The 57,671-nt window shown below is 66.1% G+C and carries 47 protein-coding genes (2 of these 47 cut by a window edge); 9 read left to right on the top strand and 38 right to left on the bottom strand.

The window, feature by feature from the left end:
• The 21 genes from ASD86_RS19650 to ASD86_RS19550 all read right to left on the bottom strand — a co-directional run.
• On the bottom strand, window positions 1–990 hold the start of the coding sequence (locus tag ASD86_RS19650) for a phage tail protein (protein WP_056114563.1). 2,028 nt of this gene lie to the left of the window's left edge; only the first 990 of its 3,018 coding nucleotides appear in the window; the start codon lies at window positions 988–990; its stop codon lies off the left edge, out of view.
• A complete protein-coding gene (locus tag ASD86_RS19645; protein WP_056114560.1) occupies window positions 990–3,314 on the bottom strand; it encodes a baseplate J/gp47 family protein in 2,325 nt (774 codons plus the stop codon). Before ASD86_RS19645 ends, ASD86_RS19650 begins: the two co-directional genes overlap by 1 nt.
• A 10-nt stretch (window positions 3,315–3,324) precedes the next feature.
• Entirely contained in the window at window positions 3,325–3,717 is a 393-nt protein-coding gene (locus tag ASD86_RS19640; RefSeq protein WP_056114557.1) for a GPW/gp25 family protein, read from the bottom strand.
• A complete protein-coding gene (locus tag ASD86_RS19635; RefSeq protein ID WP_056114554.1) occupies window positions 3,714–5,795 on the bottom strand; it encodes a hypothetical protein in 2,082 nt (693 codons plus the stop codon). The genes ASD86_RS19640 and ASD86_RS19635 overlap by 4 nt, the downstream gene beginning before the upstream one ends.
• Before the next feature lie 61 nt (window positions 5,796–5,856).
• The gene (locus ASD86_RS19630; protein ID WP_056114551.1) at window positions 5,857–6,579 is read right to left on the bottom strand and encodes a phage baseplate assembly protein V; all 723 of its coding nucleotides are present in this window, start codon (window positions 6,577–6,579) and stop codon (window positions 5,857–5,859) included.
• Between the two features lie 3 nt (window positions 6,580–6,582).
• Complete coding sequence (locus tag ASD86_RS19625) at window positions 6,583–7,653, bottom strand: contractile injection system protein, VgrG/Pvc8 family (protein WP_056114547.1); 1,071 nt, start codon at window positions 7,651–7,653, stop codon at window positions 6,583–6,585.
• A 21-nt stretch (window positions 7,654–7,674) separates the two neighbouring features.
• On the bottom strand, window positions 7,675–7,851 hold the full coding sequence (locus tag ASD86_RS26970; RefSeq protein ID WP_157476881.1) for a hypothetical protein: 177 nt from the start codon (window positions 7,849–7,851) through the stop codon (window positions 7,675–7,677).
• 40 nt (window positions 7,852–7,891) lie between these two features.
• Entirely contained in the window at window positions 7,892–8,746 is an 855-nt protein-coding gene (locus tag ASD86_RS19620; protein WP_200957272.1) for a LysM peptidoglycan-binding domain-containing protein, read from the bottom strand.
• A gap of 16 nt (window positions 8,747–8,762) precedes the next feature.
• Entirely contained in the window at window positions 8,763–9,227 is a 465-nt protein-coding gene (locus ASD86_RS19615) for a phage tail protein (protein WP_056114544.1), read from the bottom strand.
• A gap of 1 nt (window position 9,228) precedes the next feature.
• Entirely contained in the window at window positions 9,229–12,177 is a 2,949-nt protein-coding gene (locus ASD86_RS19610; protein ID WP_056114541.1) for a hypothetical protein, read from the bottom strand.
• Window positions 12,178–12,181: 4 nt separating this feature from the next.
• A complete protein-coding gene (locus ASD86_RS19605; protein WP_036107371.1) occupies window positions 12,182–12,634 on the bottom strand; it encodes a phage tail protein in 453 nt (150 codons plus the stop codon).
• Between the two features lie 15 nt (window positions 12,635–12,649).
• Complete coding sequence (locus ASD86_RS19600) at window positions 12,650–14,560, bottom strand: phage tail sheath subtilisin-like domain-containing protein (RefSeq protein ID WP_056114537.1); 1,911 nt, start codon at window positions 14,558–14,560, stop codon at window positions 12,650–12,652.
• 69 nt (window positions 14,561–14,629) lie between these two features.
• A complete protein-coding gene (locus ASD86_RS19595) occupies window positions 14,630–15,553 on the bottom strand; it encodes a hypothetical protein (protein WP_056114535.1) in 924 nt (307 codons plus the stop codon).
• The gene (locus tag ASD86_RS19590; protein WP_036107360.1) at window positions 15,550–16,134 is read right to left on the bottom strand and encodes a DUF4255 domain-containing protein; all 585 of its coding nucleotides are present in this window, start codon (window positions 16,132–16,134) and stop codon (window positions 15,550–15,552) included. Before ASD86_RS19590 ends, ASD86_RS19595 begins: the two co-directional genes overlap by 4 nt.
• Window positions 16,135–16,425: a hypothetical protein gene (locus ASD86_RS19585; RefSeq protein WP_056114532.1), complete on the bottom strand. Its 291-nt coding sequence runs from the start codon at window positions 16,423–16,425 to the stop codon at window positions 16,135–16,137.
• A gap of 714 nt (window positions 16,426–17,139) precedes the next feature.
• Window positions 17,140–18,600: a sigma-54 dependent transcriptional regulator gene (locus ASD86_RS19580; RefSeq protein ID WP_056114529.1), complete on the bottom strand. Its 1,461-nt coding sequence runs from the start codon at window positions 18,598–18,600 to the stop codon at window positions 17,140–17,142.
• 251 nt (window positions 18,601–18,851) lie between these two features.
• A complete protein-coding gene (locus ASD86_RS19575) occupies window positions 18,852–19,595 on the bottom strand; it encodes a hypothetical protein (protein ID WP_056114526.1) in 744 nt (247 codons plus the stop codon).
• Window positions 19,596–19,973: 378 nt separating this feature from the next.
• The gene (locus ASD86_RS26130) at window positions 19,974–21,374 is read right to left on the bottom strand and encodes a peptidoglycan-binding protein (RefSeq protein ID WP_082578522.1); all 1,401 of its coding nucleotides are present in this window, start codon (window positions 21,372–21,374) and stop codon (window positions 19,974–19,976) included.
• A 22-nt stretch (window positions 21,375–21,396) separates the two neighbouring features.
• Window positions 21,397–21,960, bottom strand: coding sequence for a hypothetical protein (locus ASD86_RS26125; protein ID WP_157476880.1), 564 nt, complete (start codon window positions 21,958–21,960; stop codon window positions 21,397–21,399).
• Window positions 21,961–22,533: 573 nt separating this feature from the next.
• On the bottom strand, window positions 22,534–23,637 hold the full coding sequence (locus ASD86_RS19555; RefSeq protein WP_056114514.1) for a type IV secretion system protein: 1,104 nt from the start codon (window positions 23,635–23,637) through the stop codon (window positions 22,534–22,536).
• Window positions 23,638–23,677: 40 nt separating this feature from the next.
• Window positions 23,678–24,475: a hypothetical protein gene (locus ASD86_RS19550; protein ID WP_235567824.1), complete on the bottom strand. Its 798-nt coding sequence runs from the start codon at window positions 24,473–24,475 to the stop codon at window positions 23,678–23,680.
• A gap of 453 nt (window positions 24,476–24,928) precedes the next feature.
• Between ASD86_RS19550 and ASD86_RS19545 the strand changes: the two genes are divergently transcribed.
• Window positions 24,929–25,543, top strand: coding sequence for a response regulator transcription factor (locus ASD86_RS19545; RefSeq protein WP_056114511.1), 615 nt, complete (start codon window positions 24,929–24,931; stop codon window positions 25,541–25,543).
• A gap of 96 nt (window positions 25,544–25,639) precedes the next feature.
• On the opposite strand, the gene ASD86_RS19540 is transcribed toward ASD86_RS19545, so the two are convergent.
• The 7 genes from ASD86_RS19540 to cyoA all read right to left on the bottom strand — a co-directional run bounded on the left by ASD86_RS19540 (window position 25,640) and on the right by cyoA (window position 33,134).
• Entirely contained in the window at window positions 25,640–26,227 is a 588-nt protein-coding gene (locus ASD86_RS19540; RefSeq protein WP_082578519.1) for a response regulator transcription factor, read from the bottom strand.
• Complete coding sequence (locus ASD86_RS19535) at window positions 26,220–27,512, bottom strand: ATP-binding protein (RefSeq protein ID WP_235567823.1); 1,293 nt, start codon at window positions 27,510–27,512, stop codon at window positions 26,220–26,222. Before ASD86_RS19535 ends, ASD86_RS19540 begins: the two co-directional genes overlap by 8 nt.
• A gap of 181 nt (window positions 27,513–27,693) precedes the next feature.
• Complete coding sequence (locus tag ASD86_RS19530; RefSeq protein WP_056114504.1) at window positions 27,694–28,476, bottom strand: SURF1 family protein; 783 nt, start codon at window positions 28,474–28,476, stop codon at window positions 27,694–27,696.
• Window positions 28,477–28,954: 478 nt separating this feature from the next.
• Window positions 28,955–29,374 carry a cytochrome o ubiquinol oxidase subunit IV gene (gene cyoD / locus ASD86_RS19525; protein ID WP_056114501.1) on the bottom strand — a complete coding sequence of 140 codons (420 nt, stop codon included), beginning with the start codon at window positions 29,372–29,374 and terminating at the stop codon, window positions 28,955–28,957.
• Window positions 29,371–30,006: a cytochrome o ubiquinol oxidase subunit III gene (gene cyoC / locus ASD86_RS19520; RefSeq protein ID WP_056114498.1), complete on the bottom strand. Its 636-nt coding sequence runs from the start codon at window positions 30,004–30,006 to the stop codon at window positions 29,371–29,373. Before cyoC ends, cyoD begins: the two co-directional genes overlap by 4 nt.
• Entirely contained in the window at window positions 29,999–32,005 is a 2,007-nt protein-coding gene (cyoB, locus tag ASD86_RS19515) for a cytochrome o ubiquinol oxidase subunit I (RefSeq protein ID WP_157476878.1), read from the bottom strand. Before cyoB ends, cyoC begins: the two co-directional genes overlap by 8 nt.
• A gap of 100 nt (window positions 32,006–32,105) precedes the next feature.
• Window positions 32,106–33,134 (bottom strand): ubiquinol oxidase subunit II, encoded by a 1,029-nt coding sequence (gene cyoA / locus ASD86_RS19510; protein WP_235567821.1) that lies wholly within the window; start codon window positions 33,132–33,134, stop codon window positions 32,106–32,108.
• Between the two features lie 659 nt (window positions 33,135–33,793).
• On the opposite strand from cyoA, the gene ASD86_RS19505 reads away from it, so the two are divergent.
• Window positions 33,794–35,119: an MFS transporter gene (locus ASD86_RS19505; protein ID WP_082578518.1), complete on the top strand. Its 1,326-nt coding sequence runs from the start codon at window positions 33,794–33,796 to the stop codon at window positions 35,117–35,119.
• Window positions 35,120–35,581: 462 nt separating this feature from the next.
• On the opposite strand, the gene ASD86_RS19500 is transcribed toward ASD86_RS19505, so the two are convergent.
• Together ASD86_RS19500 and ASD86_RS19495 are read right to left on the bottom strand one after the other, a co-directional pair.
• Complete coding sequence (locus tag ASD86_RS19500; RefSeq protein ID WP_056114490.1) at window positions 35,582–35,800, bottom strand: MbtH family protein; 219 nt, start codon at window positions 35,798–35,800, stop codon at window positions 35,582–35,584.
• An 88-nt stretch (window positions 35,801–35,888) separates the two neighbouring features.
• The gene (locus ASD86_RS19495) at window positions 35,889–37,151 is read right to left on the bottom strand and encodes an aminotransferase class V-fold PLP-dependent enzyme (RefSeq protein WP_056114488.1); all 1,263 of its coding nucleotides are present in this window, start codon (window positions 37,149–37,151) and stop codon (window positions 35,889–35,891) included.
• A 466-nt stretch (window positions 37,152–37,617) separates the two neighbouring features.
• Here ASD86_RS19495 and ASD86_RS26965 point away from each other — a divergent pair, with 466 nt between their 5' ends.
• Window positions 37,618–37,935 carry a hypothetical protein gene (locus ASD86_RS26965; RefSeq protein ID WP_157476876.1) on the top strand — a complete coding sequence of 106 codons (318 nt, stop codon included), beginning with the start codon at window positions 37,618–37,620 and terminating at the stop codon, window positions 37,933–37,935.
• Window positions 37,936–38,341: 406 nt separating this feature from the next.
• On the top strand, window positions 38,342–38,734 hold the full coding sequence (locus tag ASD86_RS26960) for a hypothetical protein (RefSeq protein ID WP_157476874.1): 393 nt from the start codon (window positions 38,342–38,344) through the stop codon (window positions 38,732–38,734).
• Between the two features lie 36 nt (window positions 38,735–38,770).
• Here ASD86_RS26960 and ASD86_RS19485 read toward each other — a convergent pair whose 3' ends face one another.
• Window positions 38,771–39,208, bottom strand: coding sequence for a hypothetical protein (locus ASD86_RS19485; protein ID WP_157476872.1), 438 nt, complete (start codon window positions 39,206–39,208; stop codon window positions 38,771–38,773).
• A gap of 390 nt (window positions 39,209–39,598) precedes the next feature.
• On the opposite strand from ASD86_RS19485, the gene ASD86_RS19480 reads away from it, so the two are divergent.
• Genes ASD86_RS19480 through ASD86_RS19465 form a run of 4 tightly spaced genes read left to right on the top strand, consistent with a single transcriptional unit; the run spans window position 39,599 to window position 48,547 of the window.
• Entirely contained in the window at window positions 39,599–40,786 is a 1,188-nt protein-coding gene (locus tag ASD86_RS19480; RefSeq protein ID WP_200957271.1) for an efflux RND transporter periplasmic adaptor subunit, read from the top strand.
• Window positions 40,783–43,911, top strand: coding sequence for an efflux RND transporter permease subunit (locus ASD86_RS19475; protein WP_056114478.1), 3,129 nt, complete (start codon window positions 40,783–40,785; stop codon window positions 43,909–43,911). The genes ASD86_RS19480 and ASD86_RS19475 overlap by 4 nt, the downstream gene beginning before the upstream one ends.
• On the top strand, window positions 43,908–47,114 hold the full coding sequence (locus tag ASD86_RS19470; RefSeq protein WP_056114475.1) for an efflux RND transporter permease subunit: 3,207 nt from the start codon (window positions 43,908–43,910) through the stop codon (window positions 47,112–47,114). Before ASD86_RS19475 ends, ASD86_RS19470 begins: the two co-directional genes overlap by 4 nt.
• Window positions 47,115–47,122: 8 nt before the next feature.
• Entirely contained in the window at window positions 47,123–48,547 is a 1,425-nt protein-coding gene (locus ASD86_RS19465) for an efflux transporter outer membrane subunit (protein ID WP_056114472.1), read from the top strand.
• 63 nt (window positions 48,548–48,610) lie between these two features.
• Here the strand turns inward: ASD86_RS19465 and ASD86_RS19460 are convergent, their stop codons facing one another.
• Window positions 48,611–48,916, bottom strand: a complete 306-nt coding sequence (locus ASD86_RS19460) for a hypothetical protein (protein ID WP_056114469.1) — start codon at window positions 48,914–48,916, stop codon at window positions 48,611–48,613.
• 217 nt (window positions 48,917–49,133) lie between these two features.
• Between ASD86_RS19460 and ASD86_RS19455 the strand changes: the two genes are divergently transcribed.
• On the top strand, window positions 49,134–50,294 hold the full coding sequence (locus ASD86_RS19455) for a M23 family metallopeptidase (protein ID WP_056114465.1): 1,161 nt from the start codon (window positions 49,134–49,136) through the stop codon (window positions 50,292–50,294).
• A 169-nt stretch (window positions 50,295–50,463) separates the two neighbouring features.
• On the opposite strand, the gene ASD86_RS19450 is transcribed toward ASD86_RS19455, so the two are convergent.
• From ASD86_RS19450 to ASD86_RS19425, 6 genes are all read right to left on the bottom strand, one after another.
• Window positions 50,464–51,492, bottom strand: a complete 1,029-nt coding sequence (locus ASD86_RS19450) for a transporter (protein WP_056114461.1) — start codon at window positions 51,490–51,492, stop codon at window positions 50,464–50,466.
• Window positions 51,493–51,601: 109 nt separating this feature from the next.
• Window positions 51,602–52,804: a benzoate/H(+) symporter BenE family transporter gene (locus ASD86_RS19445; protein ID WP_200957279.1), complete on the bottom strand. Its 1,203-nt coding sequence runs from the start codon at window positions 52,802–52,804 to the stop codon at window positions 51,602–51,604.
• 152 nt (window positions 52,805–52,956) lie between these two features.
• Complete coding sequence (locus tag ASD86_RS19440) at window positions 52,957–53,700, bottom strand: YdcF family protein (RefSeq protein WP_056114455.1); 744 nt, start codon at window positions 53,698–53,700, stop codon at window positions 52,957–52,959.
• A 24-nt stretch (window positions 53,701–53,724) separates the two neighbouring features.
• Window positions 53,725–54,978 carry a glycosyltransferase family 4 protein gene (locus tag ASD86_RS19435; protein WP_056114452.1) on the bottom strand — a complete coding sequence of 418 codons (1,254 nt, stop codon included), beginning with the start codon at window positions 54,976–54,978 and terminating at the stop codon, window positions 53,725–53,727.
• 6 nt (window positions 54,979–54,984) lie between these two features.
• The gene (locus ASD86_RS19430; protein WP_056114450.1) at window positions 54,985–56,634 is read right to left on the bottom strand and encodes a heparinase II/III family protein; all 1,650 of its coding nucleotides are present in this window, start codon (window positions 56,632–56,634) and stop codon (window positions 54,985–54,987) included.
• 7 nt (window positions 56,635–56,641) lie between these two features.
• A protein-coding gene (locus ASD86_RS19425; protein WP_056114447.1) for a bi-domain-containing oxidoreductase crosses the window boundary here: on the bottom strand, window positions 56,642–57,671 show its 3' portion. Its footprint extends 1,124 nt past the window's final position; 1,030 of the gene's 2,154 nt are visible here — the last part of the coding sequence; its start codon lies beyond the right edge, outside the window; its stop codon occupies window positions 56,642–56,644.

Raw genomic sequence — 57,671 nt, 5'->3', positions numbered from 1 at the left:
GCCCGCGGCGTAGACCATGTCGTGGGCGAGCGCGGGCAGGGCGTCGAGCCATTGCGAGGCATCCACGCCCCAACCGTCGCCGTCGCGCTGCAGGCGCACGACCTGCGAGCGCTGCTGAGCGAGATCGCGATTGAGCACCATCACCCGGCCTTCGCCGTGCGACTGGATCGCGATCGGGTCAAGCAGCGCAACCGCGGTCTTGGCCAGATCGAGGCCGCCGGGGAAACCTTGCGCCGCTTGCTCGCGCGGCGGCCCGGACAGCGGCTGGAAATCGTCGACCTGCGCCGGCGCGACTTCGATCATGCCGTGGCCGGCGTTGATCACGGCCAGGGTGCAGTCGAGTTCCCACAGCTGCCGGTGCGCGCGGTCGAGCACCCAGGCGCCGCCGCCATGACGCATGCACATCGCGAACGGTTCGAACGGCACCGCGTCGGGCCATTGGGTCTGCAGCGGCGGGCCGCCGGAGATCAGGTCGAAACTCATCAAGCCGCGCAGCGTGCCGCGGGCGAAGGCGATCACCAGGTAGTCGTCCTGGGTCGTGGTCAAGGCGAGATAACGTTCGGCGAGCGGCTCGCGCGGCGCCTGCGCGATTTCGAACGCCAAGCGCAGTTCGCCGCGCTGAGTGCCGCAGTCGGCCGGTTGCGCCGGCCAGAACGCGCTTTCGTTGCCGCTGCCCGAGGAGGTCACGAGCAGCGAGCGCGCATCGTCGGCGATGCGATAGACATTGCCGTTGCGATCGGCGCTGGCGCCACGGCGCGCGTCCAGGGTCAGGCGCAGTTCGCCCGAGGTGGCGGGAAGTTCGATCAATTGCGGCTGCAGGGAAATTTCCGAGCGGGTTTCGTCCCAACCCGGCAGATCCGCCGGTGGCAGCGGCATGGGGCTGACCAGCGCATCCCACCACAGCGCCAACGGCTGCGCGTCGCTGCCGCGGCAACGCGACCAGTCGTCGCGGCCGAACAGCATCTGGAAGCGCGCGCCGTTGACGTTCATCAGCAGGTCTCCGGCACGATCGGCACCGGCAGCACCGGCCTGGTGCTGCCGCTGGATCCACCGCCGCCGCTGCCGCTGTTGCCGCCGCCGCGCAGCGCGTCGATCGGCAAGGGATCGCCGACCACCACCGAGATGCCGAGAATGCGCGGCAGCTGCAGGCCGCTCATTTCGATCACATCGCTGGCGCTGCGTTCGCCTTCGGCCAACAGCACATCGGCGACCGAGGTCACCCCGGACACGCGCGCAACTTCGGCCAGCAGCACCCGGCTCGCGACCGCGGTGCGCAGCGGCCAGCCGCGCGCGGGGTCGGCGGTGCGCGGGGCGAACAATGCGGCCTCGCGCGGCATCGCCCCGGCCGGGCCGATCGGCGCGAGCGCGTCGCGCAGTCGGCGTTTCACATCGTCGACCACTTGCGCGATCGCGTAACCGGCGGCGGCTTCGATGCCAACCGAAATCCACACGCCCTTGTAATCGGCGCCGCGCACGACCAGTTCGGTGGTGACCAGACGGCGCGGGTCCAGATGCCGGCACAACGCGTTGAGGAACGGACGATCCGCGCGCGGCGCATCGGGCTGGCCGGGGTCGTGGCGCGGAATCGCCAGCACGGTGACCACGCCCGGCGCCGAACCCGGCTCGTTCGGGGCCAGATCGGGATGGAACGCCGGCAGCACTTCGATCCGGCCGATCTGCACGCCGGGCGCGCGGCACGCGATCGATTCGAAATCGTCGACGCTGACCATGCGGTCGCGATGCTGCAGATAACGGCGCACTTGTTTCTCGCCGCTGTCGGTGCTTTCGGCATCCGCGCCGCCCCAGGTCCGCACCGGGTTGGCGACGGCGAAGCCCGATGGCAGTTGCGGCGCGTTGTCGATCGCCGCTTCGGCGACGTTGCCTTGCGCGCCCAGGCAGAATTCGTACGAGGCGAACACCCGCGCGCCCAGCGGCAGACGGCGTCCGCGCAGGCCGTCGCCGAAGCGCAGTTCGCCGGCTTCCGGATCGAGTTCGAACACCTCGGTCGGGCCGGGCGTAGCGCAGGCGGAATCGCGCGCACTGCTGCGCGGATCGGCGATCGGCACTTCCGGCGCGGCCGCGGCGAGATCGTCGATCTCGTTCCAGCGTTGCGCGCTGCCGTCGCCCAGCCGGGTCAGCACGTTGACCGAGCCGCGCAATACCGGACGACGCGACAACCGCCGCAGTTGATCGGGGCGGCCGTCGCCGTCGGCCAGCGGCTCGGCGGCGATGCGCTGGATCTGCCGGATCGGGGTGGCGTTGATGCCGGCCCAGCGCAAGCGCGCCTGCGCCGCGCCGTCGGCGGAGATGCGCAGCCAGGTGATCGCGCGCGCGGCGAGCGCCGGATCGTCCAGGCTCGGCGGCATCGCGCCGACGCCGCCTTCGAGCGGATCGATGTCGCGCCACACCCGCAACTGATCGGCCGCGGGCAGACTCAACTGGACCACGCCGGGCACCGACAGCAGATCTACATCGGTGCGCGGTTCGAGTTGCCGATACGCCGGCGCGGGCCGGTCGTCGCCATCGCGCGGCACCCGGCCATCGGCGGGCACGTTCGGCAATTCGAAGCGCAGCAGGTTTCGGCTTTGCGCGTTGCCGGCCGGCAACAGCTGCGCGCTGGTCGCGTCCAGCGCCGGCACCAGGCCGAGGGTCAAGGTGCGGCCGCCGAGCTGATCGCGCAGGTGCTTCCACGGATCGTCGGGATCGCCGGGCGTGTCGTTGGCGCGCGCGAGCAGCGCGATCCACAGCGAACGGTCGACGGTGTCGGCATTGAGATCGACGCTGTCGACGACCTTGCGATCCAGCGCCAGGGTCTTGTACAGCTGCACGTTGCCTTCGCCCGGGAACGGCAGTTGATACGACGCGTACAGCAATCGGTAGTAATCGAGCAGTTCCTGCGAGGGATCTTCGATCCGCCGCTTGAAGTACACCCGCGCCTCGACCGGCAGCACGTCCAGGCCGAGCTGGGTGCGGAACGGTACCGCGCCGGCGCGCACTTCCAGATCCGCCGGCAGGGTTTCCACCCGCGCTTCGCCGCGCGCGTTGTCGATCGCGATCAGGCCCTGCGCGGCCGAGGCGCTGGCCAGCGGAATGCGCAGCATCTGCAGGAACTTGAGCCGATTGCGCTCGGGGGTGAGGTTGGCGCGGTACAGCAGGTTCTCGGTCAGGAACGAGAACAACTGCACCAGGGTGACGCCGGGGTCGCTCTGGTTGAAGTTGGTCCACTCCGGCGTATGCACGCTCGCGCGCGCCAGCGTGTCCTCGACCAGTTGGGCGTAGCGGCGATCGTCGATGGGCGGGGGTGCGAGCGGCATCGGGGCGGCCTCAGTTCACGGCCAGCGGAATGGCGAGGCTGATGCGCTCGCGCGACGCGGTGGCGACCAGCCGGTAGGTGATCGTCGCCAACGCGGTCTCGGCTTCGCTCGGATGCGCGATCACCTCGACGTCTTCGACTTGAATGCGTCGTTCCCAGCGCGCCAGCGCGCGCTGCATGGCCTCGCGCATGCGCGCATGGGTGCCGGCGTTGTTGGGTTCGAACAGGAACCGCGCGAGTCCGGCGCCGTAGTCGGGCTGGCCGACCCGTTCGCCCGGTTCGGTCTTGAGGATGATCGCGATCGATTCGCGGATATTGGTTTCGCCCGACGACCACACGAAGCCGCCGTCCGCGCCGACCCGCGGCGGAAACGAGAACCCGCGTCCGAATACGCTGTCGTTCATGACGCCTCCTTCTTGCCTTTCAGGCCCGGCACCGGGAAGCAGATGACGAAGTACGGCAGCCAGCGGAAGATCAGATCGAACAGGGTGACGATGATGATCAGCAGGATCAGCGCGCAGATGGTGATGATCGGAATCGATATCGAGCAGATCATGCCGATGTTGATGCCGCCGCTCTGACACGGCCCGCCGTCGCCGGCCGGCAGATCCTTGTGGAACGGCCACGGCAGCACCGACAGCACCAGATCGACCAGACCCATGCCCTTGGCGCGCTGCACCTGACCGCACAGCATGTCCGACAGCACGAACGCGGTATTGCGTTGATGCTTGCGCAAACCGGCCGGGCTGGTGTCGGTCGGCAGCGAAATGCGGATCGGCCGCGCGGGTGCGTCGGAATCGAAGAAGCCGGCGAGGCGGAAGCGCTGGGTCGGTGCCGACAACAGCGGCGGATGCAACGGCCCGCAGTCGCGGCGCGCATGCACGAAGCGCAGCACGAACCAGCCGCCGTCGCCGAGATTGGCGCCGAGGTTATTGCCGAGCGCGTTCTTGACCTGCAACGCGAACGGCACCGGCGGCGCGTCGGTTTCCGTGGTGGCTTCGAGTGCGCGCGCGAACAGCGCGGTGAAGCGATCGACCTTGCGCGCGACATCCTGGCCCGGCACGGTGCCGGCGAGCGGATCGGCGTCGACCTCGGGCGTCGAGCCGTTGAGTTCGTCGAGCGCGAGAAACGGCCCGGTCGCGGCGAGCGCGGTGTCGACGCCGGCCAGGCAGAAGTGGAAACGCGGCCAGTCGGGCAGGCCGCGGGTGTCCTGGCCGGGCTTGGAACCGGTGGCGTAGGTCGCGGTGCTCGCTTCCAGGCGGGCACCCACTCCGTCGACGCTGATCGCCTTGAGCGCGGCGCGCATCGAGGCCATCGCCGGATACTCGCCGCCGCTGCCGAGCGCGGTGATCAGCGCCGGGCTCATCACCGGCTTGCCGAGCCAGTCGTACAGCTTCTTGCGCGCCTCCGACAGCGCCGCATAGCCGTTGCCGTTATCGACGATCACTTGCCACAAGTCGGGCAGGTAGGTCTTCAGATGCTCGGCGCAATCGAGCAGCACCAGCCACGACGCGCTCTGCTGTTGCAGATTGAAGTTGAGCGCGCGGGTGACGCGATCGGCCGGCGGCTCGCTCTCGTCGCCGATCTGCGGCGTGGACTCGGGCGCGGTCGACAGCTTGTAGGCCGAACGGATCAGGGTCTTCCACGGTTCGCTGACGTCGATCTGGAACTGCGACATGCGCGCGAGCTTGGACAACGCCGGCGCTGCCGCGGTCGTGGCCGCATCGAGTTGTTGCCGTTGCGCGGTGGCGAAGGTCTCGACCGGGCTCGGATCGACGCGAACGCCGAGGTATTCCTCGCGCCGGCCGACCGGAACCGTGCCGGCCCACAGGCTGCGCCGATGCTGGTTCTGATCGAGGAAATTCAACGAAAACGCGGGCAGGCGTTCTTCGCCGGGAACGAAGCCGGCCTCGTCGCACCGCTGCCAGCGCGCGCCCTGCGCGTCCTTGATGTAAGCGAACTCGTGCAGCGCATCGGCCGCGCCGCCGGGCAGGGGCAACAGGCGCCGCAGCACCATGCCGACCTCTTCCGCGCCGCCGCGCACCAGCGCGTGTTCGGGCAGGCCGTGGATGCCGCAGACCAGACTGGCGGTGGCGAGGTAATGACGTTGATGCGCGGGCTGATACAGCTTCAGCGGCAGCGCATCGGCGGGCTCGGGCGCGATCCGCGGCTGCGCGGCTTTCGCGGTCGCATTGCGCCGCGCACTGCGCACCAGTTGTGGCAGCGGCGCGCGTTCGACCAGATCGGGCGGGTCGACCATCGGCTTGCGCCAGGTTTCGCCGCGCGCGAGCAGTCGGTCGATCCGGGCCGGATCGTGGGCGAGGGTGCCGAGCAACTGTTCCATGAACTCGTCGCTGGCGAAACGCAGGATCGCCGGCCGCGATTGTTCCTGCTGATGCTGTGGCGACGGCGTCGCGCTGTCGTCGCCGAAACGCGACCACAGCGGCTGCGGACTTTGCCAGCGCAGCGGATGATGGTTCATCGCGGCCTCCTGCCATCGATGCGGCGGGCGAACGGGGAATGAGTGCGGGTATCGACGGTATTCACCAGATATTCCCCGCGCCCGGCGTGTACGACGCGCTGACGATGCTGTTGCAGATGACCGTGTCGGCCTTGACCACGCCGGAGAAACTCGACATCGCCGCATCCACCGTGACCATGCCGGCGCTGACCGCGACCTGGCTGGCATTGACGGTGACCTTGACCGCGGCGGTGATGGTGATGCCGGCGGTTTCGAGCTTGATCGAGTTGCCGTTGCTGTCGGCGATCTCGACCGCGCCGGGGCCGTCCTTGAGGGTGAAGGTCTGGCCGCCCGGGGTTTCCAGCAGCAGTTGTTCGCGGCCGTCCTGATCGTCGAGAGTGATCTGCACGCCGTTGCGCGAGCGCAGCACCTTCTTGTAGTTCTTGCCGGCGCCGTCCATCGAGGCCGGCGGTTTGTCGCGGCCGTTCCACAGGCCGCCGAGCACGCACGGACGGCACGGATCGCCGTGTTCGAAACCAACCAACACTTCGTCGTCCACATCCGGCACGAACCAACTGCCGCGGTTATTACCGCCGAGCATCGTCGCCAACCGCGCCCACGCTTCGAAACGTTGCCCACCGGCATCGGGCGACCACGGCAACGCGACCTTGACCCGACCTTGGTTGTCCGGGTCCTTGATGTCGACGACCAGCGCCACGAACACGCCATACCAGCGTCCGCCCCAGCCCATCGGCAGGCGTTCGTCCAGCAGTTGCTCGTAGGCGGGCAAGTCGACGATGCGCATCGCTCAGCCTCCCCGTCCGATCATCGGGCGGTCGCACCAGAACTCGGTGCGCATGCCCAGTTTGGGATCGAAGCGGATCTGCACCTCGGTCACGGTGTAGTCGCCTTCGAACAGCGGGCCGATGCCCTTGATCGTCAATCGCGTGCCGACCCGCAAGGTGTCGCGCGTTTCGGCCACGCCATGGCCGACGACGAAACGCCGCGCCATATGCCGGAAACTCGATTCGGCCAGCACCCGCGCTTCGCCATCGGACAGCGGGCAGGCGTGGACCAGGGTGTCGGCGCGTTTGCCGAACGCGCGTTGCAAGGTCTGCGCGCCGCTGTCCTTGCCGCCGAGTTCGGCGCGGATCGCCGCGTCGTCGGCGTCGTGTTTGGCCGCGCGCTTGTCGGTCACGCTCCAGCCGGCGCCGGTCAACTGAGTGCGTTGATGGGCGAGGTCGGCGCGCACTTCGAATTCGCGCAGCGGGCCGGCCCACGACAATTCCACTGAAGGCCCGTTGCGGCGCGCGCGCTGCACCGCCTTGAGCTGGGTGCCTTCGACCCATATCTGCGCGTCTTCGTGGCGGGCGAGGTCGCGCAGGAACGCAAGGTCGCTCTGATTGACCTGCGCAAGCAGCTTGTGACTGTCGCCGCTGAGGTCGACCTGCGCCTGCAGGCCATGATCGCCGGCGATGCTGCGCGCCACGTCGGCCAGGCTGGCGTCGGTGAAGCCGCGCGTGCGCCGGGTCATGCGCAGGTCCTGCAATCGGTCTTCGGCGCATACGCCGATCTGCGGCGTGCCGCCATCGGGGTAGCTGGCCGAAATCGCCGAGATCCGGCCTTCGAACAACTTGGCGTTGCCGAGCTTGATCGTCAGCGGCTTGCCGAATTCCAGCAGGTCGCGACCGAAATGCTGGAAGCCGGGCGTGTCCGCTCCGCCCCAGTTGCCGAACACCAGCTCGCAGCACGCCAGTCCCGCTTCCGATTCGCTGATGTCCAACGACATCAACGAACTGGTCAGCGTGTCCTGGCGTCGGCCGTCGATTTCCACCGAGGGTCGCGAAGCTTTGATCGGCGATGTTCCGCTATCGGCCATGGAGCCTGCCTGTCCTTGTGACTAGTGCGCCCAGATCCGCAGCGCGCGTCGCTGCAACTGCCGCTGCGCGGCTTCGAGGTCGTGCGGATCAAGCTTCTGCGCCGCGTCGTCCTGGCTCTTGCCGACGCCGCCCGCGTCGTTCTTGTCGCTGCCGCGCGGATCGCTCAGCACTTCGAATTCGTTGATCACCACACCCATCGCCGTGTCCTCATCGAAAGTCGTGTCGCGTCGAAAGCTTTCATCCGAACGAGATCGAACCGCTGGCGCTGCCGCCGAGTGAAGCGTTCAGTCCAACCGAAGTTTCGATCGACGCGCCGCCGCCGAAGCCCGCGCTACCCCCAACCGAAGCCCCACCCGAAATCCCGACATCCAAGCCGCTACCGATGCCGCCACTCAGCCCACCGCCAATCGAAGCTCCAGCGGAGAGATTCAGATCGACCAGTTGCCCCGCAGGCATCCGCAACGGATCCTCGATCCCGTTCGCCGACGCAATGCCCTGCCAATCGCCCTTGCCGTTCTTGCCGGCCATCGATTGCAGCGAGTCGCCTTGCTTGGCGCTCTTCAACGGCGCCTGTCCCGGCTGATTCGGCACCTTGCCTTCGCCCTTGAATTCGGCGGCGAGAATCTTCTGCTGCGACAAGGTCATGGTGATGCTCGAGCGCAGCGGCTTGCCGTCCTGGGAGAAGAACTCCAGGGTTTCCTCCATGCCCTCGACCATGCCGTCGAACAGGAAACTGCCCCAGTGGAAACGCACGCCGGGCGGCGCGAGCTTCTTCGGGTCCTGCTCGGACGGTTGCGGGGTCATGAAGTAGACGACGTGCTGGGTCAGCCGGCGCACGTCGTCGACCGCGTCCTTTTCCATCGCGGTCACGTCGAACCACAGCTGCAGCGCGAGCTTGGTGGTGCCGGAGCCGACGAACTGGCGGCCGGCGTTGCCCGCGGCCTGGTCGCCGCCCTGCGGCTGCACGATCTGGTTGGCGAAGGTGACCTTCAGCGTTTCCGGATTGAACTGCACCTCGACCTTGCGCCCGCCGTCCTTCTCCTTGGCGAAGCTCTGATCGAGTTCGTACAGATGGGCTTTTTCCAGGGCCATGCGCGTTCTCCCTGCCTCAGCGATCGCCCGGGCGCTTGAGCGCCAGGGTTTCGTAGGCCATCTGGAATTCCTCGATGGCGATCTGGCCGTCGCGCGCGTTCATCGCCGGCGCCTTGAGCTTGACCGGCACGCAGCGCGACAGCACGAAGCGCGCGCGCACGGTGTTGCCGTCGGGCGCGAGCAGCACGACCTCGGCGTTGGCGCGCAGGCGCGGATCGGCGACCGAGTCGCGGAACCAGTCCCACAGATCGAAGTTCTCGCTCATGCCGCGCTTGAGCGTGAGCTGGCCGTAGCTGACCGCGCCGTTGAGGCGGATCTGCCGGCCGTTGTCGCCGCCCTGGCGGATGGTCTTGACCTCCATGCTCATCTCCAATCCATCGCATTCGGCGAACGCGGCATTGGCCAGCGGCTTGGCGTCGCTGCCGCGGTTGATCTCGACCGAGAAATTGAAATTGGTGAACGGGTAGGGCTGCGCGCTCATGTCACAGTTCCTCCTTGACCGTGAGGCGCTCGCCGCTTTGCGCCAGGCGCACCGCGATGAAGCGCATCGGCAGCGACGGCGCTACCCGCAGTTCGACCACGAACCGTCCGGACTCGACCGATTGCGGCGGATTGACGCCTTCGTCGGTCACCACCCGGAACGATTGCTCGGCGGTGGCGCCGGCGAACGCGCCGCGCTGGAACAGATCACCGAGCAGCAGATCGAAGCCGCGCTGCACCGAGCGCCACAGCACCGGGCCGTTGGGTTCGAACACGTAGCTGCTGCCGCGCCGCAGCGCCATGCGCCGCAACAGGATCAGCAGGCGGCGCACGTTGATCGGGCGCAGTTCTTCGTCCAGCGCCAGGGTGTCGGCGGACAGCGCGAAGAAGCCGCGTGGATCGTCGCGCAGCAGATTGATCTGCGCGTCTTGCAGAGCGGCGCGGTCGCCATCGGCGATGCGCGGGGTCAGCGCGACCACATCGCGCATCGGTTCGTTGGCCGCGGCGATCCAGGCGCCGCGCTGCGAAGCGCGCGCGGCGAACACGCCGGTGGCGACACCATCAGGCGGAACCACGCGCAGACGGCGCTGCGGATCGCGATCAGCGCCGGCTTGCGCGGCCGCGCCCGGCGAGAGTGCGCCGAGCGAACCGGCCGCGAGCGCGCCGCTGCGGGCGTCCGATTGCAGCCAGGGGAAGTACAGCGCGCCGTAACTGAGCGCGCGCGCTTCGTCAAAGGCCAGCGCCAGCGGATCGATCGCCGCGCTGGCGCCGCGCACCGCGCGCAGGCGCTGGCTGTAGCGCAGCGCCTGCGCGGTGCGGAAATGCCGCGGCATCGACAGCACCACGAACAGGTCGCCGCAGGCCGCGCCCAGGCGCAGCGCGGCGCGATGCACGGCCAGCCATTCGGCTTCCATGCCGGCTTCGACGGTGGCCGCGGTCGGCAGCACCCATTCGTCGGCCCGCACCCGCACCGTGACCGGATTGGAGGGCAGGCTGTATTCGCCGCCGACTTGGGCCACGACGCGATAGTAATAGCGGCCTTCGCGTTCGCTGATCGCGACGTATTCGCTCAACTCGCCGTTGTAGATTTCGCGCTGATCGCTGAAGTCGGACAGTCCGGCCTCAAACAAGGCATAGCGTGCGCCGGCTTCGCTCTGGGTCCAGCTGAGTCGATAGCGACCCGGCGATACAGGTGCGTCCGGGCCATCGAGCACCGGCGCGGCGATCAGGCGCGTGCTGCAATCCAGGAAGCGGCTGAAATCCGGCGCCGACAAGGCGTCTTGCGAAGCCGGATCGAGCAGGCAAGCGCCGCGGTGGTCGCGCCAATGCGGTGGCGTTGTCGGCGTTGTTGCGGGCGTCGGCTCGTCCGGCGGATCGAGCCGGCGCTGCCAGCCCAGATGGATCGCATCGGGCAGCGACAACAGGCTGGCCTCGTTGAACAAGCCGCCGGCGCTGATGCCGAACACCGCGTGCAGTCCGTACAGCGGCCGCGGCGAAGGACGGATCAGGCGGATGTCGTCGGCATGCGCGATCAAGGTCTGCACGCTGTCGGCGGCGAGCGCGGGATCGAGGAACAGATCGCGATCGAAGCGGGCCAGGCCGTCGCGTTCGAGCGCGCCCGCGGTTTGCGGCAGTGGACCGACCGATGCGCCGAAGTTTGCTTGCACGCCAAGCGGTAGCCACGCCAACGGTCGTGGCGCATCGTCCGGCGCCAGCGGATAGCGTTGCAGTTCAGCCGGCGGTACCGAGGCCAGATCGTCGCGCTGGCGGTAGTAGTCCTGGTCGCGTTGCTGTTGCCAGAAATGGCCGCTGCCCAGCGGCGTGAGCGCGAGCGAACGCAGGCGCGATTGCGTGCCGTCGGCGCTCAGCGCGCGCAGTTCCAGTTGCAGCCAGTGCGCGGACTCGACCGGGCCGGTCCAGGCCGTGGCCGGATCGAGCTCGCGCCAGGCCGGGCCTTGCGCCTTGATCAGCACCGCGATGGCGTCGTCGATGACCGGGCTGATCGACAGATCGGCGACGCGATCGAGTTCGTCCACGCGTAGCCAGATGATCTGTGCGCCGGCGGCGAAGCGCAGCCACGCGCCGGGGTTTAGTTGTTCCGGCGCCAGCGGCGCCTGCAGTTTCAAAGTGGCCGGCCCCCAGCCGTCCGCGAGCTGCTTGGGCGAATGCAAGGTCGCCGGCAGTTCGTCGTCGAGCCCGGCGATGCGCGCATCGCCACTGATTTCATCCGGCGAGCCGTCGCCGATCAGCGCTTCGAACGCCGCCAACACCCGCACTTCGACCCGGTAAGGCGCGGCCGGTGTGGTGCCCGCCGCGGTCTGTTCGACCCGTGCATACAGCTGGATCGCCGGGTCCTGGTCGAACCGCAGCAGGTCGCCGACGCTCAACGGCTGCCGGGTCAGAAAGGCGAAACGACGGGCCGAGGGCGAATCGATCAGCGACCACGAATCGAGCGCGAAACCGCGCTGCTGGGTCGCGGCGTCGACCCGCAAGCCATCCGACCACGAGCCCTCGCAACGTGCCGCGACGATCGCAGGAGCGATCGCATCGGTGACATCGATCGCGAGCATGCCGGGCAGGGCGTAGCGGTTTGCGGTCGCGATCGCGCTCGGTAGCGGCGCGTCCTCGCCCAGCCGCACACGTTCCATGGCCGCGCTGCGCGCGACCCGCAACACCCAGCAACGACGCCCGCCATTGGCGAAGAACGCGCGCACGCTCGGGCCGAGATGAGCGAACACGCGTTCGCCGCGTTCGCTGTCCCAGGCCAGCGGCGCATCGGCGCCGAACACGGCCGCGTACTGGGCCACGCTTTCCACAGCCACCGGCAGATGCAGCGGGCCGGTCGCGGCGAAGCCGACGAACACCGCCACGTCCAGGCGCGGCAACGCGTCCGCCGCGGGCGGCGGCGCCACGTCGACCTGGATGCCCGGCAGCCGGCGCGCGGTGGTCACGGTCTTACTCCATCTCCAGCCGTTCGTAGGCCAGCACCAGTTCTTCCATCGCCACGTCGGTGCCCTTGGCGTTGAACGGGCCGCTGGTGTGCTTGATGATTCGCGCGCGCAACAGCTTCCAGGTCTGCACGATCTGGGTGTGATCCTCGTTCTGCAGATGGATGGTGACCGTGCGCATGGCTTTCTGATCGCCGTTGCGGATCTGGTCGAGCCACTGGTAGAGGTTGAGCGAACCGATCACGCCGCGTTTCATCGTCACGTCGGTGGATTTGTTCATGCCGGTGATTTTCATCACGCTGTTTTCTTTGGCGTTGCCGGTGCGGTATTCGGACACGGTGACTTCCATGCCGATGCCGCTGAGTTCCTGAAACCCGGCCTGCGGCCCGTCGGTGACCCCGTCGCCCAGGTCGACGAGGAAGTTGAATTGCACGTACGGGCGATCGCGAAGGGTGGCCATGTGCTTGCTCTCCGATCAGACTTTGCGGTCGGCCGTCCACTGGCCGATGCGGAAGATGACGAACTCGGCCGGACGCAGCGGCGCGACCCCGATCAGGCAGATCAGGCGGCCGTTGTCGAGGTCGTTCTGTGACATCGTCGAGCGGTCGCACTTGACGAAGAACGACTTCTCCGGCTTGTCGCCGAGCAAGGCGCCGTTCTGCCACTCGTTGAGCAGGAAGTCCTCGATGGTGCGGCGCACGTTGGCCCACAACTGCTCGCCGTTGGGCTCGAACACCGCCCATTGGGTGCCCTTGTCGATCGAGCGCTCCAAATAGGCGAAATAGCGGCGCAGGTTGACGTACTTCCATTCCGGGTCGGAGCTGATCGTGCGCGCGCCCCACAGGCGCATGCCGCGGCCTTCGAAATAGCGGAAGCAGTTGATCCCCTCGGGGTTGAGCACTTCCTGCTGAGCCTTGTTGAGGAAGCGTTCGAAGCCAAGCGCCAGGTTGACGACTTCGTTCGCGGGCGCCTTGTACACCGCGCGATTGACGTCGTTGCGCGCATAGATGCCGGCGACGAACCCCGACGGCGGCATATGCACCTCGCGCTGGGTCAATGGATCGAGCACCCGCACCCACGGGTAATACAGCGCGGCGTACTTGGAATCGAGCTGCGCCCGCATCGCCCGCACTTCGCTGATCGCCATGTTGTCGCCGCTGTCGAGCACCGCGATGCAGTACTTCATGCGTTCGGCGTGGCGGATCAATGAACGCACGATCGATGGCGCCTGCAGCGCGTAGCTGTCGCTGTAGCCGTAGGTCGAACCCGGCGCGGCGACGATCGAGATGTCTTCGAGATCTTCGAACTGGCGCAGGCCGGTCTTGCGGTCGGCGCTGTCGACGTCGCCGCCGTAGGCGTCGGCGGTCGGGCGCGAGCCGTCGTTGCCGTCGCTGAGCAGGATCGCCAGGCTGCGTTCGGCCGCGGTGCTGTCGTTGATCTGCAATGCGGCGCGCAGGCCCAGCGGCGGCGAGGTCGAGGCGTTCGGGTCAGCGTCGAAGAAGGCGTTGAGCAGCTCGGTGCCGGTGCCGATCGCGGCGACATCGTCGGCGCGGATCACGATCGGCAGGGTGCGCGCGCGGCTTTGACTGGCCGGGTTTTCGGCGAAATAGGCGAACAGCGAATCGGGACTGCCGGCGCGCTGATGCTTGGGGTCGAGCGGCAGATCCGGAGCGACGAAGGTGTCGCCGCCGTTGAGCGGCTGCACCACCACGGTGGCGGTGATCACCCGCAGTTCGTAGTCGGCCGCGCTCAAGTCGGTCAGGAGCGCCTCGGCGCTGGTGATGTCCTCGCCGCTGGAGACGAACGCCCAGCTCTCGCTAGCCGCGTCCCACAGCGCCAGGTAATAGCCGTCCTCGATCGCCGGCGACGGCGCGCTGGCGCGCGGACGGATCCACACCACATCGCGCGCCTGCAGCGAATTGGCCAAAGTGACGCCGCCGACATCCGACAGCAGGCTCTGGCCGACATTGAACACGAAGCTGACCCGCGCATCGCCGGCGCGGCCGGGGAAACGCGCGAACACCATCATCGACGAGGGACTGCCGGGCAGGCCGCCGCGGGCGCAGCCCGGGCGCGTGTCGGTGGGGTCGAGCGGGGTGAACACGCGGCTGATGTAGATGCGCTTGCCGCCTTCTTCGAAGAACGCGCGCACGCCGTGCCACATGTAATTGTCGATTTCGACCGAGGAATCGAACACCAGCTTGTCGCGGCCGCCGTAGGTGCGTTCGAACTCGACCAGACTGGTGACGATTTCCGGATCGATGTTGAGCGGCCCGTAACGGGTCGGACCGACGAAGCCGGTGGTGGTGGTGCTCACGCCCTCGATCGATTTCGCGCGGAACGACACTTCCTCGACGAAGACACCGGGAGCCAGGTACTCAGACATAGCAATTCTCCTTGCCAAGAGCGGCATGCGAAGCGGCACGCGGGCGCGGCGCGGTCGGGCGTGCAGTCATCAGGTGGACAGCAACAGCCAGGACGCGTCCGCCGCGTTCTGGCCCTCGGTCTTGGCCAGGTACGGCCGGCGGTAATCCAGTCGCCGCGGCGGCGCGGGCGAGGACAGCGAATCGATCACGCTGCACGGCGCGACCAGTTGGCCGAGCACGTGGGCAAGATCGGGGATTGACGGAATCGGATCGAGCGGCGGCGAGGTCGTCGACCAGTACGCGCTCAGCTCCAGCGTCCAGCGGAAATCGCTGCGCGCCTGCGGCGGCGACGCCAACACGGCGCGCGGCGGTTCGGGGTAGGGGAACATCACCGCGACCCGGCCTTCGCGATCGGCCATGCCCAGGCCGCAGCGCATGCCGTCGATATCGACCGCGAGCAGGCTCCAGGCCGGAACGCGGCCGCTGCCGGCTTCGCGCAACTGCGCGTAGACCACCGCCAGCGGTTGCGGCGGCGGGCGCGAGGGCGAGGAGAACAGCGGGATGCGTTCGATCAGCAGCAGCGGCGGCGAGGCGGCGTCGCCCGGCCAGACGATCGGCTGCGGCGGCGACATCCACGGCGCGAGCCAGGACAACACGCCGCGCGCGGGCAGGTCGGCATCGAACGCGATCGGCAGATAGCGGCCTTGCGGATCGCTGACTTCGACGCGGTAACGGCCGCCCAGCGGCGGCGAGGCCGCGGCGGCGTCGCTCCATGCTTGTAACGGGTCGGAGGACGAATCGAATTCGAACGACGCCAGACCATCCACGCGATGGGCGACGTACACGCCGCTGGGATTGGGCAGCGCCGGCTTGCGCGCATTCGGGCGGGTGAGCGGATACACCTCTACCTTCAAGCCGTCGATCAGCGACGTCGCCGCGGCCACGTCCCAGAAGCGCAGGCCGAGCGCGGCGTTGCGCTGTACGACTTCGCCTTCGCGCAGGACCGCACTCATGTCGCGGTCTCCATCTGGAAGCGCCGGGTCTGCACTGCGGGACCGTCTTCGATGGTCACGTCCGAATCGATCAACACCATGCGCAGCGCGTAGGTCGCCGACGGCGGCAAGCGGCGCAGGCGGTCCCACAGGGTCAGATAGTCGGCCAGCGACAACGGGTCGCAGATCAATTCGACCGCCTCGTGCGGGGCGAAGGTGTCGGTCTCGGGCATATAGTGGTTGAGATGGCCCGCGCTGAGCACGCCGGTGTCTTCCATCAGCCGCATGGCCCAGCCGAGCATGCGCAGCTGGCGCTCGGTGTCCTGCGCCCACGGCGTGATCATGTAATACAGGTCGATCGGCAGCGACGGGCGGAAACGCTTGCCGTCGGGCGAGCGGCGCAGGGTGAGATTGCGCACCGCGCCGTTGATCGCGGTGCGGAACAGGTAGACCGAGAAGCCGTCCTGCATCGGGTTTTCGAAGTCGCGGGTCTGGTACAAGCTGACGTCCAGCCCCGCGCCGAATTCCTCGCGCGGATAACGATCGCGCAGCAAGCCGGCGAGGGCCGTGCTGGTGGCGGCGATGGCGCGATAGTTGGCCACTCAGTCCTCGCGCGCCTGATTCGAGTGATGCGCCTGCGCCAGCGCGGCCAACTGGGCGTCGTCGCCGAGCCGCCGATAACGACGGCGACCGTCGGCGGCGACGATCTCTTCGATCGCGCCGCATCGCTTCATCCACTCCAGTGCGTCCTGCAACTCGTTCATGGCGACCTCGTGTTCGGTTCGCAACCACCAGCGGCGGATGCCCTCGGCGGTATCGCATGCGAGCGGATTGGCGCGCAGATAACCGGCCAAGCTGCTGACACATGCTGATGCCGCGTTGATGTCATCCATCGCGAACCTGCCTCTGTGCGAGTAATTCATTGCAAGAGCGGTGCCAACTTTTTTACGGTGGGTAAATGCTTGAAATCGTTCGCGTGGATATTTCGCGTGACAACCTGGGTGGGATGTTTTCGTCCTGGCGGAAATCGGCAATCGGTCACGCGCGGTGAGCGTGGCGACTGGAGTGCAAGCGTTTGGAGGCAGGATGTCTTTGTCCTGGCATCGGGATGGTTTTGTCCTGGGGCGGACGTGCATTGGAGATTCGCGATATGTCCCGGGGAAGGCGCGACGCTGCCGGGAAGCGGGACTTCGAGCGAAGATGCGACGGCTTCCTTGTTCCACATGCGGGAGAAGGTGCCCGCAGGGCGGATGAGGGGCTGGGCGATAGGTTGCGTCGTGGCTGCTATAGCGCGCGCCCTCACCCCAACCCCTCTCCCGCGTGCGGGAGAGGGGCTTAGTCGTCAAGCGGATGAGGCAACGTCATTCCCTTCTCCCGCTAGCGGGAGAAGGTGCCCGCAGGGCGGATGAGGGCCGGGCTATAGTTTGCGTCGTGGCTGCTATAGCGCGAGCCCTCACCCCAGCCCCTCTCCCGCATGCGGGAGAGGGGCTCAGTAGTCAAAGAGATGAGGCAACGTCATTCCCTTCTCCCGCTTGCGGGAGAAGGTGCCCGCAGGGCGGATGAGGGAGAACGAAACTTGCCCGAGCGACTGACCCGAGCCTGAGCCTCTACCCCGGCTCATGCTCGAACGACCGAAACCGGCTCGGTTCGATCCGATGCTTGCGCATCAACTCGAAGAACGCGCGACGGTCCTTCTTCGCCGCCAGTGCGGCGTGGGTGACATTGCCGCCATGCACCGCCAGCAGGCGTTCGACATAGCCACGTTCGAAGTCGTCGACCACGCGCTGCTTGGCACTGCGGAACGAGGCGCGTTCGGTATCGGCGATCGATACCAATGCGATTTCGTCGGACTCGCCACCTCGCGCGCCATCGATCTGAATGTCCTCTCGGGCCAGCATCGAACCACGTGCGAGCAACACCGCGCGTTCGATCACATGGCGCAGTTCGCGCACATTGCCGGGCCAATCGTGGGCCAGCAACAGTTCCATCGCGCCGGGCGTGAACGCCGGTCCGCAGCGGCCGTAGGGGCGGCCGAACTCGCGCGAGAAATGCGCGGAGAAATGCCGCGCCAGCAAGGCGATGTCCTCGCGTCGCTGGCGCAGCGGCGGCAAGGTCAGGTTGAGCACGTTGAGCCGGTAATACAGGTCCTGGCGAAAACCGCCGTTCTGCGCGAGCACGCACAGGTTGCAGTTGCTGGCCGCGATCACCCGCAGGTCGGCGCGATGCACGGTGTTGGAACCGACCGGACGGTACTCGCGCTCCTGCAGGAAGCGCAGCAGCTTGGCCTGCGCCGACAGCGGCAGGCAGTCGACATCGTCGAGAAACAAGGTGCCGCCCTCGGCCTCGCGCACCAGGCCGGTGCAGGCGCTGTGGGCGTTGGTGTAGGCGCCTTTGACATGGCCGAACAGTTCGTTTTCGACCAGATCGACCGGGATCGCGCCGCAATTCACCGCCACCCACGGCCGGTCGGCGCGCTTGGACAAGTAGTGGATGGCCTGCGCGCAGACCTCCTTGCCGGTGCCGGTCTCGCCGACGATCAACACGCTGGCGTCGCAACCGGCCACCACCGGCAGACGCGCGGCGATGGCCGCGCAGGCCGGGCTGGCGTGGACGAAACCGCGGATCGCGGGCGGTGGTTCGAGCGCGGACGATTCGGCGGACTCGGCCGGCGCCGACGCAGCACACGTTTTATCGGACGCCGACATCGCCTCGGCGCCGGCGCGTTGCAATCGCGCGCCCCATTCGGCGCAGGTCGCGGGCAGCGAGACGAAATCGCTGACGCCGGCGCGGATCACCGCGTCGAGTTCGAATTCATCGGCATCGCGCATGCTCACCACGATCGCCATGCGCGGGCGTTCGCGACGAATCGCGGCGATGCATTCGAGCACCGCGTCCAGGTCATCGGAACCCGATACCAGCACGATGCCGTCGGCGCAGCGTATGGCCGTCTGCAGATAGCCATCGGGCAGCAATCGCAGATGCGCGCAGTCGGCGAGCGCGGCCTGCACCGCGCGTCGTTCGGCCGTCGCGTTCGCCAGCGGCACCACCGCCCAACACGGCACTTCCATCGCCAGCCTCCCTGTCCGTGCCAGTCCGCCCCGCGCGGCGTCGCCGAACCTCGCCGCGCAGCCGTGACGGCTGGCCGGTGAAGGGTCGGTTCGATGCGTTTCGGGGTGTTGCAGCACGATCAACGCGGTGACCGCGGCCGGGCGGTCACCGCCCGGTGTTCGGATTTGCAACATCGGCCGATCGAGCCCCGGTCTTCTCTATCGAGGCGGCCGGGCGGTGAGCCGGCGTGAGCGACCCACGACCGTTCAAGCTAGCGTTGACGTTCGCCGAACGGCGCGCGATACCAACCGATCAGGCCGGCGAGCAGCAACAGCGCGCCGAACCAGCGCAGGGTGCTTGGCCAGGCGGGCGCGGCCTGCAACAGCTGGACCTCGCGCACGAACAGCGTCTCGCAGGCGCCATTGCCCTGATCGTCGCGGTGGGTCGAGGTGCCGCGCTGGAAATCGAAGCCCGAATGATGGCTGTAACTGGCGAGCTGCCCGCGCAGGCGCACCTGATCGCCGACCTTGAGGCCGCGGATCTGCCGGGCGACATCCTCGTTGTCGGTCAGGATATGGTTGTTGGAAATCGCGCGCACATGCGCCGGCCCGACCTTGTCCGTGTCGGTGTAGCTGATGTAGCAGACCCACTGGCCGTTGGAAAAACTCATGGCCTCGTAGGCGCCGTCGGCGGCGTTGGCGCCCCAGACCATGCACAGGTCGGCGACATTGAGATAGTCGCGGCTCTGCTCGTGCTCGCGATCCCACCAGGTTTCCGAATCGTGCCAGCTGACGATCAAGCCGGAAATGTCGTACTCGGCGACCGGGGTGATCTCGTAGTCGACGCCGCCCGCCTGCGCCGCGAAGGCGGGCAGGGCGGTCGGGGTCTGCAACGGATCGTGGAGCACCGACGGCGACAACGCGCCGGGCGCCGGCCGTTCGCCGTCGTAATAAAAGCCGGCTGCCAGCAGCGCGACGCCAGCGAGCAGCAATAGGCGGGCGATCAGGCTCAGCATGTGGCCCGTGTCGCGGTCGACCGCAAGAGGCCACGGCGGGCGCGGTAATGGATGGCGTTGACGATGGATTCCCCTGGGATGCGGCCGCTGCGACGTCGGTGCGATGGCATCGAGCCGCCATCCAGCACGCGCGGACCGATCCGGCTGGCGACTCGCGTCTTTGCGCAAGTGTAGCGTTTGCGCCAGTTTCAGCGTGTGCCCGGCGAGCTTGTCCTCGATCTTGAGGATAAGCGTGCGTTCACCCGGGGCATCAGTTGTAGTCGAAAGCGATCGCCAGGTTGCCTTGGTCCGGTTGGGCTAGTCGTGCACAACAAACGGATCGAAGGGCATCGGACCGTTTGCTGTCGCTGTATGCAGCCGCAATCATTGCGTACCGTCTTAGACGGTCATGGGCTTGACCTGATCCTGGCTAGCCTGCGCCGGCGCATTGGTGTGCTTGGGAAGGTCCTGACTCAACTGTTCGGTAGTCTTCTCGACCGGCTGCTGCACCGCCTGGGCCTTGTCGGCATAGACGCGTTGATGGGCCGGGTCATTCAATGCGCCTTGCACCGCGAACAGGCCGGTGCCGCTGGCGTTCGGGACGACGTGATCGATCTTGGTCAGGCCGCTGACCTTGGCTTCGTACGTCAAGGTGGCCGCGGCGCGCTCGCGTTCGGCTTGATCCTTGAAGCCTGCCTCGGGGCCGAGTTTTTCGATGCCGGCCAGCGCCTGTTGGTACAGGCCGTGATCTGGGTGGTTCGGGTCTGAAAGCAAGGGGCCGTTGGCTGCTTGCGCTGGCGCATGACCTTCCTTGACCGGTTGGGCGGGTTGGCTTGACGACGGCGGCTGTTCTGATGCTGGCTGCGTCGGAGTAGGCGCTTCTTGCGCGGGATCTTTTGGAGTAGCAGTCTTCAGTGCGTCGAGCGTGTTGGAGCCGGCGATGCCATCGACGGTCAAGCCGTCATGATCTTGCTGAAAGGCTTTGACGGCTTCTTTGGTTTTTTGACCAAAATCGCCATCTGCGCGCAGGGGCTGGCCGCTCGCATCGGTGTAGCCAAGTTCATTTAAGCGCGTTTGCAGTTCGCGCACTTCCTGGCCATTGTCGCGTAGGCTGAGTACGCCGTCGGCCATAGGTGCTGCGGGAGTGGTGCTACCTCCGCTACCCGGATAGACCTGACGGCGATCGTTGGATAAATTGGTGACAGTGGCTTCGCCAGTTAGATTTTCTGAGTGGGGCGGGCGTGTATCTGTCGTGATCGTACCGTTGTCTATGTCGCGGACATAGCGTTCCATTTGCGGCAGGTACTGCGTATTTATGTCTATGTGGACGTGAGCTCCGAACGCCTTGGGATTTCCGTTGTTGTAGCCTCCTTGCGGTGCTAACGGCTGCCCATATTCGATCGGCATATCCGGCTTTAGCTGAGTGTTGCTGAGATCGAGATGACGATATTTGGCGATCAGCTCTCTATTCGGATCGGTGCTGGGTCGATCGTAGATCTCAACGATCCCATTTTTTGGGTCGATCGCGCCGATGTAGCCATTCGCCACGGCCGGCACAGGTACGTTCTTGCCATCGTTGAGGATGAGGTCTTTGGATACGAAGTAGTCGTTGTCACGCGTAACATGCGCAGTGCCATTGTAGTTTCCAAGCAGTTCCTCGCGCTCACCATTGACCGTTCCATAGACACGCCCCTTTTCATTTCCTCTGCTGGGATGGTGGCGTTCGATGTCTTCGTAATCGTGGATGTCATTGATGGTGTTTTTCGCGTCGATGGACTCGACCATGGTGTACTTTGGCATCTCACGGCTCCTTGTGAATGTTTCAGCGCAACTCTTGTGTCAGTTGCCAACAATTGTTCTTACGCTCAAACACGTATGCGCCTTTAGCGCCGTATGTTTCTGTTAGCGTGTCATCGTTTGTGTAATGACCTCTTATGAAGTCAACTTGCATGGTTTCGTCTACACGATGAATTTTTATTTCTATCTTGTCGAATTTTTCTGCTTTTTCGTTTGGGGTGACGTAGGACCAGCGATAGTCGATCAAACCAATTTTGAACGGTTTGTTCTGCTCTTTGGTTTCTACGCCAATTTTTTTGTTCTTGTCTGAAAACTGGCGGATTTCAATGTTGGGCGACGTGTACTGGGATCGAAGTTCCGGTCGGTAGATGTAGGCATTGAAGAAGTTGTCGAAATCTTGATCGCTGTTTCCGCACGCGTCGGCATCCATCGATTGAACGGCTGGCGCTTCTAGTTTTTTCGAGCTGTTCTGGGTCTGCGATGTTTGCTGCCTAGGTGCGGCTGCGGCGGGTTTGTCGGCATGGCTGGGTGCCGAGCACCCCGTGACAAATATCAGGAATAGAACGGTTTTTATGCGTAACAGTCGCATTGGGATGCCTTCACGGTTAGGAAATACTGCTATCCGGTCGAGTAATGCTTGGGGGCGATCGCATCTGAATCAGTCACCCGCCGACTTTCACAGGTAGGCTGCAACCTGAGTAGTAGACGCCACATCGCTGTCCGTTATTTATCTTGTTGCAAGTGGATGTGGCGTCTTCGATAGCGTCTTCCACCGTGGGTGCTCGCGCGACTCCGCTAGCACCCTTATGTGCGACCACGGCTGAGCATTGATTTACATAAATCAGCGCTATTTTGCAGTTCGATCCACCCCTTTTATGACACTCATCAATAGCCATTTTTCGAGCAATTTTTTTGCTCGGCTTTTCCGAAACAATTCCCCAGTTGCCGTTACTGTCTGTTGAAATAGCTCCCCATCTATCAAGCCATGTTACTTTCGATCTACTGCTTTCAGGGATAGGAGCACAGCCAATCGGTCCTTGGGGCCCTGCGGGCGTCGTCTGGTAATGCCCCGGGGGACATGCTCCTTCAGCAAGTGCTGAAGGGCTGGTGCATATCAGAAAGATTCCGAAAATCAGGTGGCCTCTCATCAGGTGTCTCCACATTATTTGTTTCGGGGGTTGCCCTTGATCTCATCTTTTGGAGATGACGTGCTGTTGCCAGGGGCGCGATCTGCATACGTCTCAGACGAAACGCCGGCTTTTGGGTTTGGGGTTGATTCTCGTGTTTGTGTCGTAGGTGCTACCGCATCTGTGTTCTTATCTTTCCCTTGCTCCTTCCCAGCAAACGCCGAATACGACATGAAGTTCCCCAGCGTCCCCTGGAAATAAGCCGCCGCCAACGGCGGGGCGGTCACGATCAACACCGTCATCAGCAAGCCGATCCCGCCCTGGAACATCGCCTGCGTGGTCATTCCTTCAGCGGCGCTGCCCAGGATGCCGTTCAAGGCCTTGTTGACCCACAACAGCACCGCGATCTTCGCCATCAGTTCCATCACCCATCCGGTCACCACGCTCAGCAGCGACATCGAGAACAGCGTGCCGATGGTGTAGAGCAGCCATCGCCGGAACAGGTCCTTGGTCTGTTCGAAGATCAGGCACAGGATGAACAACGGCGCCAAGCCGATCGACAGGGCGATCGAGAACTTGAACAGCAACTGCATCGCGCCGGCCGCCATCGGCGGGCTGGCGGTGCCGATGCCGGCGAACAGCAGGGCCTGCTCTTTCTTGCGCTGCAGCGCCGGGTCCTTGTCGGGCACCTGCACCGCGTCTATCGCGCTCAGCGCGACCTGCATGAAGGCGAGGTTCTTGTCGATCGCGTCGCTGCTGTTTTGAGCGGTGCCGACGAACAGCGAGTGGATCTCGCGATCCAGGTCGACGGTGACGAAGCGGTGCAGGTTGGTGCCGCCCCAGGACATGCTGGTGGCGACGGTGATGATGACCGCGATCTTGGCCATGCCGACGACCATGCCCATCATCGAGTCGCGCGACTGGCCGGTGGCCATGCGGTAGCCGGCGATCATCACCCACAAGGTCACCAGGGTCAGGGCGATGGCGCCGACCCAGCGCATCATCCGCGCCATCAGGCGCAGGCCGAACTGGTCGATCTTGTGGTCGAAGTATTCGCTGATCAGTTTGAAGAAGGCGAAATCGCCGACCCCCTGAGCATGCGGGTTGAGCCAGTCGTGCAGGCTGAGCAGTGCATCCATGAGCCGTTCCTTCGAGCGTGCAAAGGGGCGATCGCCGGGATCAGAACGAGAACGCGCTCTTGATCGAGTCGGTGCCGATCACCCGGCCGATGCCGCTGCCGTCCTTGCGGCCCTCCAATGCGCGACGGGCGAGGCGGGACTGATCGTTCTGCAGCGCCAGGATGTAGTCGTCGTAGGCGCGCATGCGGGCCTGCCAGTAGTCCAGGTCCATCTGGGTGCGGATCATGAAGCGCTGGGCTTCGTTGTCGTTGGCGGCCAGCGCGCCCTGGCTATCGCCGACACTGTCGCGTTGGCTGTCGATGTTGCCGAACTCGTTGTTGCGCCGGATCAGCAGCTTGAGCATGCGCACCGAGTCGTTGTACTTGGCGTTCTCGGCGAGCACGGCGCGCTGGCACAGGGCCAGTTGCTGCTTGACGATGTCGCCGTCCATCTGCGGGCTGAACTGGCCGCGCAAGCCGTCCAGGCCGCCGCTGGAACCGGGGCAGCGGTCTTCCATGCCGTAGTTGCTGGGGCGCTCGGGGAAGTCGTCGACCATCTGTGAATTGCTGATCTGCAACTTCTGCAGCTTGACCAGCTGTTGTTTGTAGTGGTTCGCCGTCGCGCTCCAGCGTTCGGCCTGCTTGCCGAACTCGATCACGTTCTTGGCGATGTTCTGGACGTGCGCGACCAGCGCCGGCGGGTCGTTGACGACCATCTGCGCGCGCGTCGGCGTGGCGGCGAGCAGGCCGGCCAGGATGACGGCGGTGGATGCGGCGGCGCGGGCGCGTAATCGGGCCGGCGAGGCGGCGGTTTGCGGTGAACGCGCGTGCGATGCGGTACGCGGCGGCTGAACGTTCATGCGGTGGCTCCCCCTGGTAATAAATCCACGGTCCTGTGGATTCGTGCTTGCTTGCTGCGGCGTCCTGCGTTTCACAATAGAAACCAGATGAGGGGCGCGAAATCAATCCTGAAGCCGGTTTTTTCCTCTATTTTCAGGTTGTTGTAGACATCTGCCTGCAGCTGGATTGATTTTGTGTGGAATTGATATGCTCGCCGCGTGCAATCCTCGGATCGGGTCCGGCTGACTGCGCGATGAAGTCGTCCAAGGAGCGCCGCGTATCGCAACTTCGAGTAGCGGTCCCGGCGACACGGCTTCACCGTGCGTTGGCGGTCCTTGTCCGATGGTGAAATGGATGCGGTGGTTGCAAGCTGGGCGGACGAGCGGGCGCGAGGTCCCGTTCGACCGCTTCGGCGCGGGTCGGATTGTCGCGGTTCGGATTAATGCTCGACTTCACAGGGAAGGCTGGCCGGCATGATTCATGTGTTCATGGTCGATGATCATTCGCTCGCGCGCATGGCGCTGCGCCTGATGATCGAAGGCGATGGCGACGTCAAGGTGATCGGCGAGGCGAGCGACGTCGACATGGCGTTGCGGATGATTCCGTTCTCGGCGCCGGACGTGGTCGTCAGCGATTTCGATCTGGGCACGAGCGATGGATTGACGGTCACGCGCAAGTTGCTGGATTTCGATCCGACCTTTCGCGTGCTGGTGGTGTCGATGCGCGAACGCGGGCCGGTGTCGCGGATGTTGCTGGCGGCCGGCGCGATGGGTTTCGTGTCGAAGTCGTCGCCGCCGAGCCGGGTATTGGAGGCGGTGCGCGAGGTGGCGCGGGGACGCCGTTATCTGGACGAAGCGCTGCCGGGATCGACGAGCCTGGTGGCGCGTTCGCCGTTCGATCGCCTGAGCGCGCGCGAGTTGATGGTGATCCACATGCGCCTGCAGGGCCGCGATGTCCGCGGCATCGCGAGATTCCTGAAAATGTCGCAGGCGACGGTGCGCGCCCTGCGGGCCAAGGCGATGGAAAAGCTCGGCGCGCGCAGTCACGTCGGGCTGACGCGGCTGGCGTCGGAGCATGGGTTTATTTGAGGCGACCGCCGAAGGCCGCAATCCAGCCCGGCGCGGCTCGATCGTTCTTCAGGCAGTGCGACGAAGGCGAAGCGAATCGGCCGCGCGTCGACGCAATTACTTGACCCGATGCTTGCCGAGCTTGCGCGCCAGCGTACGCCGGTGCATGCCGAGCCGGCGCGCGGTCTCGGAAATGTTGAAGTCGGTGGCGGCGAGCATCTCGTGGATGCGTTCCCATTCCAGGGTCTTGATCGAGGTCTGGCGCTCGGTCAGTTCCACCGTGGCGTCGCCGGCGGCGCGGCCGAACGCGGCTTCGATGTCGTCGGTGTTGGACGGCTTGGCCAGGTAATGGCAGGCGCCGAGCTTGATCGCTTCGACCGCGGTGGCGATGCTGGCGTAACCGGTCAGCACCACGATCAGCATGTCCGGGTCGTGCTCGTGCAGCGCCTGCACGCAGGTCAGGCCGGAGTCGCCGCCGGCCAGTTTCAGGTCGACCACCGCATAGCCGGGGCTATGGGTTTCCAGCAGTTTTTCCACGTCGGCCAGATGGGTCGCGTTGTGCACGATGTAGCCGCGGCGTTCGAACGAACGGGTCAGGGTGCGCGCGAACGCGGCGTCGTCCTCGACGATCAGCAGGCGGCGCGCGTCGTCGCCGTCGAGCGCGTCTTCGTCGAGGGGGACATCGGTGTCGTCGTGCTCATTCATGCTCGGCCTCGCTTACGCTCAAGGACGACAGCGGCAGGCTCATGGTCACCACCGCGCCGCTGGGTTCGCGATTGCGCGCCGCGATGCTGCCGCCGAGCTGGCGGACCACGTTGAGCGACAGGAACAGGCCCAGGCCTCCGCCCGGGCGGCCCTTGCTGGATTGATACGGCTTGCCGAAGTGCGACAGCATCGCCGGGGCGAAACCCGGGCCGGCGTCGCTGACCCGCAGCACCAGCCTGTCCTCGTCGCGCCAAGCTTCCAACCCGACCCAGCCGGGCGAGGCTTCCAGCGCGTTGTCGAGCACGTTGCAGATCATCTGCTTGAGGCCGGAATCGGAAATGATGACCGCATCCTCGCCGAAGCTGTTCTGGTAGTCGAATCCGCGCACCGGACGGGTGCTGCGCCATTCGCCGACCAGGTCGTCCAGAAACGCCGCGACGGTGGTTTCCTCGGGCGCCTCGCCGCGGGTTTCGCCGGCCGACAGCAGGATGCCGGTGACGATGCTCTTGCAGCGGTGCAACTGGGTCTGCATTTCGTCGAGTTCCTGCAGCAGTTCGGGCTGCTGGGTGAACGGCGGCATGTGGCGCCAGTCGCCGAGGATCACCGACAAGGTCGCCAGCGGCGTGCCGAGTTCGTGCGCGGCGCCGGACGCCAGCAGGCCCATGCGCACGATGTGTTCTTCCTCGGCGGCGCGCTGGCGCAGGTCGGCCAGGCGCGCGTCGCGCGCGCGCAGGATCCGGCCGATGCGGGTGATGAACACCACCAGCAAGGTCGCGTTGAGCACGAAGCACAGCAGCATGCCCTGCACGTAGGGATCGGCGAGGCCGCGGGTCGGGTCGGCCGGGATCACCACCGGGCCTGCGAACGTGGTCAGGGCGATGAAGCAGGCGCTGGTCACGAACACCACCGCCCAGCTCGCCCACGAGCGCAGCAGCACCGCGGCCAGCACCACCTGCAGCAGGTACAGGAACACGAACGGATTGGCCGCGCCTCCGCTGAGGTACAACTGCGCGGTCAGGGTCAGCACGTCGACCAGCAAGGCGAGGAACAGCGCGCCGTTGGTGACTTCCTCGCGATGCCGCCAGCGCAGCATGCTGACCAGGTTGAACGCGGCCAGGCAGGCCAGGACGATCGCCATCGGCATCAGCGGCAGGCGGATGCCGAAACCGAAATGCACGAACACGATGGTCGCGACCTGGCCGATCACCGCGATCCAGCGCAGCTGGATCAGCTGGTGCATGTTCTTGACCCCGGTGCCGTCCTGCGAGGCGGTCAACGGGGCCATGCCAGGAGCGGGGCCGGTAATGGGGCTGTCCTGCATGGTGTGTGGGCCGGTAGCGGAAGCGGGGTGGTGCGGGGCGAGGCGAGGTAATTCGGAGCGGTGCGGGCGACGACGCTGACGGCGATCGGATCGAATCGTTACGGCTTCGGTTCCAGTTCGATTGCGGCTTGATTCCAGCTCGGTTCTAGGCGCCGTGGCGACTTCGCCGACGGCGCTCTTCCAGGTATACGCGCCAGGCGGCGAACACCACCATCAGCGCCAGCGCGAACCAGGTCAATGCGTAGGACAGGTGGCTGTTCGGAAACTTTATCACCGTCAGCCCGCCGACCGGCCAGCTCGGCTCGACCGTGGGGTCGCTCGGCAGCGGCGCGCTGCGATCGGCGTCGATGAAGTAGGGCGCGACCTGTTTCAGGCCAAGCTTGTTCAGGCCGAGCTTGGCCGCGATGGCCTGCACGTCGCGCGAGTACCAGCGATCTTGCGCCGGCGCGTTCTTGCGCAGGAAACCGCCGCCGGGCTCGCTCAGGCGCAGCAGGCCGGCGACGCGGGTGTCGGCGGGCGCTTCGCCGGCTTCGGCGGCCTTGCGTTCGTTCGGCGCGAAGCCGCGGTTGATCAGGACGATGTCGCCGCTCGTGGTCTGGAACGGTTGCAGCAGCCAGAAACCGGGGCCGAGTTCGGTCACGGCTTGCACGCGCGTGGCCGCGACCGGAAGGTACTGGCCTTCGAGCTGGACGTGCTTGTACTCGTCGCGATCGGCGCTGACGGTGGCCCAGTCGGCCGGGCCGGGCGCGGCGCCGGGCGGGGCGTGTACGCGTGCGTCGACGCGCTGGATCAGATCGAGTTTCCAGGCGCGACGCTGGATTTGCCAGACGCCCAGGGCGATCAGGCCCAGGAAGGCGGCGAGGAAGAGCAACGACACGGCCGCCAGGGCGAAGCGGCTGCGCGGGGGCTTGGTCGGGGGCGCGGTCATGCTCGGGGCCTCTTCGTGAATCGCCGGTGGGGGCGTTCGGTGTTGCTCGACTTCAGGGTGATACCACTTCGGTCACCATCCTTTTCGCTCGTCATCCCCGCGAAGGCGGGGATCCAGAGACTTCAGAGTCGTACCGCTTTTACCGTCATTCCCGCGAACGCGGGAATCCAGCGACTTTCGTGCGAGCATTCCCGCGAACGCGGGAATCCAGCGACTTTCGTGCAAGTGCCGTCAAAGTCATTGGATGTTCGGCTCCGCCGAAGTGAAGCAGAGCCCGCGTTCGCGGGAATGACGAGCAAAAGCGAAATTCCGCTACCTAATTTATCGCTCGTCATCCCCGCGAAGGCGGGGATCCAGAGACTTCAGAGTCATGCCTCGGTGAAGCCCTGGATTCCCGCTTTCGCGGGAATGACGAGCAAAAGCACAATCCCCCGATTCCCGATTCCCGATTCCCGATTCCCGAATCCCGAATCCCGAATCAAGGCATATTCCGCATATCGTGCGGCATCGGCATCATGTTGGTGTTGAGGTGATGCATCACCCACAGCGAGCCGGCCAGCATGATCACCACCAGCACCAGGGTGAAGATCAGCGCGAGCATGTTCCAGCCGCCCTCCGACTTAGTGTTCATGTGCAGGAAGTAGACCATGTGCACGACGATCTGCACGACCGCGAAGGCCAGCACCACGAACGCGGTCATGCCCGAGCTCGGGATCACCTTGGCCATCACCAGCCAGAACGGGATCGCGGTGAGGATCAGCGACAGCACGAAGCCGATTGCATAGCCGCCGACGGTGCCGTGGTAATCGTCGCCGTCGTCGTGCGCGCTGTCGTGGCCGTGCGCGCCGTCGTGCGCATGATCGTTGTCGTGGTGTTGCGGGGCGACCGGGTGGCTCACGGCAGCACTCCCATCAGGTAAACGAAGGTGAAGACGCCGATCCACACGACGTCGAGGAAATGCCAGAACATCGACAGGCACATCAGGCGGCGGCGGTTTTCCACGGTCAGGCCGTGTTTGCCGAGCTGCGCCATCAAGGTCACCAGCCAGACGATGCCGAAGGTGACGTGCAGGCCGTGGGTGCCGACCAGGGCGAAGAACGAGGACAGGAACGCGCTGCGCTGCGGGCCGGCGCCTTCATGGATCAGATGCGCGAACTCGTACAGTTCCAGGCCGATGAAGGCCAGGCCGAACACGCCGGTGATCGCCAGCCAGCCCTGCACCGCGGCCAGCTTGCGCCGCTTCATCGAGATCATGGCGAAGCCGTAGGTGATCGACGACAGCAGCAGCATCGAGGTGTTGATCGCGACCAGTTGCAGATCGAACAGATCCGCGCCGGACGGACCGGCCGCGTAGCTGCGACCGAGCACGCCGTAGACCGCGAACAGGCAGGCGAACACCAGGCAGTCGCTCATCAGGTACAGCCAGAACCCGAGCAGGGTGCCGTTGTGCGGATGATGCCGGCCCTGGGCGTCGAAGAAGACCGGACGTCCGTCGGCGGTGTGGGTGGCGATGGCGTGTGCGTCAGACATGGGCGGCGGCCAGTTGCTGCGTGTACTTGTCCTCGGTGGCCGTCACTTCGGCCGCGGGGATGTGGTAGTCGCGCTTGTAGTTGAAGGTGTGCACGATCGCGGCGATCAGCATGGCGGCGAAGGCCACGCCGGCGAACAGCCACATCTGCCAGATCAGGCCGAACGCGCAGATCGTGCTGAGCACGGCGATGACCAGGCCGGCGGCGGTGTTCTTGGGCATGTGCACGTCGAGGAAACCCGACTGCGGACGCTGATAACCGCGCTGCTTCATGTCGTGCCAGGCGTCGTTGTCGTGGACCACCGGGGTGAAGGCGAAGTTGTAGTCCGGCGGCGGCGAGGAGGTCGACCATTCCAGGGTGCGGCCCTGCCACGGATCGCCGGTCTCGTCGCGCAGCTCGTGGCGGCGGCGGATGCTAACAACGAACTGGATCAGCATGCTGGCGATGCCCAGCGCGATCAGCACCGCGCCGAACGCGGCGATGATGAACCAGATCTGCAAGGACGGATCTTCGAAGTGGTTGACGCGGCGGGTCACGCCCATCAGGCCGAGCACATACAGCGGCATGAAGGCGAAGAAGAAGCCAGTAATCCAGAACCAGAACGAGCACTTGCCCCAGAACGCATCGAGCTTGAAGCCGAACGCCTTGGGCCACCAGAAGTTGATGCCGGCGAACAGGCCGAACAGCACGCCGCCGATGATCACGTTATGGAAGTGGGCGATCAGGAACAGGCTGTTGTGCAGGACGAAGTCGGCCGGCGGCACCGCCAGCAGCACGCCGGTCATGCCGCCGATGGTGAAGGTGACCATGAAGCCGATCGTCCACAGCATCGGCACTTCGAAGCGGATGCGGCCGCGGTACATGGTGAACAGCCAGTTGAAGATCTTCGCGCCCGTGGGGATCGAGATGATCATCGTGGTGATGCCGAAGAACGAGTTGACGCTGGCGCCCGAGCCCATGGTGAAGAAGTGGTGCAGCCACACCAGGTACGACAGGATCGTGATGACCACGGTCGCGTAGACCATCGAGGCGTAGCCGAACAGGCGCTTGCCGCTGAAGGTCGAGACGATCTCGGAGAAGATGCCGAAGCACGGCAGGATCAGGATGTAGACCTCCGGATGGCCCCAGATCCAGATCAGGTTCACGTACATCATCGGGTTGCCGCCGAGATCGTTCGTGAAGAAGTTGGTGCCGGCGTAGCGGTCCAGCGACAACAGCAGCAGCACCGCGGTCAGCACCGGGAACGCGGCGACGATCAGCACGTTGGTGCACAGCGAGGTCCAGGTGAACACCGGCATGCGCATCATGGTCATGCCGGGCGCGCGCATCTTGACGATGGTCGCGATCAGGTTGATGCCCGATAGCAAGGTGCCGACGCCGGCTATCTGCAACGCCCATATGTAGTAATCGACCCCGACCCCGGGGCTGTAGGCGATGCCCGACAGCGGCGGATACGCCAGCCAGCCGGTCTTGGCGAACTCGCCGACGAACAGCGACAGCATCACCAGCCCGGCGCCGCAGGCGGTCATCCAGAAGCTGAAGTTGTTGAGGAAGGGAAAGGCGACGTCGCGCGCGCCGATCTGCAGCGGCACCAGGTAGTTCATGAAACCGGTGACCAGCGGCATGGCGACGAAGAAGATCATGATCACGCCGTGGGCGGTGAAGATCTGGTCGTAGTGTTCCGGCGGCAGATAGCCGGCGTTATCGCCGAACGCCATCGCCTGCTGCAGGCGCATCATCAGCGCGTCGGCGAAGCCGCGCAGCAGCATCACCAGGCCCAGCACCATGTACATGATGCCGATCTTCTTGTGATCGATGCTGGTGAACCATTCCTTCCACAGATAGCCCCACAGCTTGTAGCGGGTGATCAGCGCGAGCACGGCCAGGCCGCCGAGCACGACCATGGCGAAGGTGGCGATCAGGATCGGCTCGTGCAGCGGGATCGAATCCCAGCTGAGCCGGCCGAAGATCGACTGGGTGAGGTTGGATTGGTCAGACATCTTCAACTCCGGAAGTCCGCTCACGGACTCGGCGCGCGGTCTGCGCGCCTTGCTTGAATTCGATTCGTTGCGATCGGTTCGACAGTGCGATGCGCCGCGATCACGGCGCCAGCGAGGCGACACCCCAGTTCGGCGTGGTCGTCGGTTCGGTCACGCACATCGCCGAGGTCACCACCGGGCCGCCGCGCAGGTCGCCCTTGCGTCGCGGCGCCAGCGCATTGGTGTTGAGGCCCAGGCCGCCGCTGGCGTCGATCATCATCATCTCGTCCATGCACATCTTCGACGAGTCGACGCAGCGGTTGAGGATCGCCTTGTACAGGCCCGGCGCGACCGCGCCGTAGCGACGCACCGGTTCTTTTTCGCTGGGCAGTTCGAGCTTGAGATAGTCGGCGCGCTGCAGGGTGTTGCCGCTGGCGCGGTTCTGCGCGACCCATTGGTCGAAGCCGGCCTGGTCCATGCCGTGAAAACGGAAGCGCATGCCGGAGAAACCGGCGCCGCTGTAGTTCGCCGAGAAACCTTCGTAGTTGCCCGGTGAATTCATCACCGCGTGCAACTGGGTTTCCATGCCCGGCATGGCGTAGATCTGACCGGCCAGGGCGGGGATGTAGAACGAGTTCATCACGGTCGAGGCGGTGATCTTGAAATGGATCGGCCGATCGACCGGCGCGGCCAGTTCGTTGACCGTGGCGATGTTCTGTTCCGGATAGAGGAACAGCCATTTCCAGTCGAGCGCGACCACTTCGACCACCAGCGGCTTGACGTCGGCCGGGACCGGGCGGCCGGCGGCGACGCGGTGCAGCGGGCGATACGGATCGAGGGTGTGGGTGCTGACCCAGGTGATCGCGCCGAGCACGATGATGATCAGCAGCGGCGCGGCCCAGATCAGCAGCTCGAGCTGGGTCGAATGGTCCCAGTCGGGCTTGTAGGTCGCGCTCTTGTTGGAGGCGCGGTAGCGCCAAGCGAAGAACAGTGTCAGCCCGATCACCGGCACGATGATCAACAGCATCAGCACGGTCGACACCACGATAAGATCGCCTTGCTGCGCCGCCACGTCGCCGGGCGGATTCAGCACCAGGGTGTTGCAGCCGGCGAGCAGGGCCAGCGCGGCGATGGCGAGCAGCGGACGCAACGCCCTGGTCAGAAACGTCCTGTTGGCGGGCGTGTCGCTTGAGCGCGGGCCGCGGCGGGGCGCGCCAGCACGGAGCGGGCGGCGCGAAAGCAGGCGGTTTGACAGAGATTTGACCATGGTCATCGGGGCGGCGCGTCGCACGAGCGAAGCCGCGGCAGGGCGGCGATGGGCGCACTGTAGAGCCGCGAGACTGTGACGACGATTGGACGTTTTGTCCTATGGCAGCGCCGGCCGGGTGGTGGGAAGCTAGCGGCGTTCCCGGGAATGGGTGGGATTGTGTTGGGTGGTGTCGTGCTGGGTGGTGTGGAGGGTTGATGAATGATCCGCCCGATGTCGCGTCGCCCACCAGGACGTCATTCCCGCGAACGCGGGAATCCAGGGCCTTTCGTGCGAGAGCGCCTGAAGTCACTGGATGTTCGGCTCCGCCGAAGTAAAGCTGAGCCCGCGTTCGCGGGAATGACGTTAGGTGAGGATCGCAAGGCCTGATAACTGCGTTGCTTCGGGTTATTTGCGTATTTTGCAGATGCAGCGCGCTACGCTATTCCCGATTCCCGATTCCCGATTCCCGATTCCCGATTCCCGCCATAACTGAACGTATCCGCCTGCATCAGCAAACACCGCAGGTCCGATCGCTCCAAGCACCGCAAGCCGACTCGACGATGCATACGCCAAATCTCGCAAACCCGGATTCCTCCCAGACCGTGTCGGTCCACGACACCGGTTCGCATGCCGAAGTGGCGCCGGGCGACATCGCGGTCGGCGTGGTGATCGGCCGCGCCTCGGAGTACTTCGACTTCTTCGTCTACGGCATCGCCTCGGTGCTGGTGTTCCCGTCGATCTTCTTCCCGTTCCTGGGCAAGCTCGAAGGCACGCTGTGGTCGTTTGCGATCTTCTCGCTGGCGTTCATCGCGCGGCCGATCGGCACGGTCACGTTCATGTGGATCCAGCGCCGCTGGGATCGCAGCACCAAGCTCACCATCGCCTTGTTTCTGCTCGGGACCTGCACCGCCGGCATCGCGTTCCTGCCGAGTTTCGGTACCGTCGGCTCGTTGTCGATCGTGCTGTTGTCGCTGTTCCGGATTGGCCAGGGCATCGCGCTCGGCGGATCCTGGGACGGCCTGCCGTCGCTGCTCGCGCTCAATGCGCCGAAGGAACGCCGCGGCTGGTACGCGATGCTCGGTCAGCTCGGCGCGCCGGTCGGCTTCATCATCGCCGCCGCGTTGTTCGCTTATCTCAACACCAGCCTGCCGCGCGCCGACTTCCTCGACTGGGGCTGGCGTTATCCGTTCTTCGCCGCGTTCGCGATCAACGTGGTCGCGCTGTTCGCGCGCCTGCGTCTGGTCGTGACCCACGAGTACGCGCGCGAGTTGGGCGAGCACGAACTCGAACCCACGCCGGTGCTGGAACTGTTCCAGGCCAAGGGCCGGCACGTGGTGATCGGCGCGTTCGCCGCGCTGGCCAGCTATGCGCTGTTCCACATCGTGACGATCTTTCCGCTGTCGTGGATCTTGCTGTACTCGGACCAGTCGGTGAGCCAGTTCCTGGTCGTGCAGATCGTCGGCGCGTGTCTGGCCGCGGTCGCGGTAGTGGCGTCGGGCTGGATCGCCGACCGCTTCGGCCGTCCGCGCACCTTGGCCGCGTTGGCCGCGGCGATCGCGATGTTCAGCGGTTTCGCGCCGACCTTGCTGGGTTCGGGTGAATTGGGCCAGGACGTTTTCATCCTGATCGGCTTCGTGCTGCTGGGCTTGTCGTACGGCCAGGCCGCCGGTTCGGTGACCGCGAACTTCGGTTCGAAATACCGCTACACCGGCGCGGCGTTGACCTCGGACTTGGCGTGGTTGATCGGCGCCGCGTTCGCGCCGCTGGTGGCGCTGGGATTGTGCGCGCACTTCGGGCTGGGGTTCGTCGGCGTGTACCTGCTGTCGGGCGCGGTTTGCACGATGGCGGCGCTGGGCGTTAACCGGGCTTTGAATATTCGTAGTTGATGTGGCGGTGGGATTGCTCCCATCTCGGTTTAGACAAGGCGCATTGATCAAGATGCGTTGATCCGGTTGTTGGGCACTATTGCCTTTGCCAAGATGCTCAGCGCCGGGATCAAGTTGCGTCGTCAATTGTCATCGTCATTCCCGCGAACGCGGGAATCCAGTGTCTCTCGTTCAGAAGTGACACAAGCATTGCTGCGATGCGTCGCCACCCCAAGCCACATCGCATCCGGATGGAAAAGTCACTGGATGTTCGGCTTCGCCGAAGTAAAGCGGAGCCCGCGTTCGCGGGAATGACGAGTAGGTGGATACGCCGATCGGCGGATTTCCGTTTAACTCGATACCGACGAACTCCCAAAGCCGTCATCCCCGCGAAGGCGGGGATCCATGGCTTCACCGCGGCATGACTCTGAAGTCTATGGATCCCCGCCTTCGCGGGGATGACGAGCCAGAGCGATCGCGCTCTCAACCGCCGTGCTGCTCCATCGCCTTGATCAGGCTCAACGGACGCATGTCCGTCCAGTTCTTTTCGATGTAGTCCAGGCAAGTCTGGCGTACCGCCGGGCCGTGGACGCTGCGCCAGCCGGCCGGGATTTCGGCGAATTCGGGCCATAGCGAATGCTGGTTCTCGTCGTTGACCAGAACCAGGAACGTGCCGTTGGGGTCTTCGAAGGGATTGCTCATGTGCTGCTCCTGACAGGGGGCGTGAAAGGTGGGTTGCGACGGTGTTGGATAACGGGTCGAGGACGCATGATCCAGCGCGGCCGGCATTTCAATCCGCGACCACAGTCCGCGATTGCGAACGCAGCGCGCCGCGTTCGCGTTGGTGCACGGCGCGCTCCAGGTCGCTCAGGTAAGCGTCCATGCTCTGGTCGTGGCCCGGGGTCAGGGTCATATGCAAGGCGGCCGGGTTGGACAGGCGGCCGACCGGCCAGCCGCGTGCCTGCATCGCGTCGCCGATCAGGTGGATGTCGTACTCGTCGGAGCCGAATGCGATCACGCTCAGGTGCGGTGCGCCGAGCAGATGCAATCCGGGAATGCGTTCGATCCCTTCGATGTAACGATCGCGGATGTGCATCACCCGCTGGGCCAGGGCGCGATAGCCCGACTCGCCCAGGTAATGCAGCACCGCCCAGGCCGCGGCGACCGCGCCGCCCGGACGCGTGCCGCTCAGGGTGTCGGTGCGGTAGACGCCCTTGGGCCAATCGAAGTATTCGAAATGCTGATACTCCTGATCCTCGGCGTCGGCGTACAGCAGCACCGACGCGCCCTTGGCGGCGTAGCCGAACTTGTGCAGGTCGGCCGACAGCGAACGCACGCCGGGAATGCTCAGGTCGAAACGCGGCAGTCCGGGGAGGAAGCGCGCCACGTGCGGAGCGAGGAAGCCGCCGATGCAGGCGTCCACGTGCAGCCACACCTCGTACTCGCGCGCGAGCCGGGCGATGTCCTCGACCGGGTCGATGGCGCCGAACGGCAGCGACGGCGCCGAGGCGACCATCATCATGGTTTCCAAGGAAATGCACTGCGCCAGCACGTCGACGCTGGCGCGGTAGTCGCCGCCGATCGACACCCGCACCACATCCACGCCCATCAGATCGGCGGCCTTGTCGTAGGCCGGATGCGCGCTGGACGGCAACAGCAGATGCGGGCGACGCACCCCGGGATGGCGCGCGCGGAACGCACGATGCGCGCTGCGTACCGCGAGCATGATGCTCTCGGTGCCGCCGCTGGTCATCGTGCCGACCGCGTCGTCGCCGCCGCCGAGCAGCGACAGCGAGATCGCGATGATGTCGTCCTGCATCCGGCGTAGGCTGGGAAACGCCGCCGGTGCCATCGCATCCTCGCAGATGAACATGGCGTAGGCGCGGCGGGCGACGTCGAGCACGTCCTCGCCGGCGTAGTACACATTCAAGGGCGGACCGTAGCGCCAGTCGGGATCGTCGCCGCGCAGGTCCGACATGGCGACCTGCAATTCGTTCCAGGGCTGGCCCCGGGTAGGCAGGGTCTTGCGACCGTGAAGATTGAGCAGAGTCATGATGCGCTGTCTCGGTTCGGGTCGAGTACGGAAAGTGCGGGAGTTGCAACACGCGTCAGGATCGCGATCGGCGCGCGGGCGCGGCCTGGCTCATCGGCGATGCGGACGCGGCGTCGCTGTGCCATGCGCCCGCCGAATCACCGCGGCGCCGCCGTTGCTTCGCGATCAAGGCGCTGCCCGCGCATGCTCCGGCGATCCGCGGAGATGGGCGCGGAGGCAGGGCGCGTCCAGTTCGCAGCCGCGAACGCGCCCGTGGCGTGCGCAAACGCAAACCATCGGCCGACTGACGGGATCCAGGGCGTCGAACGGGGCGTGGGATTTCGATGCGAATCCGCCAGCGCCGCGTTATCGCCCGCGGGTCATCCTGGACAGCGCTGCGGCGCGGTGCGGATGCTGCTTGCGTGGATGCGTGCTTGCGGCCGCGCGACCGATGGCGCGGACGGGAAGGCGGGCGGAGTCGGACCAGGTGGAACCGGACGTAAGCGGTATCCCACGCGTCGCAGGTTGGAATTCTTCAATCGACTTGCTCCGTGTCACGAGAAGGGTGGTCGCGCACTGGATTCGGACGGTGCGGACGGGTGTGGCGAAACGGTTCGCTATTTTTTTAGTTAGTGAGCGAGCCGCTGTGGTGCGTGTTGTTGCGTTGCTGCACGTTGCCAACACAGTGTTACGTCCTGTTGTCAGGTCGGTCAACGATTCGGGTCATTTGTTGCTCGAAGTAGCGATGTGTATCGCATTAACCGATGTGCTCGATCACAGAATCGACGTTGTTATCGCGGCGTGAATACGGTTGTTGGATCGGCTGAAATGTCCCTTGTTTTAAGGGAAATTCGTGATGTGTGATAGCAGGTGTGAAACGCGCTTGCCGTTTCTGAAAATGCGTGCAAGTCGACGCTTGCATTTTTCATCCGCAGGTCATCTTGGAGTTACGGATATGATGGCCACTGATGTCGAGATGAAAATGTCTGCGTTCTCGTTTGCGTAGTGCGACGCCGGCCGTGGCGAGAAGGGTCGCGAGCGACTTGTTTCATTATGTACATTCGGCGGCGCATGGCGATGTCCATCCGATGCGGCGGGCAGGCGTGGGCAAGCCATTAGCTGTCGGGCTTCGGTGCATGGTTTTTGGCGGTCGAGGCCTGGCTTGCGTATGCTCGGCGTCCCCCGGGCCACTCGCGCGACCGCGCCGCACCATGACCATGTTGTTGATCGTGCTGATCGCATTGATCGTCGCCGTGCCGCTGATCGCGATCCCGGTTGGCGCGTTCGCGATCATGAAGCTGCAAAGACGGGTCATCGACAAGGTCTCCAATGTTGCGCTCGAGCAACGTCTGCACCGCGAGGGAGTGGCGACGACCGCGCAGGTGCTCGATGCGGCCGATACCGGCGGACGCATCGACGCCATTTATCTGTTGGTGCGGCTGCGCTTGCAGATCGCCGCCGCCGACGGCGTGGAAGGGTTCGTCGCCGAGATCGTGGCGGCCTTGAGCCCGGTCCGGGTGGCGCAGATCGTACCCGGCGCGACGGTGAAGGTGCGGGTCGACCCGCTCAGCCGCGAGGTCGTGCTGGATCAGCCGCGGACCTGATCGCGGGCAGCGACTGCCGCGGGTCTGTTCAGGCCGCTACCGGCCAACGGCCGGGATATCGGACGCATCCTTGCAAAATTCACGGCCGCACTCGCCCGGGGCAGGCCGGCTCGCTTGGACGTAACGGCTGCTGAAGCCTTGTTCGCGGCCGGCAACGCGTCGCACGCAGAAACCTTGCACGCGACACTCGTGAGCTTGCGACGGCACCAGTTCGTACACGCTGTCGCGGTAATCGAGTTCGGGGGCGGGGAACTCGGGCGACGCGTAGTTGCGCGAGCGTAACGGCAGGTAGTTCGCGGCGACCAGATCCGCCAGTGTCTCGGGCGGTCGCTGGGTATCGCGCCAATAGCGATCGTAGGCGTCGATGATGCGCTGGTGATTGGCCACATCCGCGTCGTAGCGGATCATCGACATCAGCCCGGAGCCGACGAAGGTGCCACCCACGGCCAGCAGCAGCGCCAGGACCGCGAGCACGCAGATGATCGGGCCGATTGCGATTCGTGGCGGAGACATCGAGCGATTCCTTGCGGGCACGGCCGCGCGTTACTTCATTAGTACCGGCGCGCAGGCAGGCGCGACAGGGCCACAAGTCAGGCCGGACGACGCTTCGGGTTTGTTGGGCGGTCTCATGCGGGGAACGCCCGTCCGCCGCCCCAGCCACCACACCACGTTCACACGGCCTTCCGAACATTGGCCGTGCATTACGGTTCTGTAATACGGACAACGCAATCGGGCTTCGCGCGTTAGCTTTATCCGAATCTCACGAATCAAGCGAATGCAGGCAGGCCTATGGGCACGACGCCGCAAGCTCACTCCCCCGATGCGCCGACCCGGCGCGGCGGATGGCGACGCCATCAAGGCCTGTTGCTGACGATCCTCGGCGTGCTGGTGCTGATCGCGCTGGTCTGGTGGCTGGTGCATGGGCGCGCGAGCGAGGAGCGCGGCAATCGACGGCCGACCGCGACGGTCGGCATCGCCGTCGCACAGGCCGGCTCGATCCCGATCACGCTCGAAGCGCTCGGCACGGTCACGCCGCTGGCGACGGTGACGGTGCGGCCGCAGGTCTCGGGCAACATCGTCGATATCGCGTTCAAGGAAGGCCAGAGCGTGACCAAGGGGCAGGTGCTGCTGAGCATCGACCCGCGGCCGTTCGAGCTGGCGCTGCAACAGGCGCAGGGCAGTCTGGTCCGCGATCAGGCGCAGTTGCGCGTGGCGCAGTTGACCTTGCAGCGTTATCAGACCTTGTTGAAGCAGGATTCGATCGCGCGTCAGGATGTCGACACGCAGGCCGCGACCGTGCGCCAGCTGGACGGCGTGGTCGCCACCGATCAGGCCGCGGTCGGCACCGCCAGGCTCAATCTCGACTACAGCCAGGTCAAGGCGCCGATCGCCGGGCGCGTGGGTTTGCGCGTGGTCGATCTGGGCAATTACGTGACATCCGGCGACGCGGCCGGGGTCGCGGTGATCGCCGCGGTCGCGCCGATCGATGTCGAATTCACCGCGCCGCAGGACGATCTGCCGCGCATCCAGGCGCGGTTGGCGCAGGGTAATGCGCCGGCGGTGACGGTGTTAGACCGCACTCGCACCCAAGTACTCGGCCAGGGCCAGTTCCTGACCTTGGACAATGTGATCGACCCGACCACCGGCACGGTCAAGGCTAAGGCGCGGTTCGGCAATGCCGACGCGCGTTTGTTCCCGAGTCAGTTCGTCAACGTGCGCGTATTGCTGGATACCTTGAACAACGCGATCGTGGTGCCCTCGGCGGCGCTGCGCACCGGGCCGAAGGGCGACTTCGTGTACGTAGTCGGCGCCGATCGCAAGGCCTCGCTGCGCACGGTCAAGCGCGGGCCGGCGTCGGGCGATTCGGTGTCGGTCGCACAAGGCCTGCGCGTGGGCGAGAAGGTGGTGATCTCCGGTGGCGATCAACTAATCGACGGCGCTACCGTGCGTTTACCCGAGGACGCCGCGGCCTCTGGTAAAGGCAGCGGCGACGCGGCATCCGGCAAGCCGCGAGGCGAACGCAGGGCCGGCGGCCGCAGCGGCGCGCAATGAATCCCTCGCGACCCTTCATCCTGCGACCGGTCGCGACTTCGCTGCTGATGGCGGCGATCGTGCTGGCCGGTCTCGCCGGTTTCCGGCTGTTGCCGCTGTCGGCCTTGCCGGAAGTCGATTACCCGACCATCCAGGTGCAGACCCTGTACCCGGGCGCCAGTCCCGAGGTAATGGCGCATACCGTGACCGCGCCGCTGGAACGCCAGTTCGGGCAGATGTCCGGGCTGCGGCGGATGAGTTCGACCAGCGCCGCCGGCGCGTCGGTCATCACCTTGCAGTTCGATCTCGACGAAACGCTGGATGTGGCCGAGCAGGAAGTGCAGGCCGCGATCAATGCCGGCGGCAACCTGCTGCCGGCCGATCTGCCGGCGCCGCCGGTGTACGCCAAGGTCAATCCGGCCGATGCGCCGGTGCTGACCCTCGCGGTGACCTCAGACACGATCGCGTTGACCCAGGTGCAGGACCTGGTCAACACGCGGCTGGCGCAAAGCATTTCCCAGGTCGGCGGCGTGGGGCTGGTGTCGCTCAGCGGCGGCAACCGGCCGGCGGTGCGCATCCAGGCCGATCCGCAATTGCTCGCCTCGTACGGACTGGGCATCGACAGCCTGCGCACGGTGATCGCGAACGGCAACGCCAGCGGCGCCAAGGGCAGTTTCGACGGGCCGAGCCGGTCCTACACCATCGACGCCAACGACCAGCTCACCGATGCCGAGCAGTACAAACAACTGATCGTCGCCTACCGCGACGGCGCGCCGATCCGCCTGCGCGATGTCGCCAACGTGATCGAAAGCGCCGAGAACGTCCGCCTCGGGGCCTGGGCCGGGCTGACCCCGGCGATCATCGTCAACGTGCAACGTCAGCCCGGCGCCAACGTGATCGCCACCGTCGACGCGATCAAGGCCAAACTGCCGGACTTGCAGGCCGGTTTGCCGGCCGGGCTCAAGGTCGACGTGCTCAGCGACCGCACCACCGGCATCCGCGCCTCGGTGCGCGACGTCGAATTCGAACTGCTGCTGGCGATCGCGCTGGTGGTCGCGGTGATCCTGGTGTTTCTGCGCAGCGTCGCGGCCACGGTGATCGCCAGCCTGGCGGTGCCGATCTCGCTGATCGGCACATTCGGCGCGATGTACCTGCTCGGTTTCAGTCTCGACAACCTCAGCCTGATGGCGCTGACCATCGCCACCGGTTTCGTGGTCGACGATGCGATCGTGATGATCGAGAACATCTCGCGCTACATCGAGGAAGGCGAGCCGCCGTTCGAGGCCGCGCTCAAGGGCGCGCGCCAGATCGGCTTCACCATCATCTCGTTGACCGTGTCGCTGATCGCGGTGCTGATCCCGCTGTTGTTCATGGGCGACGTGGTCGGGCGGCTGTTCCGCGAATTCGCGATCACCCTGGCGATCACCATTGTGATCTCGGCGGTGGTGTCGTTGACCTTGACGCCGATGCTGGCGGCGCGCTGGCTCAAGCCGCATAAGCGCGAGGACGATGCGTCCAGGCCGCAACGGCCGGACCCGTTCCAGCGCGTCATCGATCGCTACGGCGTGGCCCTGGACTGGGTGCTCGACCGCCAGGGCGCGACCTTGATCGTGGCCTTGGCGACCTTGGCGCTGACCGTGTTGCTGTACATCGTGATTCCCAAGGGCCTGTTCCCGACGCAGGACACCGGCCAGTTGCAGGCCGAGGTGCGCTACAGCCATCAGGTGTCCTATGCCGGTATGGCGCAGGTGCAACAGGACGTGGCGCGCGCTTTGCTCGACGATCCCGATGTCGCCTCGCTGAGCGCCTATATCGGCGTGGACGGCGCCAACACCACGCTGCTGTCGGCCGGGCGCATGCTGATCAATCTGAAGGAAGAACGCAGCGGTTCGCAGCAGGAAATCATGCAGCAGTTTCGCGATCGCGCTTCGGCCGTGGCCGGGGTGACCTTATATGTGCAGCCGGTGCAGGACTTGACCATCGACGCGGAGACCGGGCCGACCCAGAACCGCTTCTCGATCCAGGGCTCGGACCAGGCCGCGGTCGATCGCACCGCCAATGCGCTGGTCGACAAACTGCGCGAGCTGCCGCAGTTGCGCAACGTGATCACCGATGCCGGCGCGACCGGTTCGGCCGCGTACGTATCGATCGATCGCGACAGCGCCGCGCGTCTCAACATCAGCGCCTCGACCGTCGACGAAGCGTTGTATAGCGCGTTCGGCCAGCGCATCGTCTCGACCATCTTCAACGAGACCGCCCAGTACCGGGTGATCCTGGAAGCGCAGCCCGGCTTGGCCACGCAGCCGGCCGACCTGGGCCGATTGCACCTGCCGACCGCGAACGCGCCGACGCCGCTGTCGGCGATCGCGCAGATCCAGGAACGCGCCGCGCCGCTGCAGGTCAACCACGTCGCCCAGTTCCCGGCGGCGACGGTCGGCTTCGACACCGCGCCGGGCGTATCGCTGGGCACCGCGGTGGATGCGATCCGCGAGACCGCCGCGGCCGATGCCGCCTTGCCGACCGGGATCAGCCTATCCTTCCTCGGCGCGGCCAATGCCTACGAAGCTTCGTTGCAGAACGAACTGTGGCTGATCCTGGCCGCGGTGATCTGCGTCTACATCGTGCTGGGCGTGTTGTACGAGAGCTATATCCATCCGCTGACGATTCTGTCGACCTTGCCGTCGGCCGGCGTCGGCGCGTTGATTGCGCTTATGTTGAGTGGTTCGGACCTCGGCGTGATCGGAATCATCGGCATCATCCTGCTGATCGGCATCGTCAAGAAGAACGCGATCATGATGATCGACTTCGCCATCGACGCCGAACGCGAGCAGGGCCGCGCGCCGCGCGAGGCGATCCATCAGGCCGCGCTGCTGCGCTTCCGTCCGATCCTGATGACCACATTGGCGGCGCTGTTCGCCGCGCTGCCGCTGATGCTGGGCTGGGGCGAGGGCTCGGAATTGCGGCGTCCGCTCGGCGTGGCGATCTTCGGCGGCTTGATCCTCAGCCAGATCCTGACCTTGTTCACCACGCCGGTGGTGTATCTGGCGTTCGACCGGCTGGCGCGTCGTCGGCGCGATCGCTCGTCGCGCGCGAACGATTCAGTCGCATCGGCCGATCAATCCGACCCCGCGCAGTCGCCGCCATGAACCTGTCCGAGCCGTTCGTGCGCCGTCCGATCGGCACCGTGCTGCTGACCATCGGTCTGGCGCTCAGCGGCATCGCGGCGTTCTTCAATCTGCCGGTGTCGCCGCTGCCGCAGGTGGATTTCCCGACCGTTTCGGTCAGCGCCAATCTGCCCGGCGCCAGCCCGGAGACCATGGCCTCGAACGTGGCCACGCCACTGGAACGGCGCCTGGGCACCATCGCCGACGTCACCGAGATGACCTCGCAAAGCTCGACCGGTCAGGCCCGGGTGACCCTGCAGTTCGATCTCAACCGCAGCATCGACGGCGCCGCGCGCGACGTGATGGCGGCGATCAACGCCGCGCGCGGCGATCTGCCGGCCACGCTCAAGAGCAACCCGACCTATCGCAAGGTCAACCCGGCCGACGCGCCGATCATGATCGTGGCGATGACTTCGAAAAGCCGCACGCCCGGGCAGATCTACGAAGCCGCCACCAACATCGTGCAGCAGACGCTGGCGCAGGTCGAAGGCGTCGGCGATGTCGAGATCGGCGGCGGTTCGCTGCCGGCGGTGCGGGTCGAGATCGTGCCGTACGCCTTGTCGCGCTACGGCATCGGCCTGGAGGATATCCGCGCGGCGATCTCCGCGGCCAACGCCAACCGGCCCAAGGGCGTGGTCGAGAGCGGCGACCGTGCGTTCCAGATCTACACCAACGACAACGGCCAGAGCGCCGCGGATTTCCGCGATCTGGTGGTGGCCTGGCGCGACGCCGCGCCGGTGCGCCTGCGCGATGTGGCGCGGGTGATCGACGGCGTCGAGGACGTGCATACCCTGGGCCTGTTCAACGGCGAGTCGGCGGTGGTGGCGGTGATCAGCCGCCAGCCCGGCGCCAACATCATCCGCACCGTCGACGGCGTGCGCGCGGCCTTGCCGATTTTGAAAAAGCAGTTGCCGGCGGATATCGAGTTGTCGATCGCGTCCGATCGCACCAACACGATTCGCGCGTCGCTGGAGGAAGTGGCCGCGACCTTGGTGATCGCGCTGATTCTGGTGATCCTGGTGGTCAGCGTATTCCTGCGCAGTTGGCGCGCGACGGTGGTGCCGGCGGTCGCGGTGACCGTGTCGATCCTCGGCGCGGTCGCGGTCATGTACCTGCTGGGTTTCAGTCTCAATAATCTCAGTTTGATGGCCTTGACCATCGCCACCGGTTTCGTGGTCGACGACGCCATAGTGGTGCTGGAAAACACCAGCCGGCATCTCGAACAGGGCATGGACCGGTTCGAAGCGGCGCTGCTGGGCGCGCGCGAGGTCGGCTTCACCGTGGTCTCGATCAGCCTGTCGCTGGTCGCGGTGTTCATCCCGTTGTTGTTCATGGGCGGGATCGTCGGGCGCTTGTTCCGCGAGTTCGCCGTGACTCTGTCTGCGGCGGTACTGATCTCGCTGGTGGTGTCGCTGACCACCACGCCGATGATGTGTGCGTACCTGCTGCGCCCGCATTCGCAGGAAAAACCGCCGGGCCGGATCGGCAAGTTCTTCGACCGCCAGTTCGACCGCGCCCATCGCGCGTATGGCGCGAGTCTGCGCTGGGCGCTGGACCATGCGGCGTTGATGCTCGCGACCTTGGTGCTGGTGGTGGGATTGAACGCGTATCTGTTCGTGGCGATTCCCAAGGGTTTCTTCCCCGAACAGGACACCGGCCAGTTGAACGGCGGCCTGCGCGCGGACCAGAGCATTTCGTTCCAGGCCATGCAGGGCAAGCTCAAGGAGATCGTCGAGGTGGTGCGCAAGGACCCGGCGGTCGAGACCGTGGTCGGTTTCACCGGCGGCTCGCGCGCGGGCGGCGGCTTCGTGTTCGTCACCCTCAAGCCAAAGCCTGGGCGCAAGGACAGCAGCGAGCAGGTGATCGCGCGGCTGCGCCCGCAGTTGATGCGCATCGCCGGCGCGACCTTGTTCCTCAATCCGGTCCAGGACGTGCGCCTGGGCGGGCGCCAAAGCAATGCGAGCTATCAATACACGCTCAAGGCCGACAGCAGCGACGCGCTGCGCACCTGGGCCGACAAACTCGCCGCGGCGATGAAGCAGCAGCCCGAATTGACCGATATCGATTCCGACACCCAGGCCCACGGCGTGGAGTCGTACGTGCAGATCGATCGCGCCACCGCCTCGCGATTGGGCATCACCCCGGCCGATATCGACAACGTGCTGTACGACGCTTTCGGTCAGCGCCAGGTGTCGACCATCTACAAGAACCTCAACCAGTACCACGTGATCCAGGAAGTCGATCCGGCCTATGCGCGCGACCCGTCCGCGCTCAACGACGTGTACGTGCCGGCCCATAACGCGACCCCGGCCAGCACCGGCATACAGGCGCAGTCCGGGCCGACCGCCTCGCCGGTGCGCAATGCCTCGCAGGGCAGCGCGCTGACCCAGAGCGCGCGGCAGATGGTGCCGCTGTCGGCGATCGCGAAGTTTTCCGACAGCGCCGCGGCGACCTCGATCAACCATCAGGACGCGCAGCTGGCGACGACCATTTCGTTCAATCTCGCGCCGGGCCGTTCGCTCAGCGACGCGCAGGACGCGATCATCCGCGCGCAGGCGCAGATCGGCATGCCGGCCAATGTCCACGGCAGTTTCCAGGGCACCGCCAAGGCCTTCCAGGACACCACCAAGAGCCAGCCGATCCTGATCCTGGCGGCGATCGTGGCGATCTACATCGTGCTCGGCATCCTCTACGAAAGCATGATCCATCCGATCACCGTGCTGTCGACCCTGCCGTCGGCCGGGATCGGCGCGGTGCTGGCGCTGATGCTGCTGCGCATGGAGTTCTCGGTGATCGCGTTGATCGGGCTGGTGTTGCTGATCGGCATCGTCAAGAAGAACGCGATCCTGATCATCGACTTCGCGCTGGAGAGTGAGCGTGCGCGCGGTTTGTCGGCGCGCGATGCGATTTACGAGGCCTCGATGTTGCGGTTCAGGCCCATCCTGATGACGACTCTAGCCGCCGCTTTGGGGGCCCTGCCTCTTGCGGTTGGATTCGGCGAAGGCGCCGAGCTGCGCCAGCCCCTGGGCGTGGCGATCGTCGGCGGCTTGATGGCGAGCCAGGTGCTGACCTTGCTGACCACGCCGGTGGTCTATTACTACCTCGACCGGCTGCGCCGGCCCGGTCGCGACGAAGCCTCACTGTCGCGTCTGGGCGACGACGGCCTGCACGCGCAAGGCGCTTAGGAGATCGGATGCGCGCTCATGTTGTGCTTATCGCGTTGGCGGCCACGGTATTGAGCGGCTGCGCCGCTTGCCCGGATTATGTTCGGCCGAGTCTGGCTGTGCCGGCCGAGTACAAGGAAGCTCGGGGCGAGCCGGCCAAGGACTGGAACCCCGCGGTGCCGGCCGACGCGAGCGATCGCGGCGCGTGGTGGTCGGTGTTCCACGATCCGACGCTGGACGGGTTGATGGCGCAGGTCGAAGTGTCGAACCAGAATCTGGCCGCCGCCGAAGCCGCGTATCGGCAGGCGAGGGCACTGGTGCGCGAACAGCGCGCGGCGCTGTTTCCGAGCGTGAGTCTGGATGGTTCCGCCACGCGCGCGCGCAGCGCCGGCAGCAGCGGTTCCAGCGTCGGCCAGACCTATCGCTACGACATCGGCGCGAGTTGGGAACCCGATGTGTGGGGTCGGATCCGGCGCAATGTAGAAGGCGCGCGTGCGCAGGCCGACGCCAGCGCGGCGGATCTGGCTTCGGCGCGATTGGCTGCGCAAGGCGAACTGGCGGCGAATTATTTCCAGCTGCGCGAAACCGATATCGAAACCGGGCTGTTGCAGTCGACGGTCGCAGCCTATCAGCGCGCCTTGACCATCACCGGCAATCGATACGCCGCCGCAATCGCCGCCAAGAGCGACGTGCTGCAGGCGCAGACCCAGTTGGCCAATGCCCAGGCCAGCCTCGCCAACCTGACCCAGCAACGCGCGCAGCTCGAACACGCGATCGCGGTGCTGGTCGGAAAAACACCGGCCGATTTCGCCCTCGCGCCCGATCCGGCCTGGCGCGCGCAGGTGCCGGAACTGCCGCCGGGCGTGGCGTCGGAACTGCTGCAACGCCGTCCCGATATCGCCGCGGCCGAACGCCGCGTGGCCGCGGCCAATGCCGAAGTCGGCGCCGCCCAGGCCGCGTTCTTCCCGAGTTTCACCCTGAGCGCTTCGCGCGGCGGCGGCGCCTCGCAGATCGGACGCTTGTTCGACGCGCCGTCGAGCCTGTGGTCGCTCGGCGTGGCCCTGGCCCAGACTTTGTTCGACGCGGGCGCGCGCCGCGCCACCCGCGACGCGGCGCGCGCCGCTTACGACCAGACCGTGGCCCAGTACCGGCAGACCGCATTGACTGCGTTCCAGGACGTCGAGGACCAACTGGTCGCCACCCGCGTGCTGGTCGAGCGCACCGGCTTCTACGCCCAGGCCTCGCAATCGGCCGACGAAGCCGAGCGTATCGCCTTGAACCGTTACAAGAGCGGCCTGGTCGCCTACACCGATGTGGTGGTCGCGCAGACCGCCGCGCTGTCGGCGCGGCAATCGCTGGCGCAGGCTACTCGCGATCGCCAGACCACCGCGGTCGCGTTGATCCAGGCGCTGGGCGGTGGATGGCATGCGGGGCAGGGCGAAGCCAATCCCTGAGCATTGCCGAGCCATTCCACAGTGATGAGCGGATTGCCGCGCTCAGCCCGCGATCGAGATCGACTATCTAGGCGCCTGGGCTTTGTCTTGAAGCGCAGCCGCCTCGTCGACAGGACAGATCGTCCTCAGGGGAAGACCGTCCTTGAGGCTGAAATATTCCTTGCAGCGCAAATCACCGTATTCGGTCCAGCGCACGCCGATGTCGCTTGCGGCGATCAGTTCGGACGCCGAAGTAACGCCGTCGAGATTCCAGTCCATGTCCGACCAGGCATAGCCATGTCGAAGGCCGGTGGAGAGAAGAATCGCGCCGCTCCCGACCAGCGCGATCGACACGATCAGCGTTGAAAGTCGCAATCTCTTCAGGCCCATGGCTCTGTACGTCCTGTACGGATGGGATGACGGCTTCGATCTTAGCAGTCGACCGATGGCGCCGCGCTCTGGTGCGAACCGGCTGAACACTCACTCAGTGTTGGCCCTGAGCAGGCGATCGAGATGACAAATGGCATGGGACGGCGTTGCGCGCCTCACTGAAGCTGCCTCGCACGGTCTAGGCCCTCTCTCTAATTTCATAGTCAGGATCACCTGCATGCTGCGTCAGCTAACGCTCGCCGTCTCGCTGTACTTCTTGACGACCGGCATGCCGGTGCACGCGACCGCGCCGGTCGACAGCTTCGACATGAGCGTGCCGCGGGCGCCGGTGCCGGTGCGGGTCGAGGGACGGCAGCGATTGGTCTACGAACTGCATCTGAGCAACTTCGGCCGGACCGAATGGAGCTTGTCGGAGCTGCAGGCGATCGATGCGGACACTCAGGCGAGCGTGGCGACCTGGAGCGGGACCGAACTGGCCGCGCGCACCCAGGTGATCGGCCGAGCCGCCGCGCCGGCCGCTTCGGTCAAGCCCGGCGAACGCGCGGTGGTGTATCTGGAGTTCGACACGACGCAGGCGTTGCCGAAGCGTCTGCGGCATCGACTCGGCTTCGCCGCTGTCGACGGCGCGGCGACCAAGGATGCGGCGACTGCGGCTGCGGCACAGACGGTGATCGGCGCCGAACTCGAAGTCGGCGCCGCCGCGCCGTTGCAACTGGCGCCGCCGCTGCGTGGCGGGCCGTGGGTCGCGATCTATGCGCCGCAGTGGCCGCGCGGTCATCGCCGGGTGTTCTACACCTTGAACGGCCGCGCGCGCTTGCCGGGCCGGCATGCGATCGATTGGGTCCGGGTCGATGCGGACGGGCGGATCGCCAAGGGCGATGCGGACATCGCCGCCAACAGCCTGGGCTACGGCGCGGACGTGCTGGCCGTGGCCGATGCGCGGGTCGCGGCGGTGCGCGACGGTCAGGCCGAGAGCGTCAAAGTCTCGGACAATCCGCGCCACGATTTCGATCAGGCTGCCGGCAACTACGTCGTGCTGGCCTTGGCCGACGGCCGCTATGCGACTTACGAGCATCTGCGTCCGGGCAGCATCAAGGTGCGCGAAGGCGATGCGGTGCGGGTCGGCCAGACCATCGGCGCGCTTGGTTTCACCGGCGATTCGACCGGGCCGCATCTGCATTTCCATCTCGCCGACGGGCGCGTGCCGTTGGCGTCGGAAGGCGTGCCGTATGGGTTCGCCGGGTTTCGTCTGCTTGGGCATTACCGGCAGCTCGATCAGTTGGGATCTAAGCCGTGGCAGGCGCTGGGCGGCGAGGTTGCGGCCGAGCGCGTCGATGAACTGCCTGGGTCTAATAGCGTTGTTGAGTTTCCGCGCTAAGCGCGAAGGGTGGTGGCGTCGCAGCCCAGGCCCTCACCCCAACCCCTCTCCCGCAAGCGGGAGAGGGGCTTCAATGTCCCTTCTCCCGCTCGCGGCGACCGAAGGGAGTGCAAGGCTGAGAAGGTGGCCCGAAGGGCCGGATGAGGGGCGCGCGCGCCTCCAGCACCCCTCAATCCCTACGCCGCCCGAACGCCGCATACGCCAGCACCGCGGTCAGCACGAACAGCCCGACCACCACGCTCCAGAAGCCATGCGGGTTGTCGGACAGCGGTACACCCCCGACGTTCATGCCGAACAGGCCGGCGATCAGGTTGATCGGCAGCGCCAGCACGGTGACCACGGTCAGTACGAACAAGGTGCGACCGGTCTGTTCGTTGACCAGCGCGGCCAGTTCTTCCTGGATCAGCTTGATCCGCTCGACCAGCGCGGCCGAATCGCCGATCGCGGTGGAGAATTCCTCGGCCGCCTGTTGCAGGTCTTGGATGTCGTCGCGGTCGATCCAGTCCGGCGGACGATTGAGCAGGCGGAACAGCGCGGTCGGTTCCGGCGCCATCAACCGCTGCAAGCGCACCAGCGAACGCCGCAGCGCGCCGAGTTGCTTGCGGTCGTCGGCGATGCGGTTGGCGAGCAGGCGGTCTTCGATGCGATCGACCTGGACGGTGGACTTGCGCAGGATATCGCCGAGCACGCTGGCCTGATCGCGCAGCAGGTGGGCCAGCAATTCGACCGGCGAGCGGAAGATCTGGCCGCTGCGGACCGCCGCGCGCAGTTGATCGACCGAGCGCAACGGCCGCAGGCGCGCGCTGACCAGCAGGCGCGGGCCGATGCACAGGCTGGTGGTGCCGACCTCGGAGGCGTCGAAGCTGGAATCGAACAGCACGTCGTGGATCACCGCGATCAGCGCGCCATCGTCGAGTTCCAGCCGGGTCGAGCCGACTTCGCTGCGCAGGCTGTCGAAGAACGCATCGGGCAGGTCGAGCGCGCGGTGCAGGTAGCGTTCGGCGCCGACGTTCGACAGCGAGAAGTGCAGCCACAGGAAGCCCGGGTTCGCACCCGTATCCGCGCCGTCCTCCGGCCGGGCCAGGAACGCCGCCACCGCGTCGGTGCTGATCGGCTGTGCCGGCTGGCCGGGCACGAAGCGATAGCCCCAGATCAGGCCGTCTTCGTTGGAGCCGTAACTGGCGTCGGTGATGCGCATTCGAAGATTGCACCGTCAAGGCGGGGTTGCAGCGCATACGCTAGCTCAAAGGGCTTGCAAGTCCCATCGCTGCGTGGGTCCGCGGCGCGGCGGGCCGCCGCGGCCAGGCTCAGGCCGGGTGCTTGCGACGAGTGATCGCCAGCGCCAGCAGCCCGGCGACCATGCCCCAGAACACCGAGCCGATCTGGAACGCGCTCACGCCCGAGGCGGTGACCAGGAAGGTGATCAGCGCCGGTTCGCGCTCCTGCGGGTCGTGGACGGCGGCGGCCAGGCCGTTGCCGATGGTGGTGAGCAGGGCGATGCCGGCGATCGCCAGTACCAGTTCCTTCGGGAACGCGGCGAACAGCGCGGCGACGGTGGCGCCGAACAGCCCGGTCAGCAGATAGAACACGCCGGCCGCGACCGCGGCCACGTAACGCCGCCGGCTGTCCTCGTGGGCGTCGCTGCCCATGCAGATCGCCGCGGTGATCGCGGCCAGGTTCAGGGCGAACGCGCCGAACGGCGCCAGCACCAGGGTGACCAGCCCGGTCCAGCCGATCAGCGGCGACACCGGCGTGTCCTGATAGCCGTGCGCGCGCAGGATCGCGATGCCGGGAATGTTCTGCGAGGCCATGGTGACCACGAACAGCGGGATCGCCACGCCGATCACCGCCGCCAGCGAGAACTTCGGGGTGATCCAGATCGGTTGCGCGAGGGTCAGGCGCACATCGCCCAGATGCAGCTGGCCCTGGACCGCGGCGATGGCCACGCCGATCGCCAGGGTGATCACCACCGCATAGCGCGGGCTCCAGCGCCGCGCCAGCAGCCAGCCGAGAAACATCGCGAACACCAGCGCGAACTGCGCCTGCATCGACGTGAACACGTTCAAGCCGAAGCGCAGCAGCACGCCGGCGAGCATGCCCGAGGCCAAGCTGGTCGGCAGCCGGCTCAACGCGCGTTCGAGCCAGCCGCTGAAGCCCAGCGCGGTGGTCAGCACCGCGCTGACCACGAACGCGCCGATGATCTCCGCCAGCGGCAGCCCGGCCGCGCCGGTGATCAGCATCGCCGCGCCCGGCGTCGACCAGGCGGTGACCACCGGCACCCGATAGCGCAGCGACAAGCCGATGCAGGTCGCGCCCATGCCGAGGCCCAATGCCCACATCCACGAGGCGATTTCCGCATCGTTGGCGCCCGATGCCTGCGCGGCGCTGAACACGATCGCCGCCGAACTGGTGAACCCGACCAGCACCGCGACGAAGCCGGCGATGACGGCGGACAGGGACAGATCGCGCAGCAGACGCATGGTCGAAAGGCGGTGAGGGCGGAGCGCCATCATGCAGCAAACCCGCGCGGGCCGGCTTGTACGTGGTTGCGCTTTGGCGGTTGCGACGCGGGTTGGGAATGTGCGCGATCGGGCAGTCGTTTCCCGATCCCGATGTGGCGGGAAGTCTCGCTGTAAGGGGCAGGGGCCCCGGCGTTGTTAGATCAGATCGTCGACAGCACGAACAACGCGTATTCCTTCAAGGTTTCGCCGCTGCGCCGCGCCGCCTGCAGCGAAGGCCGCCACGCGGGAGCGGTAGCGATGCGCGGCTCGGGCGGCGCCATCGGCAGCACCTGCAGACCCTCGTGCTCGAACAGCCGCGCCGCGCGCGGCAGATGCAGCGGCGAGGTGATCAACACCACCCGCCGCCAGTCGCGCTGGCGCGCGATCGCCGCGCTGTTGCGGGCGTTGTCGCGGGTGCTGGTGCTGCGATCCTCCAGCACCATCGTTTGCTCCGGAACGCCGAGCTTGCGCAGCACGGCGGCCATGATCCGCGCCTCGGCGACCCCGCGCGTGCGCGCCGCCGGTCCGCCGCTGAGCAGGATCGAAGCAGTGCGTTGTTCGCGCCAGACCCGAGCCGCCAGCGCGACCCGGTTGCCGGCCAGGGCCGGTGCATCCGCATCGCCCTGATCGAAGCGGCTGACCGGGCCGATCGCGCCGCCGAGTACGACGATCGCGTCGGCGCGCGGCGGCGGTTGTGACGACTGCGGCAGAGGCAACGACGGACGCTGCCGAACCAACGAGTCACGCAGCGACTCGGACGCCACCGGCAGCGACCACAGCAGGCCCCAGCTCAATCCGATCGCGATCAGGCCCATGCCGATGCGACGCCGCCAACGCCAGACCAGCGCGCCTAGCACCAGCACGCAAACCGCCGTATGCAGCGGATCGATCAGCCAGTTCAGCATGGCGGCACGCGCGGCATGGCGCGCCTATTTGCCGACTCGCAACAGGTCCTGGGTGTCGTCGCCGATCAATCGCGCCAGCGCATCGGTCATCAACCGGGCCTGGCGATCGCGCGAATACGCCGGCGCCGCGGCGACGCTGGCCGCGCGCAGCCGCTGCATGCGCGCCGGATCTTCGGCCAAGGCGACGATCGCCGCGGCCATCGCCTCGGCGTTCTCGGCCGGCACGCACACCCCACAGCCGGTGCTTTCGACAATGCGTGTGGCTTCGCCGCGCGGCAGCGACATCAGCGCGGGCACCCCCATGCCCATGCCTTCGAACAGCTTGGACGGGATCACCCCGGCGAACACCGGGTTATCGCGCAGCGGGATCAGCGAGACATCGCACAGCCCCCACAGCTTGGGCATCATCTCCTTGGGCTGGCGCGGAATCATGCGCACGTTGTCGAGCCCGCGTTGCGCCACCAGTTGCTCGACCCGCGCGCGCTCGGCGCCGCTGCCGGCGAAGAAGAAGGCGATGCGCGGGTCGTGCTGCAGCCGCTGCGCCGCATCGATCACGGTTTCCAGGCCATGCGCCATGCCGTGAGTACCGAGGTAACCGACCACGAACCGCCCATGCAGATCGTAGCGCTCGCCCAATTCCGGATCACGCGCGCACGGCGCGTAGCGTTGCAGGTCGACGCCGTTGAGCACGACATGGATCTTGTCGGCGTCGACGCCGCGCTCGATCAGTTCCTCGCGGAACGACTGAGTCACCGGCACGATCGCATCGGCGCTGCGGTACAGGAACATCTCCACGCGTTCGAGCACGCGGATCGCCAGGCTGCGTTTCATCGCTCCGACCGCGGTGATCGAGGCCGGCCACAGGTCGCGCAGTTCGAACACGAACGGCCGCCGGCGCAGGCGCGCCAGCGCCCAGCCGCCGAGCGCGCAGAAGAACTGCGGCGAGGTCGCCACGATCACGTCGTGACGCGGCTCGAACAGGCCGGCCACGACCGAGGCGGCCATGAAGCTGATGTAATCCAGGCTGCGCTTGACGAAACCCTCGTTGGCGGTGATGTAGGTCTTGACCCGCACCACCCGGATACCGTCGACGGTTTCCACGCCGCGCCAGGCGTTGCGATAACCGTCGAACAGTCGGCCTTCGGGGAAATTCGGCGCGCAGGTGATCACCGTGACCTCGTGCCCGGCGCGCACCCAGCGCACCGCGTGCTCGTAGGTGCGGGTGGCCGGCGCGTTGCCTTCGGGCGGAAAGTTGTCGGACAGAAACAGGATGCGCATGCGGGTTCAACCGTCCCAGCGGAAGGTGGCGACCGATCGGCCGGTGGGTTCGAGCGCGACTTCGATCACTTCGCAGGCCTGGCTCAGTCCGAATTCGGGGTGATAGGTGCTGACGTCGATGCGGGTCAGCGCTGACGGCGGCTCGACCTGCCAGCGCAACACATCCTCGCTTTTGCCGCGCACGCGATCGCCGTCGACACGCAGATCCGGCGCGATCCGGAAACGCGCGACCGCGCGCTCGAAGCCGCCTTCGATCACGTCTTCGATACGCAGACAGCCGTCCTGCAAGCGCCAGCAGCGACGGTGCAGCGGCCGGCCCTTGAGCCGCCGATAACCGTCGTGGCTCGCGTCCAGCCACAAGCCATCGTCGTCGACGCCATGCACGACCGCGAACGGATGCGCGCGCCGCGCCACCCGAAAACTGCTCCACACCTCGGAAGAATCGCGGCCGTCGATCTGCACCGTGTTATGCGCCGCGGTGCCGCGCTGCCACAGCCGCTGCGCGCCGATGTCGTAGCGCGAGGTGCCGGCGTTGACCAGCACGCGTCGGCCATCGATCGACAGTTCGAAGCTGAGCGTGTCGGCGTGGGCGTGGCCGGGCAGGTAGTCCGGGCCGATTTCGCCGACGTCGGCGATCAGCACCGCGTTGCCGGCCTGCATCCGCACATAGCCCGAAGCGGCCAGCACTTGCAGCGGTTGCTCGGACGCCGCGGGCACCTGGATGCCGAGCGCGTGCGCGTACAACCGCAATTGCGCCAGGGTCGGCGCGATGCCGAACGCGGCATCGTTGAAGAAGGCGATGCGCCCGTCTGGATGGCTCATCACCGCGAGCCAGGCGAACATGCTCAAGGCGCGTTCGCGCCACAGCGCGACCTCGTGCATCGGGAATGCGTTCGGGAATCGCTCGGCCAACTGGACGAGATCCAGCAGGTCTTCGAGCAGGATCGCGTGGTACATCGGGCTGCGTTCGAAATGACCGCCGTCATCGAGAATCTGCTCGCCGATCTCGCGCCGCAGCCCGTGCAGGCCCAGTTCGCGCCACTGCTGCGCCTGCTCGCCTTCGAAGCACGCGCCGGCGAACAGCAGCGCCTTGTAATTGGCCCACAGATGATTGCCGAGCAAATGCCGTTCCAGGCGGCCGCGCAGATAGCGGGTCTGTGTCGCCAGGCTGTCGAGCATCGCGTGTTCGGCGCTGTCGTCGCCCAGACCGTGACCGGCGCAGCGCCACTTGATCCAGTTGACGATGCGCAGCGACAGGCAATACGGCTCCCAGCCGTTGCCCGCGGCCGGCGGATTGGCCGCGATCCATTGCCCGATCAGATCGCGATGCCAGCCCAGGCGCGACTCGGCGCCGTCGGCGTTGAGATCGTCGAAGTAGTGCAGGTTGTACAGCCACAGCTTGGGCAGCGCGGTGCTGTTCCAGCCGTCGGCGGGCAGCTCGTGCTCATCGTTCAAGAAACGGAAGCGACGCGCGGCCAGCATCGTAGGCATGCGCGCGCAAGCGATCCAGCGCCCGCGCAAGGCGGCGGTCGCCGGTGCCTGCGACGCGTCCACGCGCGGCCGATGCAATCGATGCCAGGCACGGCCGTAGATCTGCACCGGGCGCAGATGGCGCACGGTATGCCACATGCGCGGCAATCGCGATAACGAGGTCATGGCGTGCTCAGACCGATGCGTCCAGTTCGATGGTCACCCGCGCGACTTCGAGGATCTGTTCGATCGGAATCGGCGCCGGCGCCTGGCCCTGCACCGCCTGCATGAAGGCCTGCGCGCACGCCGCCTGGCCCTTGTCCTGGCGCCACAGGTTCATGCGGGTGAAACCGGGCCAGCCGTAGCCGCGCAGGCGGCGGAAGTTGTCCAGTTGCAGCACGCGTCCGGCCGCGAACACTTCCAGGCGTTCCTTCGGAAAGGATTTGTCGCCGTTGGCGAGGTAATGCACGGTACCGAACGAACCGTCGGCGAAACTCAGGGTGAAACTGACCCGGTCGCTGCGGATGCCGACGCCGGCCACGTTGCCGACCGCGGTGAGTTGATGGCTCACGATCGGCGAATCGGCGAGGAAACGCAGCAAGTCGACGAAGTGGCAGGCTTCGCCGATGAGGCGGCCGCCGCCGAGCTGCGGGTCCTGGGTCCAGTGATCGGCCGGGATCGCACCGGCATTGACGGTCATGACAAAGGCCTTGGGCTCGCGCACGCCGGCCAGCAGTGCGTGCATCTTGCGCACCTGCGGGGCGAAGCGGCGGTTGAAGCCGACCATCAGCACCGGCGGGATGCCGTACACCGTTTGCTCCGAGTGTGCTTTCTCGATGGTCTGCAATTCTTCCAGGGTCAAACACAGCGGCTTTTCGACGAATACGTGCTTGCCGCGGCGCAGCGACTTGAATACCAGTTCGGCGTGGCTACCGTGCTGGGTCGCGATCACCATCGAGCCCACGCTCGCATCGCGCAGCACCGCGTCGGTGTCGGTGCTGGCGTTGCGGAAGCCGAACTTCTTGCCGTAATGGACGCTGCCGACGCCGTTGTTGGTGATCAGCGTGTGCAGCTTGGCGCCGGTGCGCGCGAACGCCGGGATCAGTACCCGGCCGGCGTAGTTGCCGGCACCGACGAAGGCGATCGCGCTGCCGCCGGTCTCGCTGGGCACTTCGTTCGCGGACGGCTTGACGTGCAGCGGCACCTTGCGCCGCATCAGCTGT

This window comes from Lysobacter sp. Root690 (genome assembly GCF_001427785.1).
Classification (GTDB): domain Bacteria; phylum Pseudomonadota; class Gammaproteobacteria; order Xanthomonadales; family Xanthomonadaceae; genus Lysobacter.
The sequence above is the reverse complement of the archived record's forward strand: the minus strand, read 5'-3'. Positions and strand labels throughout refer to the sequence as shown.

Coding starts and splice junctions, on each gene's coding strand:
- ASD86_RS19645 (WP_056114560.1), bottom strand. CDS start 3,314: ATGCCGCTCGCACCCCCGCCCATCGACGATCGCCGCTACGCCCAACTG.
- ASD86_RS19640 (WP_056114557.1), bottom strand. CDS start 3,717: ATGAACGACAGCGTATTCGGACGCGGGTTCTCGTTTCCGCCGCGGGTC.
- ASD86_RS19635 (WP_056114554.1), bottom strand. CDS start 5,795: ATGAACCATCATCCGCTGCGCTGGCAAAGTCCGCAGCCGCTGTGGTCG.
- ASD86_RS19630 (WP_056114551.1), bottom strand. CDS start 6,579: ATGCGCATCGTCGACTTGCCCGCCTACGAGCAACTGCTGGACGAACGC.
- ASD86_RS19625 (WP_056114547.1), bottom strand. CDS start 7,653: ATGGCCGATAGCGGAACATCGCCGATCAAAGCTTCGCGACCCTCGGTG.
- ASD86_RS26970 (WP_157476881.1), bottom strand. CDS start 7,851: ATGGGTGTGGTGATCAACGAATTCGAAGTGCTGAGCGATCCGCGCGGC.
- ASD86_RS19620 (WP_200957272.1), bottom strand. CDS start 8,746: ATGGCCCTGGAAAAAGCCCATCTGTACGAACTCGATCAGAGCTTCGCC.
- ASD86_RS19615 (WP_056114544.1), bottom strand. CDS start 9,227: ATGAGCGCGCAGCCCTACCCGTTCACCAATTTCAATTTCTCGGTCGAG.
- ASD86_RS19605 (WP_036107371.1), bottom strand. CDS start 12,634: ATGGCCACCCTTCGCGATCGCCCGTACGTGCAATTCAACTTCCTCGTC.
- ASD86_RS19600 (WP_056114537.1), bottom strand. CDS start 14,560: ATGTCTGAGTACCTGGCTCCCGGTGTCTTCGTCGAGGAAGTGTCGTTC.
- ASD86_RS19595 (WP_056114535.1), bottom strand. CDS start 15,553: ATGAGTGCGGTCCTGCGCGAAGGCGAAGTCGTACAGCGCAACGCCGCG.
- ASD86_RS19585 (WP_056114532.1), bottom strand. CDS start 16,425: ATGGATGACATCAACGCGGCATCAGCATGTGTCAGCAGCTTGGCCGGT.
- ASD86_RS19580 (WP_056114529.1), bottom strand. CDS start 18,600: ATGGAAGTGCCGTGTTGGGCGGTGGTGCCGCTGGCGAACGCGACGGCC.
- ASD86_RS19575 (WP_056114526.1), bottom strand. CDS start 19,595: ATGCTGAGCCTGATCGCCCGCCTATTGCTGCTCGCTGGCGTCGCGCTG.
- ASD86_RS26130 (WP_082578522.1), bottom strand. CDS start 21,374: ATGCCAAAGTACACCATGGTCGAGTCCATCGACGCGAAAAACACCATC.
- ASD86_RS26125 (WP_157476880.1), bottom strand. CDS start 21,960: ATGCGACTGTTACGCATAAAAACCGTTCTATTCCTGATATTTGTCACG.
- ASD86_RS19555 (WP_056114514.1), bottom strand. CDS start 23,637: ATGGATGCACTGCTCAGCCTGCACGACTGGCTCAACCCGCATGCTCAG.
- ASD86_RS19550 (WP_235567824.1), bottom strand. CDS start 24,475: ATGAACGTTCAGCCGCCGCGTACCGCATCGCACGCGCGTTCACCGCAA.
- ASD86_RS19545 (WP_056114511.1), top strand. CDS start 24,929: ATGATTCATGTGTTCATGGTCGATGATCATTCGCTCGCGCGCATGGCG.
- ASD86_RS19540 (WP_082578519.1), bottom strand. CDS start 26,227: ATGAATGAGCACGACGACACCGATGTCCCCCTCGACGAAGACGCGCTC.
- ASD86_RS19535 (WP_235567823.1), bottom strand. CDS start 27,512: ATGGCCCCGTTGACCGCCTCGCAGGACGGCACCGGGGTCAAGAACATG.
- ASD86_RS19530 (WP_056114504.1), bottom strand. CDS start 28,476: ATGACCGCGCCCCCGACCAAGCCCCCGCGCAGCCGCTTCGCCCTGGCG.
- cyoC (WP_056114498.1), bottom strand. CDS start 30,006: ATGTCTGACGCACACGCCATCGCCACCCACACCGCCGACGGACGTCCG.
- cyoB (WP_157476878.1), bottom strand. CDS start 32,005: ATGTCTGACCAATCCAACCTCACCCAGTCGATCTTCGGCCGGCTCAGC.
- ASD86_RS19505 (WP_082578518.1), top strand. CDS start 33,794: ATGCATACGCCAAATCTCGCAAACCCGGATTCCTCCCAGACCGTGTCG.
- ASD86_RS19500 (WP_056114490.1), bottom strand. CDS start 35,800: ATGAGCAATCCCTTCGAAGACCCCAACGGCACGTTCCTGGTTCTGGTC.
- ASD86_RS19495 (WP_056114488.1), bottom strand. CDS start 37,151: ATGACTCTGCTCAATCTTCACGGTCGCAAGACCCTGCCTACCCGGGGC.
- ASD86_RS26960 (WP_157476874.1), top strand. CDS start 38,342: ATGACCATGTTGTTGATCGTGCTGATCGCATTGATCGTCGCCGTGCCG.
- ASD86_RS19475 (WP_056114478.1), top strand. CDS start 40,783: ATGAATCCCTCGCGACCCTTCATCCTGCGACCGGTCGCGACTTCGCTG.
- ASD86_RS19470 (WP_056114475.1), top strand. CDS start 43,908: ATGAACCTGTCCGAGCCGTTCGTGCGCCGTCCGATCGGCACCGTGCTG.
- ASD86_RS19465 (WP_056114472.1), top strand. CDS start 47,123: ATGCGCGCTCATGTTGTGCTTATCGCGTTGGCGGCCACGGTATTGAGC.
- ASD86_RS19460 (WP_056114469.1), bottom strand. CDS start 48,916: ATGGGCCTGAAGAGATTGCGACTTTCAACGCTGATCGTGTCGATCGCG.
- ASD86_RS19455 (WP_056114465.1), top strand. CDS start 49,134: ATGCTGCGTCAGCTAACGCTCGCCGTCTCGCTGTACTTCTTGACGACC.
- ASD86_RS19450 (WP_056114461.1), bottom strand. CDS start 51,492: ATGCGCATCACCGACGCCAGTTACGGCTCCAACGAAGACGGCCTGATC.
- ASD86_RS19445 (WP_200957279.1), bottom strand. CDS start 52,804: ATGGCGCTCCGCCCTCACCGCCTTTCGACCATGCGTCTGCTGCGCGAT.
- ASD86_RS19440 (WP_056114455.1), bottom strand. CDS start 53,700: ATGCTGAACTGGCTGATCGATCCGCTGCATACGGCGGTTTGCGTGCTG.
- ASD86_RS19435 (WP_056114452.1), bottom strand. CDS start 54,978: ATGCGCATCCTGTTTCTGTCCGACAACTTTCCGCCCGAAGGCAACGCG.
- ASD86_RS19430 (WP_056114450.1), bottom strand. CDS start 56,634: ATGACCTCGTTATCGCGATTGCCGCGCATGTGGCATACCGTGCGCCAT.